This is a genomic window from Paenibacillus sp. FSL R5-0341 (genome assembly GCF_037975235.1).
Lineage (GTDB): Bacteria > Bacillota > Bacilli > Paenibacillales > Paenibacillaceae > Paenibacillus > Paenibacillus amylolyticus_A.
The window spans coordinates 1,038,090-1,095,760 of sequence record NZ_CP150241.1; the positions used below are offsets into that span (position 1 = coordinate 1,038,090).

The following is a 57,671-nucleotide window of genomic DNA, read 5'->3' on the forward strand; positions in this document are numbered from 1 at the left end:
GTAGCTGTATACGGAGCTGGTCCAATTGGATTATTGACCATCCTGTCTGCCAAAGCAGCAGGAGCCTCCGAAATCTATGCTGTCGATGTATTTGAGGAACGTCTGGACCTGGCAGCCAAGCTGGGAGCCATTCCAGTGAACAGTGCCAAAGTCAATGCAACCGAAGTGATTTTGCAGCAAACGGGTGGCATCGATGTGGCCTATGAAGCAGCAGGTGTGCAGCCAACGATGGACAGCGCTATTGCGGTTGTCAAAAAAGGTGGGGAAGTCGTTGTCATCGCAGCAATTCCGAATCCGCTTCAAGTGAACTTCTTCGATCTTTTGGTCAAAGAAGCGAATCTGACAGCAACGCTGGCATATCGTCACATTTTCCCTGAAGTCATCTCATTGATTGCGGAAGGATCGCTCGATGTGAAGCAGGTCATCACCAAGAAAATCAAACTGGACGATATCGTGCAGGAAGGACTTGAGCTGTTGATGAGCGACAAGAGCCATGCGAAGATTTTGGTGGAGATTGGCGGGTAAAAAAATCAATAGCAATGTATCATTTCAAATGCTGATTGATCATTTATAAACGTAAAAAAGACCGTTCGTCATCATGAACGGTCTTTTACGTTTCATTCTCCGCTCGCAACTCGCGGATTGCTGTTACCCTCCACTAGGAATCATAACGGTAGCAGATCGCCTTGCCCCCGCTACTCACGGAGCTAAATTCCTCATCCTCTGTAAATCCAAAACGCTCATACAAACGGATGGCGTTGACCATCTGACCACCCGTATACAAATACACCGTATTTTTGCCCATCTCTTTGGCAGAATCTACGCATTGCTGGAGCAATTCTCTGGCGATTCCGTGGCCTCTCCATTTTGGATCGACACCCAACAAACGAATAAACGGATAATCGATCGGCAATTCAAAGTTTGGATATGCCTTGTGCGCTGTTTCGAATAATTGAACTGTACCGACAATCTGATCATCAATCTTGGCGATCCATAATTGTGTCAGGTACGGATTAACCACAGACTCTCTAATGTCTTTTAGGTAGGCCTCCCAACGTTCATTTTGCTCAAATGTCTCCTGATACTCGGCGTAACTTGCAACAAGAATATCTACAATCTCTGGATGGTCTGTTTCTGTGGCAGGATGAATCGTAACGGCAGCCGTTGTCATCTTTTATTTCCTCTTCTCTTATGGGTTAAGTATGAAATAGAGTTTTCTTGCATTTTACCATAACGAATTCAATTCGATTTATTCAAATTTTCTATAGTTAACTCAGTCATTTCTATAGATCAAAGCACATTAGCGATTGAGCTGTGTGGAATACAGATGATTGCGATATTCGGTTGGCGTATTGCCTTCGTATTGCTTGAACATGCGCAGGAACAGCTTGTAGTCGGTGAAGCCGCACTGTCCGGCAATTTCTTTTACACTGGCATTGGTGTTGAGCAGCAATTGTTTCGCCCGGCGAATACGTTCTGTGAGGATATAGGTTTTGAGTCCGGTACCTTTCTCACGTTTCACCATTTTGGAGATATAGTCTTTGTTAAAATTAAAATTCTCTGCAATCTGACTCACCGTGATGTTTGTATGCAGATGAATATCGACCCACTTGCAGATATGGTCCACAATCGCATTGTGCGGGCGATAATCCGCCTCTATATTCCGCTCCAGTTCTCTGAACAACAGTAACAAAGCAGCGTCGGCTTCTTCTGGTGAGAAGGATGACACATGCAGCAATTGCTTGAATAACTGATTGGCCATGGAAGGCACCTGAATGGTGGCATGTGTCCTAAAGCGACTGAATTCTGCCTGCACGGCATCATAGTGAACCCAGTAGAAGCTGACGGGGGAGTCGCTGATCTGGTAGCCATAGTGGGTCTGACCAGCGCGCAGAAACAACAGATCGTTGGCACGAACTACATATTGTTCCTCTTCTTCCGCGATGTACATCTCACCTTCCAGCATCAAAATGATCTCATGAACAGGCATGCTGCGTCTCATGTGGCTCCAGTTGCCTTCGGATATGAACTTGCCGCACAGGTAATGTTCCAGTGGCTTTTGCATAGGACGGATTTATCCACCTTTTCTTGGATTATGAGTCTGATGTAATTGTATTTTATTTGATACTATGGGGATATTCAAGCTCTAAAGTGGATTGATAAGTATTAGTCTTGTAGCTAATAAAACGGATTTTACCCCTCAAGAATGAATCGATATCTATATAAGTTGAACTAATCATTTACATGATGACGGAGAGGACAGAAAAAACCTGAAAAAGCGAAGCGTTCGCCTTTATCCCTGGATTTTCCCTTGAGAAAGGAGATCAAAAAAATCTGGGGATAACAGTGATTGGAAGGTTGTTCTGTCATCGTAGTGTCAGTGTAAATAATCTTTAGTTCAACTTATATAGTACATCCCGAGAAGGAGTGAGTATAATGATTGATACGAAAAAAGGATTTCTGGGACCGGAGCATGTAGATTTGCTAAATGGTGTGTTCCAAACATCACAAGAGGTGGGGGAGCGTTATCTGTTGTCGCTGGATATCGATCGATTTCTGGCTCCGTGCTTCGAAGCTCATGGTTTACCTGTCAAAAAGGAACGTTATACCGGGTGGGAGGCACGCACTATTAGCGGGCATTCCCTCGGACATTACTTGTCTGCTCTGGCTGTGACGTATCAAGCAACCGGGAATATTACGTTAAAAGAAACGTTGGATTATGCTGTCACCGAACTGGCGAGAATCCAACAGACGACGGGGAGCGGGTATATCGGCGGTTTGTCTGAAGAAGCGTTCCACATCGCATTCCGCGCCGAACATATTGGTGGATTCAACATCGGTGAATACTGGGTTCCCTGGTACAGTGTGCACAAAATCTATCGCGGTTTGATTGACGCCTATAAGCTGACTGGCAACGGACAGGCACTTGAGGTGGTTACTCGATTTGCAGACTGGGCGGTAGAAGGCTTGCTCCCGATGACAGAAGAACAGATGCAGACGATGCTTCAAAGTGAACACGGGGGCATGAATGAAGTATTTGCACATTTGTATGGAATTACGGGCAAAGCCCTATATCTTGAAATCGCTAATAAGTTTACCCATCAATTGATTCTTAGACCGTTGGAACACAAACAGGATGATCTTCAAGGCAGACACGCGAATACCCAGATTCCCAAAGTGATCGGTGCAGCCGAGATCTACAACCAGGATCACTCCCGCGAGAGTTACCGGACAGCAGCAGAATTTTTCTGGGATACGACCATTCATCATCGTTCCTATGTATTTGGTGCGACGAGCATATCGGAGCATTACGAAGCGAAGGGCATGGAGAGTCTCGGGATCAAGACAGGAGAGAGCTGCTGTACCCACAACATGATGCATCTGACGAAACAACTCTTTGCCTGGAATCCCGATAGCGCCTACATGGACTATTATGAAAACGCCATCTATAATCACATCCTCGGCACGCAGGACCCGGATACGGGGAACAAGACGTATTTTGCGTCAACGCTGCAAGGCCACTACAAAATCTATGGTACTCACGACACCGCCTGGTGGTGCTGCACAGGATCAGGCATGGAGAACCCGGGCAAATATGCCGAGGCGATCTATTTTGAGGATGAACAGGACCTGTACGTCAACCTGTATATCGCTTCCCAATTGGATTGGGCGTCACAGGGGTTATCCCTGAAGCTTGAAACCGACTTTCCTTATTCGGAAAAGGTGACCCTGACGATCACCGGAGGCAACGCCTCGGCTCATCTAAGATTACGTGTACCCTCATGGCTGCAACAGCCAATGACGGCAACAGTTAACGGGGATACGGAACATCCGTATACACGGATGGAACCCGGCTATCTTTCCATCGACCGCACATGGACCGCGGGCGATGTCATCACAATCACACTGCCGATGACACTCCGCCAGTACACATCGCGTGATGATGCCCACAAAGTAGCCTTCCTGTACGGCCCGATTGTACTCGCCGGTGCACTGGGAAGCGAGGGTCTACCCGAGGATACGATTGTGGACGAAACAGCGCTGAATCCCAAGACGGCACCTGTACCTGTAATTTGGACGGAGCAAGAGGATGTACGAAATTGGATCAAAGCCGTGGATGCAGACACGTTAACCTTTGAACTTAGCAAGGATGTCACTTCCACCGGAGAAGCCGTGAAGCTTGTTCCGTTCTATGATGTGCATCATGAATTTTATACCGTTTACTGGCCGTTTAACGACGAAGGTGATGCGTTGGAGAAAGAGTTGAACGATATCACGATCGACAGGGTTCAAGCGGATGGTCAGCAGGATGAGATCGGACATCAACTGGATAGCAATTGCCGTGGGGAGTATCATAATGGTTCTACCACGGATGGCCGTAACAAGCTGCATATGTGGCGAGAGGCTTTTGGCGTCCGTGGAGCTTACTTCAGTTATCAGCTGGCAGTGGATCGAGCCGCAGCCAATTACCTATGCGTGGCCTATTGGGGCGGAGATCATTCGCCGTTTGAACGGGAAGGTACGTTATACGACAGACAATTCAGCATTACCGTGGATGGAGCCGTCATCGGAGAGCAGCGAATTCATATGAACAAAATCGGCGAAGTGTTCTATGTAACCTATGATATTCCTGAGATCGTTACATCAGGCAATGACAGCGTTACGGTAATGTTCCAGGCGAAGGGCGACAATGGATGTGTCGGGAAAGTTGTAGAGGTACGCACCACGAGAAGCAAACCGGAATCCATCTTTTCGTGATAACAGGCATGGTGTGAAAAGGCGGTGGCCTGTCCACTGGAGGAGAGGGTTCGATAAGAAATCGACTTTCTAATTTCTAACGAACCGCACACGTCTTATATGGGCAATATTGATGAGGTGGAAAATGTAACGAATCTCAGCGACGCTATTTCATTCAAAATGGGCGCTAAACAACGTTTCTACACCAAATTCGCGAACATAACGTGTCTCAGGTTCGTTACATTTTCAGAAGAGCTGAAATATACCAAATAGCGCCACCTCAGTTCGTTAGCTATAGAAAACGGTATCAAGATTTTTTATAAGAACATTAAAAATGATGAACCAACGTAAAAAGGGCGAAACCGGATGATCTCCGTTTCGTCCTTTTTGCATGGCTCTTTTTCAGACAAGTCTTATATAAAAAATGACACGCATAGCTATTTTCCACGTATTACCTGATAACATTTCTTTTTCCACCATCTACTGTTCTAGAAGACAAACTTCTACGGATTGACCACAAAATTTCCTGCCAAGTTCCACGTTGTCCCTGAAAATATGAAATGGGATAAGCCCAAACCATGTATATTATGAGTATCCAAATATCCAATGTTATCCACCTGAGAGCGTTAACATCATGTACAATAAGAATAAGTTGATTAGGAAAATTACGACATGAAGCACCAATATATAACATGAAAGGAGGTCGGATGTTTGAACATGATTAAGTACATAAAATTGCTAGGGGTGATCTCCGGTATTGTGGCTGTGAATGTTCTGGCATTCTCACCCGGCTTTATCGGGCTCAATTTCGGGGAGGGTGCATTTACAACTGCGCTATCCGTTACCCTTCTGTTCGGCAGTGCAATGGCACTCTTATATGGCAGTTACACTTTGCTGTTCAGACAGCCGGTAGTTCTGCCCGTGAAGCATATTGAAACACATGAAGATTATGTGGAAGCCTTATCTTTTTATAGACGCATCAAAGTGCTCGAAGAAGATATTACGCTGGGGCTGTCCCAACTTAGCCGGATGAAAAAGAAGAAAGAAACACTCCTGAATGTGCTTCATCAACGATTTGATCCCGGGGAACTGAGCTACAAGAAATTCGCTTCGGTCACATTGGAAGTGGAGAAGCTGTTATACCTGAACATCCGCAGTGTGTTGAACCGGTTGAATGTATTCGATGAAGCCGACTATGCCAACATGATGAAATCCAAATCCGAAAGCATTCCCCAGAAGCTTTTTCAGGAAAAAACCAAGGTATACAACGATTATCTGTCTTATGTGAAAAATGCACTCCACACCAATGAGGAAATTCTGCTCAAGCTCGATCAGTTGTTACTGGAGATTTCACGTCTCGACAGCTTTGAAGCCGGAGATATTGAACAGATGCCTTGTATGCAGGAGATTGATCAGTTGATCAAGCACACCAAATTATACAGACAGTGAGGGGTTGCTCGTATGGCCAAGAAGGGTAAGTTTTTTTTCATATCGATTGTAATGCTGGTACTTGTATTCGGTCTGGTCTATGCAGGGATTACACTAACATCGAACTTTGGCAAGACGACCACACAGGTGAGCACAGAGAATGCAGGTAAGGAACTGGGCAAACTGTACGCGGACATTGCGCCAGCGACGGCGGAACCGGTTAAAGGACAGATTGATCTCGATCCCGTTGACGTGGCAGAATCTCTGCCCGATATCTCGAAATTTCCGATCGCTGTAGAGAATACAACGAATGATTACGTCGAAATCTTCTCTTCCACAGAGAAGTCGGGCAGTGGGGTAGACGGCTGGTTAACCGAGGTGGGCGAGGAGTTCAACAAAGCAAACATTACCGTTGGAGGCAAACAGGTATCGGTCAAAATCCGTAACATCGCCTCCGGAACGGCTACCGATTATATCAAGTCTGGTAAGTATATGCCGGATGCATTTACACCTTCCAACGAACTATGGGGCGAGATGGTTGAGGCCAGTGGGGTGAAGACCGAGATGGTGTCCGAGCGGCTGGTCGGGAACGTTCCGGGTATCGTTATTTCCAAAGCCAAATATGACGCACTCGTTAATACGTACGGCTCCGTTAATGTAAAAACCGTAACTGAAGCGATTGCGAACAATGAACTCGCGATGGGATACACCGATCCGTTTGCCAGCTCCACAGGACTGAATTTTCTGGTGACGGCACTAAACACGTATGATAGCGCCAACCCGCTTGGGGAGAAGGCTATTGAGGGATTTGAGAAATTCCAGACGAATGTACCGTTTACGGCGTCGACAACGATTCAGATGCGGGAAGCTGCCAAGTCAGGCAGACTGGATGCCTTTGTACTCGAATACCAGACGTATGTGAATACCGCCGATTTGAAGAGTGGTTACGTCTTTACACCATTTGGCGTGAGACATGACAGCCCGCTGTATGCACTCGGTCAACTGCCACAGAACAAACAGGAGATCATCGAGAAGTTCGCAGAATTCGTAACCCAGGCGAAGTACCAACAATCGGCGGAAGAATTCGGTTTCAATGGATTGCAGGATTACAAATCCGAACTGGCTACCGTGGATGGCGGCACGTTACTGTCTGCACAGAAAGTATGGAAAGAGAAGAAGAACGGCAGTAAACCCATTGCCGCCGTGTTCGTGACGGACGTATCCGGAAGTATGGACGGCGAACCACTTAACCGACTGAAGGAGTCCCTGCGCAAAGGTCAGAAGTACCTGGGCACCGAGAACAGTATTGGACTGGTCTCTTACTCCAGCGGGGTAACCGTGAATCTGCCGATTGCCAAGTATGATACGAACCAGCAGTCCATGTTTGTCGGAACAGTCGATAGTCTGCAAGCTGGCGGCGGTACAGCAACCTTTGACGGGATCGTGGTGGCGATGAAGATGCTTGAAGATTATATGGCTGCTGATCCAAACGTGAAGCCGCTGATCTTTGTCCTGAGTGATGGCGAGACCAACGAAGGTCATACCCTGAAGGATATTCGTGATCTGGTCGAAACGTACAAAGTGCCAATCTATACGATTGGGTACAACGCGGACATCAAAGCTTTGGAGAGCATCTCCAGCATTAACGAGGCTGCAAGCATCAATGCCGATACCGACGATGTCGTGTACAAAATCGGTAACCTGTTTAACGTACAGATGTAATCTAAAGGGGGAACTGTAGATGTCATTTTCAATGGAAATACCGAGCCAGAAGGAAATTCAGAAGGTGATCGAAGAAGAGGTAAAACCTGTGCCCGCCGAGGTCGCGGAGCTTCAACAAGTGGCGAATGCCAACGTAGAGATGATCATGACACTGGATCTCGAATCCTTGGAGAAGCGCAAAGAGATTTTGCAATCCATTGACGGCTTTGGCATGAACACGATGAGATCCTCTTCTGAGAAAAACGCCTTGCTTCAAGTCTCCGTTGAACATCTGTCCAAGACGGGAGACGAGGGCGGTCAGGTCGCCAAAGGCTTGACTGAACTGCATATGCAATTGAAAGATCTCGACCCGAGCGTGGTCGACTTTGCCAAGACCGGTTTCCTCGGGAAATTGTTCAATCCGCTTCGTGCCTATTTCCTGAAATACCAGAAGGCTGACGCAGTCATCGCTGACATCGTAACCTCTTTGGATAAAGGCAGATCCACCCTGCGTAACGATAATACAACGCTGGAGATTGAACAGCAGAACTTGCGGGAACTCACCAAACGATTACAAAAGGAAATCCAGCTTGGTGTGCTCATGGATGAGTCCATCGACGCGCAGATTGAAGCCGCCAAGGTCCGCAATGAGGACCCCGAGAAAGTCCGCTTTATTACGGAAGAAGTGCTGTTCCCGCTCCGTCAGCGGGTCATGGATCTGCAACAAATGCTGGTTGTGAATCAGCAAGGCATCATGGCAATTGAAGTAGTCATCCGCAATAATAAGGAATTGATTCGAGGCGTAGATCGTGCGAAGAATGTAACGATCTCGGCATTGAAAATTGCTGTTACTGTAGCAAGTGCTTTGTATAATCAGAAGATTGTATTACAGAAGATTGAGTTACTGAACCAGACAACCAACGATCTGATTGCCGGAACATCCAAAATGCTTAAGGATCAGGGGATCGCCATTCAAAAGCAGGCGTATGAAGCCAGCATCTCCGTGGATACGATGAAACAGGCGTTCACCGATGTGTTGTCTGCGCTCGATTCAATCAGTCTTTATAAGCAGGAAGCCTTACCAAGAATGAGGGAGACTATCTTGCAGTTCCGTGAACTTGCAGATACCGGAGAGCAGCAGATTCAGCGGTTGGAAAAAGGGCAGAAGCTGGGGTTGTAATCAGAAGAGAGAGAGAAATAAATTTTCACGTGTTAAATTGTTATCTTTTTAGAATTAGAAAAGCGACCATTCCTCATTGAGCATGGGAATGGTCGCTTTTTGGGTTTTTTATGAAGATAGATACTAAAAATCGTAACCCAAACTGTTTGCATAAGCGCGTAGCTGCTGCTCGGATTGCTCCATGAGATCGATAGCGGTTTTTATTTTGGTATTAGCCTGTTTCAGTATCGTTTGATTCACTTTGGTCTTGGATACTGCCTGCTTGTACAACAAGAGCCCTTCGAGCTGATTGTAGTTTCCTTTGACAAATGTGGCATGAATTTTCTTGAGTTTCGGATTGGCAGGCTTAATCTGCTTCAGTTTGGATACCAATTTCGTATAATTGGGGATTACCGTATTTGTAAGTTTAAGATATATGGACTTACGATTCGGTGAATTTGCTTGGGAGCCGATGCTTTCCATAGCGGTAGAAGCTTTGGCTAAATAAGTTTTCAGAGCTAGTATCTGATTAACATAATCGACAAGCTCCTGCTGGTCTGCGGTAAGTTCTGCCTCATCTAATTCTAACTCGTCCATAAGTTCTTCGTACAAATAATCATCTTCACTATAACTCTGATCTGAATATGTAGAGGTTGCTACTTTGGCTGCATTGGCAGAAGTGGCTGGAGAGAGAAGCACCCCGCCAAGCAAAACAAAACTGGTAATCAATGATATAATCCACGACTTCTTCAAATGTAATGTCATCCTCCTTTGGTTTGTATTCCATGGATAACCTAACATATAAATACCAGAAATTACAGGAATGTATTTACATTATTTTGATGGTAAAGATTCCTTAAAATCACTCTCAATCACCCTACTATAGGGAAGTAAGGCGATTCAAAATTTCAGTCTCTCAACACGACATTATCAGGCTTGTAATGAATGATCTTAAATAATTCCCCGGCCATGTAGGCGGGGCTGTGCCTGAATTCCCGACGAATCCACTCCATAATCATGCCGAATATTGCATGAGATTGGTAGCTTGCCAATATTTCATGGTTGATGTGCGGAGGGAAGATATGGTTCAGATCCTGTAAGGCGAGATCCCGAAGGACATCACAGATCATGCGTTGGAAGTTGGATGAAGCCTCGGATTTCACAACCAGCGTATAAAATTGTGCATGCTGATGCACATGCTCAAATATGGTGATTGCCGAAGAGGGCATCAGATTGACCTCGAACTCTTCCTTATCTTGATAAGGTTTGCGAAAAGAAGTCACCAAATCTTGAATCACATCATTGATGATTTCATTGAATAGGTCTTCTTTGTACTGATAATGTCTGTAGAACGTACCTCGGTTTAGGTCAGCTCGCTGAACAATATCCGTAATGGAAATTTCTTTAAAGGGATGTTTTTGCATCAAATGGATGAGAGCATCTTTCAGTGCAGCTTTTGATTTCTTGATTCTTCGGTCCATCGAATTCAGAGTTTCAGACATCTATTTTCCTCCTCGCGAGTTCACTTTATTAGTTAAAGAACAAAAAGGCTTATTAGTGTTGTTTAACGTACAACTGGACAAGCTTTTACTGATTGAAGTGAAACGCTATGACTTATTATACTAAGGATAGGAGTTAATGAACATTTGTTTGTTAACTTATTGTAAACGAATACACAAAGGAGGATACATGGAATGAAACTTCAAGATAAAGTTGCAGTTGTTACAGGTGCTGGTTCAGGTATGGGGAAAGCAATTGCGACGTTGTACGCCCAAGAAGGCGCGAAAGTCGTCGTTTCAGATATTAACGAAGAATCTGCACAAGCGGTAGTGAATGATATTAAGGCACAGGGCGGAGAAGCCATTGTCGTTCTGGCCAATGTAGCCAAAGAAGAAGATGTGCAAAACCTGATCGATACGACGGTCAGCACATACGGTACAGTAGATATTCTGATTAACAATGCGGGCATTATGGATGGCATGGAGCCTGCAGCGGATATAACGGATGAGAAGTGGGAGAGATTGTTCGCTGTGAACACAACCAGTGTGATGCGGACAACGCGTAAGGTATTACCAATCTTTCTGGAAAAACAAAAAGGCGTCATTGTAAACATTGCTTCAGCGGGTGGATTGCATGGCGGACGTGCAGGCGCAGCCTATACAGCTTCCAAACATGCGGTCGTAGGCTTTACCAAAAATACAGGGTACATGTATGCTGAGCAAGGCATTCGCTGTAATGCTATCGCTCCAGGAGCTGTGGCAACCAACATCAGCACATCCATGGCAGGCATTAGCCATTTCGGTGCAGGGCGGCAACAGCTTGGGATGGCAATCAACCCACGCATCGGGACGAGTGAAGAGATCGCCAAAGTGGCTTTGTTCCTTGGATCTGACGAGTCCAGCTTCGTGAACGGAACTGTCGTTACAGCAGATGCTGGCTGGAGCTCTTACTAATCCACTCATGTGCAGTCGAGCATGGAGTACGGAAATATTGTGTGAATTAAAGAAGCCGCATAAGTATATGCGGCTTCTTTTTTTTGCACCTATGCACCTACGTACGGTGGATATAACAGCATCATATTCCGTGTAGGACAAACGTTTGCATCACTACACGGATTCTTAAATTGGATTAACTTGCGGGTGGCTTTGGCTTGGAGAAGAGTGAGGACTCACGCACGATCAGACGATGGGGGATAATGACCGGATTCTGAGGCTGTGCTTCCCCGCTTAGAGTTTTTAACAATACCTGAACGGCTGTATAGCCAAGCTGATAGGTTCCGATATCTATAGAGCTTAGTGGTGGAGAAGCCAGTTCCGATAATGCAATATTGTTAAAACTGACCACGCTAATATCTTCAGGCACCAGATAATGAAGCTCGGCAAGAGCTCTCAATACCCCAAAGGCCACATTGTCATCAATGACAACAATTGCAGTGGGTCTGTCCGGCAAGGACATGAACAGCGACATCGCTCTGAATCCACTTTCCTGTAGAAATTCACCTTCCACAATCCAGTCACTATTCGCATCCAGCCCAGCTTGGGCAAGCGCTTTTTGGTATCCTAGCATGCGATCATGCGATAATGTAATGTCCGGCGGTCCGCTGACAAATCCGATTCGAGTATGTCCTTGGGCGATCAAATGATGCGTTGCATCATAAGCGGTCTGCACATTATCGTTATCCACCATGGGAGCATTTGGATGAGCTTCGCTGCGACCGATTAACACAAAAGGAAACTTTTCCGCTTCCAAAAATGAAATGATGGGATCGTCTCGTTTGGACCCAAGCAGCAGAATGCCATCCACTCTACGGCCATGAACAAGGCGTGATATCGCATGCAATTCATTGTCTGATGATGTTTCGGTTGTTAGCAGCAATTCATAATTCATACGGGTGGCATGTGTAATAATACCTCGCAGCAGTTCCCCGAAAAAGTAATTTTGAAACAACTCTTCTGCAGGACGCGGAAGCATAATGCCAAGGGTATGTGTTGTTTTGGAAACCAGGCTCTTCGCGATGATGTTGGGATGGTAATTCAATTCTTTCATGATTTGCTTCACTTTGAGAGATGTCTTGGTGCTGATTCTGGGATGGTTGGAAATCACCCGTGACACTGTCGAAGGGGAAACACCCGCCAATTTGGCAATATCCTTGATCGTAATCATGTAAAAAATCCCTTCTGAACAATCGTATAAATATTCTCCTATGGTAATCCAAAGGATACGAGAAATCAATTGCTAACTGCCGGATATGTGATTCGTATGAAGTAAAATAAAGGAAGAAAGAGTCAGAACAAGGAAACAGGAATTTACTGTAGGTAGAATTGTTAAAATGGGTAAAATTGAGCAAATATGGCTTGTGCAAACGTTTGTGCAAAGAAAGTTCAGTATTGTATGATGTGATTGTTATTGTAGCGCTTACATCAACGGATTTACATACTTATTGACTTGTTTCCCCCTACATAGTGAACGGAGAGGTCATCTTGTCTTCCATTTGAGCAAACGTTTGTACAAAAGTGAACATGGGATGCAAAACCTGACAACTTACGCAGACAAAAGGGTGAAAAGCGCGAACTTCGTTGGACCAAGCAGAGGGAAGGGGACATTTTACATGAGAAAATGGCAAGGGGCAACATTGTCCGTCATGATGGCTTTTACGCTGGCTGCGTGCTCTACGGGAGGCGGAAGTACATCTCCAACTACGGCTGGTGAGAATCCAGAGGAGGTTGTAGAGCTGACAGCTGAGAACCTGCAGCCGGAAGAAGGTGCAACCCTGGTCATCTGGGAGGATAAAAATCAAAGCAGCTTTATTGAGCAAAGAGCCAAAAAATTCGAAGAGAAGTATGGGGTAACGGTCAAAATGGAGGAATTGCCTCCAACCGATCAGGTAACCAAGCTGACAACGGATGGCCCAGCGGGTCTGGCGGCAGATGTCGTTGTTTTCCCACATGATAAGATTGGTAGCGCTTCAGAGGCGGGACTTATTCTGCCCAATGACATATTCGAAGCAGAGACCTCAGAGAACACCAGCGACAACGCACTGAAGGCGGTGACGTTCAAGGATATCCTGTACGGCTATCCGTACAGCGTGGAGACCTATGCTCTTTTTTACAACAAAGCATTGTATCCAGAAGCTCCGAAAAACTTTGATGAGATTATCAGTTTCGCCAAGACGTTTAATAACGTGAAATCCAATCAGTATGCGCTGATGTGGGAATTGCAGCAATTTTACTATAACTATGCGTTCCTGGCTTCACAGGGCGGTTATATTTTTGGAGACAACGGGATGGATAGCGCCGATCTCGGTCTGAATAACGAAGGAGCCCAGAAGGGTGGACAGTTCTTACAGACACTGAAGTCGGAAGTGCTGCCGCTCAAGATGGGTGACGTGAACTATGATATCAAAAAAGGATTATTCTCCAGTGGAAAACTCGCTATGGACATTAATGGTCCGTGGACCATTGCCGATTATCGCAATGCAGGTATTGATTTTGGCGTTGCTCCGCTTCCGGCAATCGATGGCAAACCGATGACCTCCTTCTCAGGTGTTAAAGCCTATTATGTAAATGCATTTACACAATACCCGAATGCGTCGAAGCTCTTGGCAGCGTTCCTTTCCAATGAAGAAGCTCAGATGGAGAACTTTGACCTGAACGGTACACTTCCTGCGAACAAAAACGTAGCTGCTGATCCGAAGTTGCAAGAGGACTCAATCAATAAGGCATTCCTGGAACAGTTCAATAACTCAACACCAATGCCTTCGCTTCCTGCCATGGACAGCGTATGGGGACCGATTACATCTGCCATTACGGATATCTGGGATACCGATAAGGACGTGAAGGCGTCACTGGACAATGCTGTAAAACAGATCCAGGAAAGCCTTGCTACCGTCCAATAGGAACGAACGACGAATGCGAAGATATGCATAAGCCTGCATGAATTGAACTTCAAATTTACACAAAAACGGAGAGGACAGAAGAAAGCTGAAGAAGTGAAACTAAAAGCTTTCTGAAAGAAAGCTACTTCGGAAGCATAAGCTCGCCTTTATCACCGGATTTTCCCTTTTGGAAAAGGGATCGAAAAAAATCTGGGGATAACAGTGATCGGAAGCTTGTTCTGTCATCGGAGTGGTCAGTGTAAGTACAATATTGTTCAAATCATACAGGTTAGCAATAGGCGGGGAGGAGAGAGCGAATGCAACAGCAGCATGTCCCGGTGCCTGTTGGACCGAACAGGGAAAGACAGCACCGGATGACAGCGGTCATATGTTCCATCATACTGCAAGGTCTTGGACAGCTGTACAATCGACAATGGATTAAGGGAATTTGTCTACTGTTACTGGAGGGAGCAGGGCTTGCGTACCTGCTTCCTCGCCTGTCACAGGCCGTATGGGGCATATGGACACTGGGGGAGAATACACAGCGTTTTGTCAAAGTGAATGGGTCCACCGTACTTCAAAGGGGAGACCATTCCATCTTTTTGCTGCTTGATGGCATTATTGTACTGCTGGTGTTTTTTGTGTTTATTCTGATCTATATCCTGAATATCCGGGATGCGTACGTCACGGGACTCGCCAGGGAAGAAGGCAAGCAAACCCTGGGCGCAGCGGCATCGCTTCGGAACATGATGGACAAAAACTTTCCGTATCTGTTCCTGTCCATCCCGGCACTGGGCATACTTTTCTTCACCGTTATGCCCATCCTGTTTACGATCACGATTGCATTTACCAACTATTCGGCTCCGGATCATATTCCGCCAGCCAAACTCGTGGATTGGGTGGGCTTCAAGACGTTCAGTGATCTGATCCAGTTGAAATCCTGGAGCCAGACATTCTACGGTGTACTAACCTGGACGGTCATCTGGGCCATTCTGGCGACAGTCACCACCTATTTTGGCGGCGTACTTGTAGCACTGTTGATTGAACAGCGGGGCATACGCTTCAAAAAGCTGTGGCGGACGATCTTTATTCTGCCGTATGCTATCCCGCAGATTATCTCCTTGCTGCTCATGCGTAATCTGTTCAATGGTCAGTTTGGTCCGATCAATACGTACATGAGAGCATTCGGGCTGGAGGGATTACCCTGGCTGACAGATCCGTTCTGGGCTAAGGTCACCGTCATTGTTGTCAACATGTGGATCGGTATTCCGGTCAGTATGGTGCTGATTCTGGGTGTATTGACAGCCATCCCTCGTGACCTCTATGAGGCTGCCGAAGTGGATGGAGCATCTGCGTTTCAGAAATTCCGGATCATTACGATGCCGTTCATTCTTTTTGCCACAACTCCGGTACTCATCATGCAGTTCGCCGGAAACTTCAACAACTTCAATGTCATCTTCCTGCTGACCAATGGAAATCCGCTACGGGGAGACTACCAATACGCAGGGGCCACGGACCTGCTGGTGACCTGGCTCTACAAGCTCACGCTCGACAATAACAAGTTCAACATGGCTTCAGCGGTAGGCATTATCATTTTCCTCATTATTGCTTCATTCTCCATCTGGAACTTCCGCCGCTCCAAATCATTCAAGGAGGAGGACATGATTCAATGAAGACACGTAATAATCCACTGCGCCTGGCTCTGAGTTATGTGCTGTTGCTGATCATCGCCGTTGTCTCCATCTACCCGGTACTCTGGATCTTTCTCTCTTCCTTGAGACCCGGCGCGGCATTGTTCAGTGAACGGTTGTGGCCCGAAGCATTTACGCTGACCCATTACGGTGAGCTGTTTAATAACCCGTCCTTTATGTACGGCAGATGGTATATGAATACGCTGAAAATTGCCTTTTTCACGATGATCTTCTCCACATTGATGGTGACACTTGGGATGTATGCACTGTCCCGCTTCCGGTTCCGTGGACGTAAAACCATTCTCTCCACCATGCTGATCCTTGGCATGTTCCCAAGCTTTATGAGCATGATTGCGATCTATATCATTTTGCTGCAAATTAAATTGCTCGACACCCACGCTGCGCTCATCCTGGTCTATTCTTCAGGGGCGGTACTGGGCGGATTTATCGTCAAAGGTTTCTTTGACACCATCCCGCGCAGTCTGGACGAAGCGGCGCGCATGGATGGTGCGAGTCACCTGCGGGTATTCACCAGCATCATCCTGCCCTTATCCAAGCCGATGCTGACTTATGTGGCACTAACCAGTTTTACTGGTGCGTGGATGGACTTTATCTTCGCCCGGCTGGTGCTGCGGACGAAGGAGAACTGGACGCTTGCAGTAGGCATGTGGGATCTGGTCAACCGGTATCAGGACAGTAACTTTACGATGTTCGCTGCGGGTGCAGTTCTGATCGCCATTCCAATTACTCTGCTGTTCGTTTTCCTACAGCGATTCCTTGTTCAAGGGCTGACGGCAGGAGCTTCGAAAGGGTAATACCGTGCCATAACAGCATAGTCAGCCGTGATACCTGCGGCACGCCAACCAGGCACTTCCGTGATGTCATGTCTTTGTCGACTGGCACTGCTGCGGAGGTGCCTGATTCTGTATGGGCTCGAATCATGATTAGGGAGGAACGTGATATATGGGCATGGACCCGTCCAGTGAGCCCGAGATTATGGGATACCAAGATGGACAAGCTGCATTGCAAAATACCAAAGCTCCGCGAACACTTTGGCGTAATGTTACCTTTCGAAGGATTTTGTACGGCTACGGGATCTCGGTCTTTGGAGATTGCTTCAATGGGATTGCGATCAGTCTGTGGGTGTTACAGACCACGGGGAGTGCGAAGAGCATGGCAGCCGTACAGATCTGCAATATGGCCGTCAGCTTTTTGTTTGGATCGGTGGCGGGTACGGTTGCAGACCGATTGGATCGCAGGAAGCTAATGCTGGCCTCGGATGTATTTCGGGGCCTAATGGCGGTACTGATTGCGGTTAGCTTATTCGGTTGGCATGCGCCGTTCCCGGTGGTACTCTTATTACTCTCGCTCTCCATGTTTTCAAGTCTGTTTCAGGCACCTGCATTCCACGCCTCTGTAGCAAGTATGGTTGGCAGAGAGCATATTCAACAAGCGACCGGAACCATTCATATGGTGGATAACCTTGCCCGAATCAGCGGACTAGCGGCGGCGGGAGTGGCTGTTGCTGCTTTTGGCGGATTCGTTGCCATATTAATTACAGGGGCAACCTTCCTGTTGTCCGCAGTCTGTGTGCTGATGGCGGGCCGATTTCCAGAGGTACAGCGATCCGATAGTCAGCAGACCACGTTTGCTCAGGAGTGGCGCAGTTCGTTTGGCTACATCTATCGAAATCCTTTGATCCGATCCATTGTATTGCTCAATCCGGTGCTGATTTTATTTTTCATGTCAGCCATGATGCTGGTTCAAGTGATGGCGGTCAAGGTATGGGAGGCGAATCCGGTACAGTTTGGATTAATTGAGACCTGTATTCCACTCGGATATATGATTGGCTCTGCGCTGCTAATTGCTTCGGGGAAACGATTGAAGCGAAGAGGGAGATGGGTATTTATCGGTCTGATTGTATTGGGGCCGATATATATATTTTTGGCGAATGTATCCTCACCGATCATGGCATTGCCTTTAATCGTAGGCGGAGGTGCGATGTTCGCCTGCTGTACGATGCTCACCCAGATTATGCTGAGGACAGCCGTTCCAGACGAGCTGCAAGGAAGGGTCTATGGTGTCGTTGGAACAATCACCAGTACAGCGCCCATTCTGGGATTGACGGTTGTCTCCGTATTGGCAGATCAATGGGGGGCAGCTTCTGTGCTGCAAGGCGTGGGCATACTGCTGCTGGCTACAGGTATTCTGGCAGCCACAACATTGAAGTCGATTCGAACCTATCAATGACATTCTCTGATACATCAAAATGATCTGAATTGAAACCACATGTACTCACTCAACAGAGAGATGATAGAAGCAATCGAAGCGACCTGGCTAGGTAAAAGCAAAACCCGGAGCATACGCAGCGTTAGCGTAACTCCGGGTTAGTTTGTAGACTGTTTATCTTATTGCCAGTTTACATTGACTGTCGCTGTACCACTGGTTGGTGTGGTGAACGTGTGGTTGGAACCACCTTCCCACGTAATGGTTGCACCATTTTTCTTGAAGAATTTGAACTCCAGTTGTTTTCCAGCGGGCACGCTCACATCATAGTACCAAGTTGGGTAGGCGTGGATAACTTGATTGAAAGCAGGGCCAATAGCTGTTGTACCCGTACTCCAGTTGCCCAGTTCTGCCACGTTACCTGTTAGATAGATGTTCTGACCCAGTGTGGTGGACGCATTGTTGATAACGAAACGTACAGTGACCTGATCACCCGTAAGGATGGTAAAGTTGTTATACGCATTGCTGTTAACGCCGTTCGCAGCTACTTTCACAGCATAATTGCCTGCGACAACAGCTGGAATGGTAACTTTGATCTGCGTATCTTCCCAGGATGTGATCGCAGCACCGGTAACGGCTGTTGTACCGAAGTATACGGTGCCTTTGGTGGAACCAAATCCGCGTCCGCTAATCGTAACGACATTCCCCGGTTTGCCCATGACAGGACCTACATGTCCGATTGTTGGTGTAGTTTCGCTCGTTGTATACTGCCAGACCGCGGTTGCTCCGGCTGCCAGGGTGAATGAAGAGACGGTACCATTGGTAGAAGTGATGTTATTACCGTTCAGTGCGCCGCCCAGTACGTCGGTGTAGTTTCCTGTTGGCAGTGAAGTGCTTAGATTCGCAATGCTCGCTGGTGTGGAGAGATTACGGTTCACCGCAACAACGGCTACACTTTTGCCAAATTTGCGTTCATAGATATACACATCATTATTGATCCAGCGCTGCTGCGTGGAGCCATAGGCAATTGCCGGATTGGATTTGCGCAGAGGGGCCAGCTTACTGATCACGTTAAAAGCAGTCGTTGTTTTGGAGAAAGAAGGCATTTTGGCCCGATTATCAGGGTCTCCGTTTCCAGTCAGATATTGCTCGGTACCATAATAGATGGCAGGTACGCCGCGTGAAGTCAGCGTGAAGGCAAGCGCCTGTTCCAGACGACGATTGTTCACGGCACTTGTTTTGAACCGATCCATATCATGATTGTCGATGAATGTAACTTGATCATTCACCTGATTGTAATCTGCTGCTGTACCTGTGATCATCGAATCGAGGGCATACATGTTGGATGTGTTATCCCGGAAGACGTTACGTACGGCAGAGTTAAAGCGGAAATCAAGCAGGCTCATCCCGGATTCATTGGCAAATTCCGTGTTATCCGCATCGGAAGCAGCAGATCCTAAGAACCATTCACCGAAGGTGAATACAGGTTTATGTGCATAGATGGAGGACATCCAACTCTTTTGCCAGCCGAGAGGCATATGTTTCACCGCATCAACGCGAATGCCATCCACGCCCATGTCGAGCCATAGCTTGATCGCGTCTTTGAAATATTGATCAATGGTGCTGTTATTGTGGTTCAGGTCAGCCAGGTCATAGAGGTTTTTGTAGATACCATTCTCCAGGGAGGAAAAATCGGAGCCGCCGTTGTGATGGAAATATCCATTTGTATCATTTGTGTATCCGCCAACAAGATTACCATTATCGTATAACTTGCCATTCTCAGCAAAGGAGGTATCGGTCTCCATGGCAGGAGACGTGTGGTTCGGTGCAAAGTCAATGACGATCTTGATGCCTTTGGCATGAGCGGTTGTAATCAGATTTTGAAAGTCAGCCATCGTTCCGAAATACGGATTGGTCTTCTTAAAATCACGTGCCCAGTAACCATGATAAGCTGTGTTGATCACGCCGCCGTAATTGATGGTGGCAAAGATATTTTCTACAGGCTGGGAGATCCAAAGTGCCGTAACGCCGAGATCGCTAAAATAGTTATCGTTGATTTTGTTGATCAAACCCTGCCAGTCGCCGCCACAATACAGCTTCAGGTTGCTACAAGTGGCATCGTAGGCAGCGCCGGTGGGATTGTTGGAAGGATTGCCGTCCAGGAAGCGGTCCGTAAAGATCTGATAGATGACGTCTGTACTAAAGTTCTGCTTGTTGGTAACTGCGGTATCCGCATCGGCATAGATCGCGGAAGCAGGCAGATAGGGAAGTGCGCCCCCTGCAAGTAAACTGAGTGTCAGTGTTGTGCTGAGGAGTACGCGTTTGGCCATTTGAAACATAGTAATCCACCCTTCTCGTGAATGTAGTAGTTTAAGATAAACAACCAACCTGGCTCTTGAATAATAGCGCTTTCAATACAGCGGAGTGTTACGCAGTGGATTGAAGACTTCCCTCCTTTTGACACGCCAACAACCCCGGCATCTCCTTCGGGAGTTACCGGGGTTGTCCTAAACCGCTCTGGTTTAAAAGCATGGCCCTCGAGTTATGATCACAACGTTATCGTAAGAAATATTGGATCTTATGTCAATAACTTTTTTGGGAGCATTTATTTTCTATTTTTATGTTTACAAAAGCACGTCCGGGGATTTAAACTATTCGCAGATTCACAATATAAGGGCTATGTATCCCGGGACACTTACGCGTGTTCTGGGACAACCCCGTCTCTTCTGAGGCGGGGTTATTTGTTTGTATTATGCAGTCGAATCGGGAGAAGAAAGGCGGTTGATGATCAGTTGAGTAGCCATTCTGTTATCGAATGTTTGGAAGGTGTTCATGCGTCGCGGCTCGGCAATATCCGCAATATCCATGTGTATCTTCCACCCGGTTACCATGAGCAAGCAGATCGGCATTATCCTGTGCTGTACGTTCATGCAGGACAACGGGCTTTTGGTCCATCTGGGCCAGGCAATGAAACATGGCATATGGATCAGGCTGCGGACGGACTAATTGCCTCCGGGCAGATCGAATCCCTGATTATTGTCGGTATTGCACATGTCCGTCCAGTAACGCACAACGAATTCTACCACTTCATTGCTCCGAAGAGAGAGGCCGTGAGTGTGGGGTGCTCAGGCATCGACTATGAGCATTTCATCATTCATGAACTCAAGCCGCTCATTGATCATCGTTACCGTACACTGCCGGACAAGTCGAATACCGGGTTGTTGGGTTCATCTGCCGCGGCACTTTGTACATTGCACATGGGGATGAGAAATCCGGATGTTTTCGGAAAACTGATCATGATGTCGCCATTCTATGTGGATGTGCAGCTGGACGACACATCGGAAAGTGGACTGTTGGAAGAAAACATGTATCGCTTGCCAGAAGAGGTACCCGACGTTCGAATGTGGATGGATATTGGAGATACGGAAGGTCTGTTTCTGCCTTCCCAGGTCAGAAGGGTAGCTCATCAATTACTTGAACGCGGAGTAGGATCGGGTGAGGAATTGGCATTTCTGGAACAGCCGGGTACCTGTCATCAGGAAGGTGACTGGGGAGCACGCGTGCACCTCCCGTTACTGTACATGTTCGGCCACGTGGGTAAGCCCTCCTCGCTCGAACTGCTTGGAAGGGATGTCATCGGACTACAGGGGGGGATGACCGTGTTCATCAATGCAAGAGTGCACTACGAGAGCGGATTGGTTCAGAGTCTGCTGCATGGGAATTATACTTCGAGTGACCCGAATGTACTTCAGGTTCATGCGAGTGGAGAGTTGGTGCCTGTCGGTATTGGAAGTGCATCGATCACGCTGACGATGGGGGAACTGTCTACTACACGCATCTATACGGTTGTTCCTGAATTGTCCACTCATGTGGAGGTCTGCATTCATGCAGAGGTAACCTCAGAGGAAGAGACGGAGGAAACGATATATGGTGGGATGGGCATGAAGCTTGTCCGTTCCGGTAAAGGTCGATATGAAGGTTGTTACCGAGTCCCGCGTGATAGTGGGTTCTCCTTCCGATTTACTCGCGGTTTCCGTCGTTTCGAGACCGATGTGGATGGCAAACCTATTGCCAATCGGGTATTTCGAGCGACAGATGATATGTCTGTGCATTACCTAATCCAATCCTGGGGTAGTACGTCAGCCAAAACGGGAACAGGAGGCCTAAAATGATCATTCCTTCATTTGCTCCAGTGTTGGACATTCCCTATTATTATCCCTGCAATTTCCCTCTGATCCATGAAGTGCTCCATCGACAAGGATCTATCACAAGTCTTGCACTGCTGGCGGCAAGTCGGTTGTATAGCCTTCCTTCGTGCGGGGATAACGGACTGGTGAAGCCTTATTTTCACAAACTAGATTATATAGAGCCGATCTGGGAGATGTATGGTCAGCGGCAGCTGGACAGCTTCGAGGAAGGCAAGGCGGAGATCAGGCAGCATATCGGCGAAGGTGGGCTTTTTCTGGCTACAGGAACCAGTTATCATCTGCCTTACTGTGAGGATTATCAGAATCCTGAGTACATCCGCAAACACGTGAAACAAGGCTCCCGACTGCATCTGGTAGACCATTGGATTGCCGTGTATGGTTTGGAAGAGGAGCATGTTCACGTCTATGATCCCGTGCCCTCCAAGTATAAGGGGAAGGTTGCCCAAAGAGCCTTTCATGATTTCTGGAAAGGGAACCAAAGCATACCCGAGCTTGCTCAGGCGAAGCGCAAAGAAGAACTCCGAACGTTTGGCACCATGGACATCCGGGCGACTGTGAAGCTTGACTCTGCGGGTTATCGAGATATGTTGACCCAGGCGTTAACAACGCAAATTGATGAGTTTCTAACAGGCCGGACGATTATACAAGGAGAGCGGAATTATTATTTTGGACATGCGGTGTCTTTGCAACTCCTAGATGCGTTGCATGCGGCGAATGAAGGTGATCAGGCCAATGAAATGTTAATATCCGGTCTGCTGTTTGATATGCGATGGAGCCGGTATTTTCTTCGAGATCTTCTTCAGGAGTCTGCGTTATGGCTGGGTTCTCCACTTGATCAATATGCAAGAGAATTCAGTAATATCATTGCACGGTGGGAGAAGGCATACAATATGCTGCAGGTCAGCCGGATGAAGCACCGTGAGCAGTGGAAAGTACAGCTAACAGGTGTCATTAAGATGTTGGTCACGGATGAATGGCAATGGTATGAGTCACTTCGACAGTCCATACCTCAGGCAGATTGCTTTCAACGTCAGACCATGCCGATGATTGGAGAAGAACACAGGGAGGCCTTGCTCCGTATCGTATTGGATAGTTGCCGAGAGCTAAACGCTTACCACAATACATCGATTCCACTTGGTGAGGGTGGTAACGCTCCACTGTACGGACGAAGTGGCCAACTGGATTCGCTGGAACTGGTGTCATTGCTTGCAGTGGTAGAGCAGGGAATCGAAGATCGATGGGGAACAGGAATGAGCGCCGCTCTGGCGGAGATGGCTGCTGCTTCTTTGCCGGAAAGTCCTTATCAGACTGTAGGTTCACTTGTTGATTATCTCGCACAGCAATGGGCGCCTGCCCGTGAGGAGGATGCACAGTGGTAATCCAATTCTTGCTTGAACGATTCGCGGAACAGGGACAGCAACCTGCACTGATCTGGAAGGATCAGGAGTACAGCTATCGGTGGCTGCTGGAACAGGTTGGCATCATGGGTGAGTGGATTACAGCAGAAGGGCTGACGGGGCAACTTGTAACGCTGGAGGAAGACTACTCCCCCTATGCCGCGGCAGCATTGGTTGCTTTGCTCGGACAAGGGTGCATCGTGCTTCCCATGGATAGGTACCTGGTTGAAGCCAAACGAGAGGAATATATCCAACTGGCACAGGTGAAATGGCGTTTGGGCATTGAAGAAGGCAAGTTGTGTATTCGGCATACGTGTGAATCCTCTGGAGAGGTTCCCGTGTTGTTATCCTCGCTGGCACAGGAGGGCGTAGGGGGCCTGGTCCTCTTTTCATCCGGATCAACCGGAGTCAGTAAAGCGACTGTGCATCGTGCAGATCGGCTGTTACATCGTTTTCGGCGGCAGGTTCGGCCCTTGCGAACGATTCCATTCATGATGTTCGATCATATCGGCGGTGTAAATACGATGCTGCAATCCCTGTCCAGTGGGGGTTGTCTATGTATCATTGCAGATCGATCTCCTGAAGAAGTGTGCCGGACGATTGAGAAATTCCATGTTCAGGCCCTGCCAGCCTCACCGACGTTCATGAATCTGTTGATGTTGGGCAGAAATGATGAGGGATATGATCTATCCAGTCTCGAAGTGGTGTCGTATGGATCGGAAGTGATGCCTGAATCCGTACTGGCAGCCTGGAACCGGAGATTTCCACAGATCAGGACGATACAAGCCTATGGCATGTCTGAACTTGGTATTCTGCCAACCCGCTCCAAAGAGCCAGGTTCTCTGCTGTTCTCCATTCAAGATGAAGAGGTCAAGTATCGGGTGGTGGAAGGAGAATTGCAGATTTATACGGAAACCGCGATGATCGGATATCTGAATGCCCCATCCCCCTTTACAGAGGATGGATGGCTTCGTACAGGGGATGAAGCTGTGCTGGAGCAGGGGTACATTCGTATTCTGGGACGTCGTTCCGAGATCATTAACGTAGGGGGACGGAAAGTATATCCTGCCGAAGTTGAGGGTGTTTTGGAGCAGATGGAATGTATTGAAGCGGCCGTAGTTTCGGGAGACCAGAGCGGCATCACCGGTCAGAGGGTGAAGGTGACGGTACGACTGGCTACAGAATGTACTCTTACAGATCTGAGACGATCCATCTGGGAATATTGTCGGGACAAGCTGCCTTCATACAAAATTCCGCAGAAAATCGTGATTACGCAAGAGCTGCTCGTAAGTTCGAGAATGAAGAAAATACGAAAACCGATGACTTCGTTGCCGTTGGCCTCGGTTGGGGAAGAGGTCGCGGCAACCAATGAATATCAGGCGGGCATTAGAGAACGTTAACCTATCTGGAAACGTGAACGGAACAGAAAAGGAGCTACCTCAAATAGCTTCACCTCGCTCGAATCGCTATCGCTAACGAACCTCAAACGTCGTATTAAGGGATAATCAAGAAAAGTAAAACCTAACGAATCTCAGTAACGTTATTGCATCAAAATACGGCTTCTGCTTGCGAAAATCGACTTATTGGACGAAATAAGGTTTCTCTGATTCGTTAGGCATTTAGCCCACGTATAATGAAGCAAATAACGTGTGCTGGGTTCGTTAGGATATGACGTATAAGATTCATAAGATGTATCAGACATATAAGATACAGAAGAGGCTGTTCCCCGGGCGTATGACCTGGAGGACAGCCTCTTTGAAGTTATTTTACCTTGTTAGCTGTATTCATCTCAGGCCTCAGCTGGTTGTTTCACCTCAAGTTGCATCAGGGAGAATCCGTATGCTTCCAGATTGAGGGTCAGTTTATTTTGCCGAGCTTCCACGGTGTTTGCTGTGAATAGATTTCGCCAGACGTTACGATCTGCCAAGGGGAGTTCCAGTGTACACGGCTCATCACCCGCATTCAGCACAAGAAGCATACGTTCACCTGAATTCGAATCCAATCGTTCGATGGCAAGACAAGGGTCTCCGGCTTTTGCATATACAATCTTCAGTTCCGTGCTGCGAAGGGCAGGGTGCTCTTTGCGAAGGGCAATCGTACGGGTGAAGAATTCCAGAAGTTCACGGTTCTGTTTGGTCTCATCCCACTCCATACACTTGCGGCAACCCGGATCATATCCCCCATCAAGACCCACTTCGTCTCCATAATAGATACAGGGTACACCTGGATACGTAAGCAGCAACGTAACGGCAAGCTTCATCTTGCGTTCATCTCCATCACACAAGGACAGCAGTCTGGGCGTATCATGGCTTCCGAGCAGATTGAAAGCTGCTTCCGTTACAGGCTGTGAATAGGCTGCGAGCAGTTTGCCGATCTCATTCGCGAAGCCAAGTCCATCCAGCTTTCCGTGCACCGTGTAGTCCAATACCGAATTGGTAAATGGATAATTCATCACGGCATCGAACTGGTCTCCCTGAAGCCACATGAGCGAATCATGCCAGATCTCACCGAGCAGATAGGCGTCAGGCTTGATGGCCTTTACCGTCTGCCGGAATTCGCGCCAGAACTGATGATCCACCTCATTCGCCACATCTAGTCTCCAGCCGTCAATATCCATCTCCTCAATCCAGAAACGTCCTACCTCCAGCAGGTATGCCTTCACTTCAGGGTGTTCCGTATTCAGCTTCGGCATGAGCGGCTCAAAGGCAAAGGTGTCATAAGTCGGTATACCATCCTCCACACGCGGCGGCCAATCCTTAATATAGAACCAATCTGCGTAGGAGGAGGCAGCTCCATTCTTCATCACATCCACAAAAGGAGGAAACTCTCTCCCGGAATGATTAAATACCGCATCCAGAACAACGCGTATACCTCGCTGATGACAGGCGTCCACAAAGGCTTTGAACTGTTCATTGGTTCCAAAGTGAGGATCAACTTTCATGTAATCGCCTGTATTGTATTTGTGATTCGTCGTGGCCTCGAACAGCGGACAGAAGTAGATGGCATTGATACCGAGCTGGCTGATATGATCCAGATGATCAAGCACACCTTGCAGATCTCCACCAAAGAAGTTCACCGGTGTAGGTTCTCCTCCCCAGGGTTCCGCATTTTTGGGACTGATGAAGGGATCACCATTGGCATAACGTTCAGGGAAAATCTGATAAAACACAGCGTCCTTAACCCAGGCAGGCGGTTCAAATATGTCGACTGGGTTCATAAATGGAAAATCAAAGAATTCAAGTGGATGATCAGGCAACGCCTGCTCGAATCCACGCTCTGTCATCCAGACCGATTCCTCTCCCTGAATCAATTGGAACCCATACCGTAATCTGCGATAGGGAGGTGAAGTCTCGGCTTCCCAATAATCGAACATTTCATCTCGGGCAAAGATGTGCATGGGGATGTGCGTGATCGTCCGATCCCAGGCATATTTGTCCCCGGTAATCGCAATCACCGCATCCAGATCCCCGCGTTTGGACCGAAGTCGCAGGTGCATGGTCGAGCGATCATAAGCATAGGACCAATTGAGTTTGGGGCGATGGTAAATGGCTTCAAGAATCATGTGAATCACTCCTCGTCAGATGATGAAATTCATATCAATGCGGCCATATAAACGCAAAAAAGGCACAACCTCAATTGTTCACGAGGTTGTACCTTTCGGCAGCATAGCCTTTTGATTATAGTGCTATTATACGAACTAACGTAGCAAAAGAAAACACTTTTTTTCCTTAAATTTCAAAATTATTTTATTCGAAATGTAGGACGCATATCTACAATTACTGTTTTTATAAATCAAATCCAAGTTTATTGGCATATGCAGAGAATTCTTTGTGAAACTTCTCGATATTTTTCTTGCCGGAATCAATTTTGGCATTGGCCTGTTTCAGGACAGCGCTGTTTACCGTTGTTTTGGAGACCGCTTTTTTAGCGAGTTGGAATCCTTCCAGCTGTGCATAGCTACCTTTGATCAGGTTGGCATGGATTTTTTGCAATTCCGCATCTTGCGGTTTAATCAGCTTCAGCTTGGATACATATTTGGTGTAGTTAGGAATCGCTGTGTTATTCAGTTTCAGGAAAACGGACTTGCGATTAGACGATGTAATGTAGAATCCACCTCCCAAAGCATTGAAGGCTTTCTCCTCATATACCGATGCCTTATCCAACTGATCAAGGTAGCTCAGGAAATCTTCTTCTTCAACTGTAGGAATCGGTTCTTGTTCTGACGTGTCAACTTCTTCATAGTATTCGTCTTCCGAATATGTAGTAGTTGAGTCATCCGCAGCAGCGGCATAGGACCCTGCAGGTGCGAATACCCCACCAAGCAAAACAAAGCTCATAATAATGGATAGAACCCAAGATTTTTTCACGTAACAATTTCCCCTATCTATAGATGTGATATTATTCCATTGGATAATCTAACATAGTACGACAAGAAATTACAGGTATCATTTTACAGTAATATGGATTTTCATATCGTTTCATGCTGTTGCATATTGGTGCAGCGTCGTATAGAGCTGTAGTGGAAGCGGTTATTGTAACTAGGTACAAAGAGATATGGCTATGTTTAAACGTGTACATTTGTTCGGGTATTTGAATGAAGTTGGTTCTTTCAGAATGTTTTCAGAAAGGATATATATGCAAAAGTATGCTGTACTTTGGGTTTATTAATTAATACTTTAAACCTATTTCCGTTTGTAGCGGTATGCCCGATAAATAGCATTGGAGTTGATTCATACATATTGGAGGAATAGTTCATGAGTAGAAACAAACGTTTTACCAAAATGATGGTCCTGGCGCTAAGCATAAGTCTTGTGCTCTCATTTGGGCTGATTCATCCCGCTCAGGCGAGTGAATGGTCCCAGGATACTTTTGAGAATGGGGATACGCAGTGGACGTCTACCGGTGGTAGTTGGTCTGTCGTTCAAGATCAGGGGAACGCAGTGTATTACCAATCGGGCAAGAGCGAGGGCAGAAGTTCGGCAGGGGACGTGGAATGGAGTGATTACGCCGTGGCAGCGGATGTGAAAGTCGTTGATTTTAATGGATCGACTCGAACTTACGTAGCGGGCAGATATACGGATGCGAACAACTACTATGCAGCTTCATTGTATAACAGTGGTGGCGGAAAACTTGAAATTCGCAAAAAAGTCAATGGATCAACCACAACACTTGCCACGAAATTGGATTATAAGCTGGCAGTGGATACATGGTATAACGTCAAACTTGAAATGAGCGGCCCATCCATTAACATGTACGTGAATGGTGTGTTGGAGCTGTCTGCTACAGATACCGATATGACCAAAGGAAGTGCAGGGCTGGTAACGTTGAAGTCCATTGTCATGTACGATAATGTAACCATTTCGAATATCGGAGATCCGGTAACAGAAACGCCAACCGATCCAACGCCGGAGACTCCACCAACGGATCCTTCAACTGAAGTACCACCGACTGATCCGTCCACAGAAACACCACCTACCGATTCTACACCAGAGCCAGAAGTTCCGGATCAGACACCGGAAATGGCTGCATACAATGTGACTGGATTTGCCGCAGCAAATACGACCGGTGGAGGTATCATCGAGGATACCGATTCACGTTATATGCGGGTATATAACGCCAGTGATCTGGCTGTAGCATTGAAGAAAGGTTCCAAAATCAAAGTGGTTGAGATCATGAATGATCTGGACTTGGGTTGGAATGAAATTCCCGCTTCAGCCAAGACGGCTCCTTTTAGCGCCCATAATAACGCCCTGACACATCCTGTACTGATGAAGACGGGTGTCAGCAGAGTGAGCATTGATAACTTTGATGGTCTGACGATTTTTTCGGCTACCGGAGCAACGATCAAACATGCCGCGTTTACATTCAAGCGGAGCAACAATATCATTATTCGTAACCTGGCATTTGATGAACTATGGGAGTGGGACGAAGCTACCAAGGGCAATTATGACAAGAACGATTGGGATTACATTACCGTAGAGAATAGCAGCAACGTCTGGATTGACCATGCAACTTTCCACAAAGCCTATGATGGCCTTGTTGATGTGAAAAAAGGTAGCCGTGGCGTGACGATTTCATGGTCTTCTTTTGTAGGAGATGATCAAGGTCCGAACAGCTGGGTGACCCAGCAGGTGAATGCCCTCGAAGCGAATATGTCAGCTCATCCAATGTATGCTTACCTGAGAAGCAGTGCGGTTGGTATGAGTAAGGAACAGATTATTGCCATCGCATCCAGTCAGAAGAAAGGACATCTGATTGGGGCGACAGAGTTCGCCAGTGATAATGCTGACCTGGAAGTGACCCTGCATCACAATTATTATAAAGATATTCAGGATCGCATGCCGCGTGTACGTGGAGGTAATGTACATGTGTACAATATTGTTATGGATAATGCCGATACTTGGGAGATCAAAAAGAAGATTACATCGAGTATGTCCAAAGCGATCTCAGCTAAAGGATATCATTTTGGAATCACCAGTAATGGAGCAATCTCTACAGAGGATGGCGCTGTATTGTTGGAGAAATCCGTCATTATTGGCGTACAGGACCCGCTGAGAAACAATCAGGTGAGTGCGTCCAAGAGTAATTACACGGGAAAAATCAAGGCAATCGATACGATATACGTATGGAATGGAGCAAGTTATCGAGGGGGAAGTGAGGATGCCAAAAGCCCACTGGCACCAGGCCCGGCAGCTGAGAAATCATTCGCTTGGAACGGATTTGCATCCTTGCCATATAATTACGAAGTAGTTGACCCGACTGACTTGCAGACGAAACTAAATGCTAGCGGTGGTGCCGGTGCGGGGCAGCTTGTATGGACACCCGTTCAGTGGCTGACAACCAGCTATAATTAAACGGATTGTTAGTTTTTTTATGAGTGATTATGATTGAATATGCAAAATTGAAAACGCCTTGCCGTAGAGGAATTTACGGTGAGGCGTTTTTCTGTAGTCGAAAGAGAGTAACAAAAAAATTACATATATGTATTTACGTAATGAGGATTATATTGACTTATATTATATGTATGAAGTCGAAATTACCTTGTTTAAAGCTGTTTATGGGCCTGACAAAGTTCGACATGACGTGAGAACTTTTTCCAAATAAAATGCTTGTATAATGGATTCATCTCCATTACAATACAATTGATAATGAGATTCAATATCATTTACAGAGAAAAGGGGAGTCGGGTTACATGTTCCAAGTAAAGAAAAAGTTATATATTTATGCAGCACTTATTCTGATGATTTCACTGCTTGCTGGTTGTGCTTCAGGTGGAAGTGCTGAGACAACGAATACATCCAGCTCGGCGGCAAGTAGTAATGAGAGTACTAATGAAAGCGGTACATCAGGTAGTGCAACAGATGATCAAGCAAGAGTGGTCAAACATGCTATGGGTGAAACCACAATTAATGGAACCCCGCAAAAAATCGTGACCCTGTTCCAGGGTGCCAATGATGTTGTTGTAGCGCTCGGAGTGAAGCCGACAGGTGTTGTCGAATCCTGGGTTCAGCAGCCAGTCTACGAATATCTGAGAGCAGATCTGGACGGAGTAACACAAGTGGGTCAGGAATCCCAGCCCAATCTGGAAGAGATCAACAAGTTGAAACCGGACTTGATCATTGCTACCAAGATCAGACATGAAGAGATCTATGAGCAATTGTCCCAGATCGCACCAACGGTAGTGACGGAAACGTTGTTTGACTGGAAAGAAACCGTGAAGACGACTGGTGAAGCGATGAATATGGTTGAGCAATCAGACAAGCTATTGTCCGATTGGGATGCTCGTGTAGCTGATTTCAAGGCGAAAATGGGTGACCGTCTGCCGATTGAAGCAACCATTACGAACTTTAGAGCCGATCAGGTTCGTATTTTCTACATGGGATACGCAGGTAAAATTCTGAATGAACTTGGGTTCACCAGACCTGCTGGACATGATGCAGACACATGGGGTGTTGAATTGACTTCCAAAGAGAACATTCCGGATATGAATGCGGACATGATCTTTAACTTTAATTCAGGCACCGAAACCGATGCGATTCAGAAAAATTATGATGATTGGACCAGCAGTCCTCTTTGGAAAAATCTTGATGCAGTCAAGAACAACCAACTGATTCAGGTCGATGAAGTGGCCTGGAACATGGCAGGTGGATACACATCGGCCAACATGATGCTGGACGATCTATATAAGCAGTTCAACCTGAACTAATTAACAGGAGCAGGACCTGCCATGCACCAGGACATTCGTTAACGAAGTGTATGGGCAGGCAGGTCTTTTGTCATTTTACAGATGAAAGAGTGAGAATATGTTTCCCCTTTTTACGAAGGCAAGTGCCAAAGTCTGTGGACTGGCTGGTTTATTCATATTGCTTCTACTTGCTTGCCTAGCCAGCATGATTCTGGGACGCACGCATATCACGTTTCAGATGGCATGGGATGCGCTGCAATTCTATGACGAGAGCTCGGTGGAACATGTGGTGCTCTTGACGGAGCGGCTGCCACGTACCATTATTGCCGCTGTCGTTGGTGCAAGTTTGGCCGTGGCGGGTGGACTAATGCAGGCATTAACACGTAATCCGCTTGCATCACCGAGTGTGTTCGGGATCAACGCAGGTGCGATCTTTTTTATTGTCATTGCCATCGTTGTATTGTCCGTATCCTCTCTCACCACCATGATGTGGTTTGGCTTTGCGGGAGCTGCGGTTGCCGCGGCGATTGTATATGCGCTGGGTTCCCTCGGTCGTGATGGCCTGACACCGATCAAAATAGTACTGGCTGGGACGGCAATCTCAGCATTGTTTGCCTCGTTCACACAGGCTATACTGGTGCTGGATGGAACCGGATTGCAGGATGTATTGTTCTGGCTTGCCGGTTCAGTAAGTGGTCGAACGTTGGATATGTTATATCCTGTGTTGCCGTACATGACAGGTGCAGCTATTGTCTCTCTGTTCATGGGCAGAGCCATCAATCTGCTGCTGACGGGTGACGATATCGCCAAAGGCATGGGACAGAATGTACTTCTGGTCAAGGTGCTCATGGGTATTGTTACCGTATTGCTCGCGGGTGGTTCCGTTGCCGTAGCTGGTTCGATCGGTCTCGTAGGTCTGATTGTCCCGCATATCATGCGTGCACTGGTAGGCAACGATTACCGCTGGCTTGTTCCCTACTCTATTGTAGGGGGAGCGATTCTGCTGCTGTCTGCGGATGTGGTTGCAAGACTGGTAATCATGCCGCAGGAAGTTCCACTTGGTGTCATGACTGCACTCATTGGCGGACCTTTCTTCGTGTACATTGCCCGTAAGGGGGTGACGAAGATATGAGGAAGATGTTGACTTTCCGCAACAAAAAAGACACCATCTCGGTGCAATTGGAACGAAAATCACTGACTGTTATCGGCATATGTATCCTCTTGTTCCTAGTGGCAGGGGTTGTCGGGACCAGTGTGGGCAGTGACTTTATATCTCCGCTGGATGTGCTCAGAACGATATTCGGTGTGAATGCAGGCGAGCATGATTTCGTCGTGCTGACCTTGAGACTGCCACGAGTATTACTATCTTTGCTCGTAGGTGCAGCTCTCGGGATGTCAGGTGCGCTCCTGCAAGGCATTATCCGTAACCCTCTGGCCTCACCGGATGTCATTGGTATCACTGGCGGAGCAGCTGTTGCGGCTGTAGGTTTTGTTACATTGCTGGGCGGAGCGGTAAGTATCAAGCTGTTACCACTGTTCGCCATCGTTGGTGCGCTTGTGACGACATTGATCATCTACATACTTGCTTGGAAAAAAGGAGTCAGTCCGATCCGCCTGGTGCTGATCGGGATCGGAGTATCGGCCATTACCGGAGCCGGAACAACCTTTATGCTAATCCTGAGTCCGTTCTACACGGCAGGTCAAGCCTATATCTGGCTGACAGGAAGTATATACGGAGCATCGTGGACCGATGTCCGAACCATTCTCCCGGTTATCATTATTGTTGTTCCTTTGGCGATCTGGTTCGCCCGCAGTCTGAATGCACAGGAGTTCGGAGATGATCTGGCTACAGGGCTGGGGGTGACTGTTCAATGGCATCGTTCAGCGTTATTGTTATGCAGTGTACTACTGGCGGGAATCGCCGTAGCAGTTGCCGGAACCATTGGTTTTGTAGGCCTGATCGCTCCACATATTGCCCGAAAACTGGTTGGACGGATGTTCGGTAGTATGCTAATTGTGTCCGGACTGGTCGGGGCTTTGCTTGTATTCGTCGCAGATTTGATTGCTCGCACAGCCTTTCTACCGCTTGATGTTCCCGCAGGGGTATTCACAGCAGGCGTAGGCGCACCATTTTTCCTGTATCTGTTGTTCAAAAATCGAAATCAGTTTTGAGGAGGAGAGAGCCGTGAGTATTCTGGAAGCCAAGGAGCTTACTATCTCCTATGGAGCAGACCCCATTATTGAAAATTTAAATTTGACCATTCCCAAGGGACAGATCACCGTCCTGATTGGTAGCAACGGCTGTGGCAAATCCACGCTGCTGCGCACGATGGCTCGTTTGCTGAAATCCAGTTCAGGTTCCGTGCTGCTGGATGGCGAAGAGATTGCCAAGCTGCCGACCAAGGAGATTTCAAGGCGCATGTCCATCCTGCCGCAGGGTCCGACCGCTCCAGAAGGATTGACAGTGAATCAGCTGGTCAAGCAAGGGCGTTATCCACATCAAACGTGGCTGAAGCAATGGTCCCGAGAGGATGAGCGTATGGTCAAGCTGGCACTGGAGTCTACACATCTGACGGAACTCGCCGATCGGCCTGTGGATGCATTGTCCGGTGGACAGCGTCAGCGTGCCTGGATTGCGATGACCCTCGCGCAGGGAACCGAAACGCTGCTGCTGGATGAACCTACAACCTATCTGGATATGACACATCAGATTGATATCCTTGATCTGTTGTTCGAGTTGAACGAACGGGAAGGGCGTACCATTGTCATGGTGCTTCATGATCTGAATCTGGCATGTCGGTATGCACATCACATTGTGGCTGTTCACAACAAGTCCATCTACGCGGAAGGTAAACCGGAGGATATCGTTACACAGGAGATGGTCCGTAAGGTTTTCCAGATGGAGTGTGAGATTGCGGTCGATCCGCTGTTCGGCACACCAACTTGCATCCCACATGGAAGAGGGAGGAAGCTGAATGGGGAACAGCGTTATACACAACTGGCTTGAGGATCAAAAAGTCCGCTTTTGATTACTTCAATAATGATTCATCCATCCACACGAACTACATTGCATGAGCATGCAGATAACAAATTAGGCAAGCCATTGGTAAAACCGTATCCAAGGCTTGCCCAGTTTGTTGTGCCTATTATTCGATAAAAGCATACCTACATCGACTCAAACCCCTACCGAATTACATCTTATTTTTCCTTAAAAGTTTATTATTGACAATATAGCTCGAATTGCCATAAAATAGATCTTGTATGATATTGATAATCATTATCAATTTATAATTACAAAAAAATGATGAACGTATGAGCAATATAAGTTGAATTAATCATTTACATGCAACGGAGAGGACAGAAAAAACCTGAAAAAGCGAAGCGTTCGCCTAAAAGCTTTCTGAAAGAAAGCTACATCGGAAGCATACGCTTATCCCCGGATTTTTCCCTTGAGAAAAGGGAATCAAAAAAATCTGGCGATAACAGCGATTGGAAGGTTGTTCTGTCATTGTAGTGTCAGCGTAAATAATCTTTAATTCGACTTATATAGGCGCGAGTACCTTCATTCGATCGAGGAGGATTTTCAGTGTTTCCGAAAGGGATTCATAATCTGCAAAACCGACTCATTATAAGCAAAGCGAGAGAAATGGGCATCGCCTGTGATCCACTTCTTGAGGGATGCGAAGATTTTCTGAAGCTGTCTGTAGGAGACAAGCAGATCATCATTAACAAAACCAGATCTCATCGTCTGCCGTTAATTGCTGGTTTGCTCGCGAAGAACAAGCAGGCATGTAATAGGTTGCTGCATGAACAGGGCATGCCCGTACCGTCATTTATCGTGATCCCGGAGATGGGAAGCGAAGCAGCAGATTTTCTGAAAAGACATAGCTCCATTGTGGTGAAACCGCTGGATGCGAGCAGTAGTATGGGCGTGACGTTGGATGTGCGTACCGAAGATGAACTAGAGGCAGCCATTCGTCTTGCGGGTGTTCATGGCAGCAGCATTATGCTACAGCAATATGTAACTGGAATTGATTACAGAGTGCTGATTATTAACGGTGAAGTGGCGGCTGTGAATGAGTATCGACCTGTCTATGTCGAGGGAAACGGGACTTCAACCGTTCGGGCGTTAATCAAGCAGTTGAATCAAGAGCGAATCGAGATGACGCACATTGGGGAGTATGAAGCTTTTCCCCAGGTTGATGCAGAAGCTGAACGTCTGCTGGAGGTATTACGAGCACAAGGGACAACACTGGATGAAGTACCTGACGCCGGAAAAGAAATCGAGCTATACGATCTCCGTAACTCAGCCGCCGGAAAGATCAGTGAATTCTACAAGGATTGTACCGAAATCATTCATCCCGAGAATGCCCGAATGATCATTCAAGCTGCCAAAACTCTTCAGATTGATGTCGCTGGAGTCGATGTTCGTTGTCGTGATATCCGCACGCCGATCTCCAGAGATCAGGGAGGCATCCTGGAAGTGAACGCTTTGCCAGATATGACACACCACGTCTTTCCCCATGGTGGAACAACTCGTGATGTAGTTCGGTTATACCTGGAATACCTTTGTCAGGAGCTACTCGAGTATAAGACGTATAACAACGTATAAAAGATATAAAACAAGAATCACAGGCAGCAAGTTCAGCCTGAATCGATTATAAGGAGCGTTATAGGGCTATGTCAGTAGAGGTGCAGACGGAATATCTGAAGATGCAAAATGAGAAGGAATCCAATGCAAGATCGTACCCCAGACATTTCCCGCTTGTCATTAGCAAGGCCCATGGGGTGAAGATTACCGATACGGAAGGCCGCGTATTCTACGACTGCCTGGCTGGTGCAGGAACATTGGCGCTGGGACATAACCATGACACGGTGGTCAACGCCATTCGCGATGTTCTGGATCAGCAGATTCCGCTACATACACTGGATTTGGCAACGCCGCTGAAGCTTTCATATATGCAAGAACTATTCTCCATCCTTCCGGAAGAAATGCGAGATAAAGCCAAGATTCAGTTCTGTGGTCCAACCGGAGCGGATGCCGTAGAAGCAGCCATTAAGCTGGTCAAACATGCCACAGGTGGCAAGTCCATTCTTGCCTTTCAAGGTGGTTATCACGGTTCAACCCAAGCGACGATGTCGATGAGTGGCAATCTGAGCAAGAAACAGCATCTGCAAAGCCTGCTGCCGGATGTGCATTTCCTGCCGTTTCCTTATGAATACCGTTGCCCATTTGGTGTTGGTGAAGGCATGACGGCCCAATTAAGCGCACAGTATATCGAGAATTTGCTCGATGATTGCGAGAGCGGTATTGCGGCACCCTGCGGGGTCATTGTGGAGACCGTACAGGGAGAGGGCGGAGCGATTCCAGCGGATATCGAATGGCTCAAGGAGTTACGTCGTATCACAGCAGAGCGAAATATTCCGCTCATTATTGACGAAGTGCAGACAGGCATCGGACGGACAGGGCGAATGTTTTCATTTGAACATGCCGGAATCATACCCGATGTAATCATCTGCTCCAAAGCGGTTGGCGGTAGTCTGCCAATGTCTGTTGTCATCTACAAAGAAGAGCTGGACCAATGGCAGCCTGGTGCACACACAGGTACGTTCCGTGGCAATCAGCTAGCCATGGCCGCGGGGCTTGCCACACTTCGCTATATCCGGGAACAGGATATTCTACAAAACGTGCAGCTGCGCAGTGAGCAGTTCATGAATCAACTGAATGCATTGAAAGAGCGGTATGCAGAGATTGGTGACGTGCGGGGCAGAGGGCTGATGATTGGCGTTGAAGTAGTTGATCCAACAGGACGTAAGGATCGTCTGGGACATTATCTCCCCAATGGTGCGCTGGCTGAGTCAATTCAGCGTGAATGCTTCAAGAATGGATTAATTGTAGAACTGGGCGGGCGTCATTCAGCGGTTGTTCGTTTTCTGCCGCCGCTGAATATTACAGAGCAGGAATCGAACGCGATCCTCGCGATCTTTGAGAAATCGGTAACTGAAGCGATTACCTTAGCAACGGCCGCATGCTGAAGCTGTCCCTGATGAAGAGGCATGCAGTATTACTCGCGATTCTGATCGGTGCTTTTTCGCTGGTGCTGACCAACAGTGCATTTAACCTGCTGCTGCCTTATTTTGTGCAATACTATCAGATCTCTACGACAGCAGGCGGATGGATCATCGCATTGTACATGCTCGCCATGACGTTAACGATGCCGCTGGCTTCCCTGATCGTGGACCGACTGGGCCGTAAACAGACGTATATGTTGGGCATCAGTATCTATGGACTCTTCTCGGTGGCAGGTGCGTTGTTTTATCACTCCATCGAAGTGCTCTTGCTGGTCCGTTTCATGCATGGGGTTGCCGCCGGGCTGATGATTCCGTTATCGCTTGTGCTGCTGTTTGATGTATACGGACCGGAGGTAAGGGGGCGAATTACCGGAGCGTGGGGCTTGCTGCTTATGCTGGCTCCGGCTGCTGGTCCAACGCTGGGTGGTTTTATCATTCAGTACGGAAGGCTTGAAATGCTGTTCTGGCTCAATGTGCCGCTGGCTGTGTTTTCTTTTATCGGGTGCGGCCGAGTCATTCAAACTTATATCCCTGCCCGCAGGAAAAAATGGCATCCTTTCAGTGTCATGCTGCTAATCTGTGCGGTAGGTGCCCTTAGTCTGGGGGTACAGTTGTACGCAAGTCCTGTCGTGGCAGTATGGGTACCTTGGCTGCTGATTGCGCTGGGTGTAGTGTTACTCATTCGTTTTGTCCAGACAGAGAACGGTCGCAAGGAACCGTTGATCCGGTACCAGTTGCTGCGGCGTAATGCCGTCTTTCCGCTGACCGTGCTGATCTCGACCATTCAGGATTGTGTCATGTTTGGCGTGATCTTTGCATTGCCGTTGTTGTTCCAGGACGTCTTCCACCTGTCGCCGGCCCTGTCCGGTGCGCTGTTCATTCCCTTGTCGATCTGTACAAGTCTGTTCATGTGGATTGGCGGCAGCTTGCTGGATCGCGGTCGGTCCAGGCATTTTATCGCATGGGGCACGTTGTTGGTGTCGATATCGATCTTGTCGTTTGCAGTTCTGCCCATGGGAGCATCAATCTGGATCATCGGAATACTCATGGCGTGCCGGGGAATTGGCGTTGGCCTGTCAGGCATGAGTATCTCTGCTATCGGTTTACAAGCATTACCGGACGAAGACATGCACGAAGGGTCGGTGTTATCGACGACGATTGAGCGGCTGGCTTCTTCGTTTGCGGTGATGGGCATGACGCTGTATTACGATATGCGTTGGCAATGGCTTGCCGGGGCAGGAACGTCCATGGAGATGGCCAAATGGGGAGCGCTCAAAGAAATCTGTATCGGACTTGGCTGCGCCATACTGCTTACACTTCCCCTGGTCTTACTTATAACCCGAAAGAAGGTTGGCATCATTGTTCGAGATGGAAAACAAGCTCCGGTCTGAGACTGAGCAGCAGGCCCATGAACATTCGTGCAAGCTGCTGCTGAACTGTTACATCCGTGAGCTTGCGTTAGAAAAGGAAAGCGATATTCGGATCAATCCGAATACGCTGACGTACGCTGTTGCTTTTCAAGCCAGCGGGGTGAAGGTGACGGGACAGCTGGCCTATCACTCTGCCATGGGAGAGCATGAATACCTCAGCATGCAATCTGGCGGGGAAGCGGTGCATTATCGCGACCTGGTTCGCTGGATCACATCTGAGCTAAGTGGAGATACGGCACGGGGAGCGAGTTCTTATTCCCATGGAATACCTAAGAGTGCGATGGAAATGAAGAGTTCACTTGAGGTGGATATTGCACATCCAAAGGGCGAGAATACGAATCGTGACGAGGCGGCGTATGCCAGAGATTTTGCACAAAAGGTAGATAACAGTGTGGGCAACCTTACGTTGTATATCGAACAAGCAGCCGGTCTCGACATCCACGACTATCGCACATCGGAACAGTCACTGTTGTATGGTCATCCGTTCCATCCGTTTCCGAAGAACTCCAAAGGCTTTAGCGAGCAGGATGTACAGAAGTACAGTCCGGAGCTACGGACATCGTTTCAACTCTGTTATATCGCCGTGAGGCAGGATGTCTATGTGCAGGAATGGGTGGATGACGAGGCGGTAATGGATTTGCATGGTCTCCTGCGGAGCCATGTGGAGCCGATTTTAAAAGAAAAGAGTGGAATGTATGGGCTTCTGCCCGTCCATCCATGGCAATACGCGTACATATCACAGCTGTCCGAAGTACAGCACTATATTCGAGATGAAAAATTAATTCTGCTTGGCAGTGCGGGGCCAATCGTCTATCCGACTTCTTCGGTCCGTACGGTTTATATTCCGGCATGGAACTGCAATATCAAGCTGTCACTGAACATGCAGATCACCAACATGATTCGTATCAACAGTGCCGAGCAGATGCGCAGAACATTGGATGCCTCCAGATACGTCAGGCAGCATGACTGTTTCGGTGCTGAACCGCACACCCATATTGCGTATGAGACAGGTGTAGCGACATGTGCCTTTGATGATGAAGAATTAACCAGTCTATTTACGATAGCTTATCGGCCCATTGAGTTCGACCCTGCGAATACGTATGTCTTATCCAGTCTGGTTGAAGCACCCCTTCCTGGGATGCGATCGCGGCTGATGACGTTGCTGGGCGGTGACCGTGACATAGCTGAGCGCTGGCTGGATCGATATCTGCAATGTTCTCTACTGCCGATTGTACGGGCGGCGGGTGAGAAAGGAATTCATTTTGAAGCTCATTTGCAGAATACCCTTGTGACCTTAAAGGATGGAATGCCTGTCGATTTTATCGTCCGCGATCTGGAAGGGGTCAGTGTGGATGAGGAACTTATAAGTGAGCAGGAACGTGCAGTGTCCGATTTACTATTTTATTCGCGAGAGAAAGCCTGGGCGCGGACATCGTACTATTTTATCGTCAATCATCTGGGGTCTTTGATTCATGCGATGGCGCGAGATGTGAACGTCCCGGAGGAGCATTTCTGGAAACAGGTACGTGAGGTACTTGTGGAGGAACTGGAACGAACGGGCAATGCATATGTGCAACATCTGCTGACAACGGATGCATTTCTGGCCAAACAAAATTTGGTGAGTTGTCTAAGGGGTATCAGCCAGACCCCGGCCTACGTGCCGGTGAGCAATGTAATGAAACGAATAGGGAGTGAAGTTCGTGGGAGTGGGATACAGGGCTGAAGCAGGCGGCAAGACAGAAGCAGTCTACGTGGGTGTACAGGAACGGATCATGCGGCAGACGTTGGAGGCAATGTGGTTCGAAGGCATTCTGGACAGTCATGTAAGTGGGAGCGAATGGCGAACCGAGGGACTTACATCTTCTGGTCATTCTGTTGCGTACACGTGTGAAGCGGAGCGAAAGTTTTCATTTGGCCGGGTGAAGGTGAAGAAGGGTTCGATTCAAAGAGAGGGCGTACCTTGCACCGATCTGGATCTGTTTTTGGAGGAAATCGTACTGAACGCGTTGAAGGGTGCAAACGTCACAGCTTTTATCCAGGAACTGCTCGAAACGATGGCAAAGGACAGTCAGTGCCGGACCATATTACCCTTGAATATTCCGAGTGAGGATCGGCATTATGATGCGCTCGAAAGTCACATGACCGACGGTCATCTGTACCACCCGAGCTATAAGTCGAGGTTGGGATTTTCTTTGAAAGACAATCTCGCCTATGGCCCAGAGTTTAACACGGAGGTTGCATTAGTCTGGGTTGCTGTGAAAAAAGAATTGGCTCAGACCGCTGTATCCACAGGGTATAGCTCTGAAGAATTGGTGGGGCAGCATCTGACCGTAGAGGACGTACAGCGATTCCATCAGATGCTGGAGTGCGATGGGAAAGAAGCTTCTGACATTGGTGATCGATTTGTGTTCATTCCGGTTCATCCATGGCAGTGGGAGCACCAGTTGGAGACGGTATATGCCCGTCAACTTATGGATGGGGACATTGTGTATCTTGGTCCATCGTCTTCGCCCTATCGTGCACAGCAATCGATCCGTTCGCTGTCTAACAGAGTGAACCCGGAATCTCCTTACATCAAGCTTGCCCTCAGCATCACCAACACGTCGAGCACGCGTATTCTGGCACAGCATACGACCCAGAACGCGCCACTGATCAGCGATTGGCTGGATGAACTTGTTCGTGAAGATGAGCTGTTGCAGCAGGTGCAGTTTGGCATTTTGAAAGAAATCATGGGACTGTCGTTCCGTTATGAGCAGTTGCCTGCAACCCAGTATGGACGGGCCTACGGTACACTCGGTGCGATCTGGCGGGAGAATGTATCGGTTCATCTAAAGGAAGGCGAGACCGCATGGCCGCTGAATGCGCTGATGTTGGTGCAGCCGGATGGTGTTCCATTTATTCAGGATGCTGTAGAACGACATGGTGTGAAAAAGTGGAGCGAGGCCCTTGTTCGCACAGTTACCCTGCCGATTATTCATTTGCTCTATGCACACGGGATTGCGCTGGAATCTCATGCTCAGAATATCATTTTGGTACTGGAAGATGATCTGCCGAAACGAATCATTATCAAGGATCTGCATGATGGTGTTCGCTACTTACCGGATCAACTGTTGCACCCGGAAAGGGCTCCGAAGCTGAACCCCGAGCCGGAAACCCACCGCAAGTTCAATCGGTATTCCTTCATCTATGCCGGAGATGTGTCGGAAGTTCGTGACTATACGTATGATGCATTCTTCTTTATCTGCATGACGGATATTGCGTTGGCGCTTGAGAAGTTTGGTTTGGCAGAGGAAGCATTCTGGCAACTGTGCGCAGGTGTGATTGTAGATTATCAGAAGCAGCACCCGGAATACGCAGAGCGGTTTGTTGCATTTGACCTTTTTGCCGAAGATGCACTGATCGAAGAGATGACCAAGCGTCGTCTGTATGGAGATGGAGAGTTATATTTCCGTAAGGCGAGCAATCCACTCAAGGTATCAAAGGATGCACTTGAATCAAAGAGAACACACGAATTAAAGGGAATCGTCGAATGAGGATTAACACGCTGAAGGAAAAGATTGCACGCAAACAGCCAGTCTATGGCCTTTTTGTATCCATACCACACCCGGTCATCATCGAGATGATCGGCCATGCGGAATATGACTTTGTCATTATTGATCTGGAACATGCCGCAACATCGATGGAATCGGTGGAAGAGTTGATTCGTGCGGCGGAACTGGTGGGCCTAACCCCGTTGGTTCGTATCTCGAAGGTGGAGCGAGCGGAGATTCTTAAAGTGCTTGACTGTGGCGCCCAAGGCATCGTCATTCCACATGTTGAGCAACTGGAGCAGGTGGAGGAAGCGGTTCGTCACGCCTACTATCATCCGGTTGGTATGCGCAGCTTGAATAGTGGTCGTCCCGGCGAATTCGGTAAATATCCGCTCACGGGATACATTGGGGAAGCGAACCAACAGGTGATGGTTGTACCCATGATCGAAAGTGTGGAGGGCGTGCGACAAAGTGCACAGATTCTGTCTCACCCTCAGGTGAGTTTTGTATTGGAAGGCGCGGCGGATCTGTCGCAATCCCTCGGCGTACCATGGCAGACCGAGCACCCAGAAGTGAGACGTGCACTGGATGAATTGCATGCTACCGCGCAGCAGTGCGAAGTACCTTATGCAACGGTCACGAGAGGCGTGGAAGACATGTCGCTCTGGGCTGAGCGGGGAGTACATATATACGTGCTGGGTGATGATCGGAATACTGCGTTTCGGGCGTATGCCCAAAAACGGAATGACTACAGGAATGCGGGTGGGCAGATATGAAACCTAGTGTATGGCAGGTGATTGATGAACTACAACGCGGATTGGAAGACCCGGTATGTGCGTATGTCTACGATCTGGCCGGTATTCAGAAACAGGTACGTCAGATGCTGGGAAGCATGCCCGGAAACACAGAATTATTCTACGCCATTAAGGCGAATCCAGATCCGCGAATCATTGAGGCGTTGCTTCCATTGGTGAAGGGCTTTGAAGTGGCTTCGATTGGAGAGTTGCTCAAGGTTAGAGCTGTAAGCCAAGAGGTTCCAATTTTGTTCGGAGGTCCGGGTAAGAAAGAGAGCGAACTGCGGCTAGCCATTGAGAATGGCGTGAGCTACATCCATGTGGAGAGTCTGCTGGAGCTGCGGCGCATCATTGCGATTGCGAAAGAGCGTGAGATGGAGCATGAGCAGGTGCAAGAAAATGAGCCGAAACACAAACAACAACAGGGGCGAGCGCAGGAGGTTCGCATTCTGCTCCGAATCAATCTGCGAAGCAGTACGTTACCTCGGACGAAGATTGTCATGGGCGGTGGGCCGAGTCCTTTTGGAATCGATGAAGAGGCGGTGGAAGAAGCCATTGAACTCATTCGTGTGGAAGGCGCGGGTGTGGTTCGACTGAGCGGGTTCCACTTTCACTCCTTGTCCAACAATATGGATGCCAGGCTGCATGCTGAGATGATCGAGCTGTATTTGCAAAAGGTGGAACAGTGGCAGCACAAGTATGATCTACCTGTGGAAGTGGTGAATGCAGGAGGTGGATTCGGTGTCACGTATGATGGCAGCCCCGGATTCGACTGGCCCTTGTTCACTTTCCTGCTGGAGCAAAGTGAAGCCAGACAGCGCCTTGCCTCACGCGGAGGTCAGCTGTATTTTGAATCGGGTCGACTGCTGGTAGCAGACCACGGGTATTATGCCGCAGAGGTTACGGATATCAAAACCTCTCATGATCAGTATTTTGCCGTGTTAAGGGGAGGTACGCACCACAATCGTCTGCCTGCTTCATGGGGACATAACCATCCGTTTCAGATTATGGCGACGGATCGTTGGAAGCACTCGTTTGTCCGTCCAGAGGTAAGAGATCGTCGTGTTCATATTGTAGGTGAGCTATGCACACCCAAGGATCGCATGCATTCCGATGCGGAGGTAGCGCTGCTAAGGGTAGGAGACATTGTTGTATTTGAAAAGTCTGGAGCTTATTGCTGGACCATCTCGCATCATGATTTTCTGGGGCATCCGCACCCGGCATTCCATTATCTAACGGAGGACAATGATCATGTCAACACTGATGAAGCGTTCCAGTCTGCAAGCCGCTGAACGCCGGATTATGGCGGATTTGATGAATTCATTCTTGTCGGAGCAATTGCTTCCACTGGAGGAGTGTTCGTTCATTGATTTTGCCGCGGCACCTGCACCGTTCCGTCGATTGTATAAGGAATATGACGGTGAAGAGAATCAGAATGTAGCTTCTCGCTATAGATTGCACACTCAAGGTGTACTGTGTCTGGTTGAAACAGGAGTAAGACAGGGGACTCAATGGGTTCAGGGTTCACCGATCTATGAGGAGAAAGCAGATGGAAGCTGGGTTCTCCTTGATTTTCCTGTAGAAGTTGGACGTGCCGTGTTACAGAAGGCTTTGTCGAATGAGGCTTATGCGCAACCTGGGGTGGCGGAGTTTCTTGCTAGTCTGGGCGTTGCTGTGGAGCAGTTTGCTCTGGGCTGGGAACAAGTCCAGTATCTGTCCGCCAACGTCCCGGCGTCTGCTTATGAGTGGTTTATCAAGGGTGAGCGCGTTGCGGCATTGCGGGATCGTCCATTTCACCCATCGTCCAAAGCCAAGGTGGGATTCAACGCAGAAGATGTAACACGCTATGCAGCGGAATTCGGAAAGGCGATTTCGCTGCGCTGGGTGGCTATACGGCTGGATGCCGTGCAGCAAGGTTGTGAAGATGGGCTGTCCATTTTGGACGTGTTAGACGATGTTCAGCGCGGAGTGGTGGAAGCTGAGTTTGCCCGAAAAGGAATCACGTTGGACGAATATCTGCCGATGCCTGTACATCCGTGGCAATTGCAGCATGTGATTCTGCCTCGTTTCACTGGGGAGATCGAAGAAGGCGGCATAGTCGTATTGGATGTAGAAGTGGGCGACGTACAGGCAACATCCTCTCTGCGCTCGATGGCTGCATCAACCGAATCTAATCTGATGCTCAAGCTACCGGTTAGTGTGCTGTCACTGGGGGCTGCTCGCTATCTTCCGGTGGTCAAGCTGCTGAATGGTCTTGCTGGGGAACGGATGCTACGACAGGCCGTTGCTTGTGACGAGACGTTGAAGGACAAGGTGTATATGTGTGAAGAGCAGAACTGGTGGGGCTTCATGCCAGAATCCATGGGACTGTTCGATGATCATCCACGCCATCTGGCTGCACAGATTCGTGTGTATCCTGCTGAATTGCTTAATGAAGCCTACAAAGTCATTCCAATGGCTGCACTGGGTGTGAATCTGGAAGGTAACCATTTACTAAAGGACATTCTGGGTGATGATCTGAGCAGCACGGATGTCCTCGACTTTTATACCAGCATAGCTACGACGTTCTATGATATCGTGATGCGTCTGTTCAAGGTGGGCGTTGTACCTGAGATTCATGGTCAGAACTGCTGTCTGGTGTTACGGGATAATCAGGTAAAAGGTCTATTGTTCCGCGATCATGATTCCGTGCGTCTGCATCAGCCTTACCTGGACAAGCATGGGATCGCAGACCCTGCTTATCATATTCGCCCAGGCTACTCGAACAGCTTGTATAACGAGACGATCCAGAAGCTGATCTTCTATGTGCAGTCGCTGGGGACGCAGGTGAATCTGGCTGCGATCATGGAGGCACTGAGCGAGGTGTATCACATCCCGGAAACGAAGTTATGGGAGATCACGGAGCAGGCTTGGAAGGAAGCGCTGCAACAAGTGCAGCTTCCCGATTCTGACCGGGCCGCGATCGCTCATGCGGTATTCGAGAGCGAGGAGTGGCCCGTGAAGTTAGTTGTCCGTCCGCTGCTTGAAGCGGATGGGGTGCCTGGCGCGATGCCATCGGGCAAAGGCAAAGGGTGGAACCCTTTTTACAAGAGATAGAGGTTGAGTAGTGTTGGTGTAGGAGTGTATAGAGAAGAAGTGGAGTGCTAAAGGATCGATCTAGAAGGTGACCCGTTTGATGGGTTGCCTTTTTGGCTTGTTATCATTGAGAGTTGAAATGCTTGGAGGGATGAAACGTTCATCATTCTGGCTAAAAAATCTTATGAAATGAAGGTACAGGAAAGAGACTGATGGTATAATCGGGTTATGTGTTATAGTCATACTTGTGTATTACCGAAAAGGTTTTCGGAAAAAGCGACAGCTACTGTTGAAACCGTAATCATAATTTACTTGAAGAAAGTGAGAATCTACCATGAATCAGAAGAGGCTTTTTAATGATGGATGGCAATTTGCGAAAAGCAAGCTGGATGTTATGGAACCTGCGGGTCTGGTATTTGAACCTGTGGAGCTTCCCCATGATTGGCTGATATATAATACGCTTGAACTGTATGAAGACAGCATTGGATGGTACCGCAAGACGTTCCATTATACGAAGGATGAGCGGCAGCTTTTGCTTTGTTTTGATGGCGTATACATGGATTCTTCGGTGTATGTGAACGGGCAGTTGGTTGGAGAGTGGAAGTATGGCTATTCTGCTTTTGAACATGAGATCACGAAAGCACTGGTGGAAGGCGACAATGAGATTGTGGTCAAAGTGGCACATCAGAGCCCGAACAGCAGATGGTATTCCGGGGCCGGAATCTATCGCCATGTGTGGCTGAAGACGAGAGACCGCAATCATATTGTTACGGATGGGACTTATGTATCCATCAAGCAACAGACGGGTGGCTGGCAGGTGGAAGTGGATACGGAGCTGAACCTAGAACAGAATCAGCAGGCAAAACTGGTGCATACGATCTTGTATGAAGGTCAGGTAGTAGTATCCACCCAAGCGAATGTTAAGACTTCGGCAGGTCAGAATGCGTCTGCATCGACAGATAGCCAACAGATCAGTATGGAGAATCCAAACCTGTGGAGCCCGGATGCACCGCATCTGTATGAACTGGTCACCGAACTGAGACTAATCACGGATGATCAGAGTGAGGAGATCATTGAAACCGTAACCCAACGTATTGGATTTAAGGACGTTAAGCTGGATCCTAGTGAAGGTTTCTATCTGAATGGAGTCCACACGAAGATGAACGGCGTGTGCGAACACCACGATCTCGGGGCCCTGGGAGCTGCGTTTAACCTGACGGCATTGCGTAGAAGATTTGTTTTGCTCAAAGAAATGGGCGTTAACGCCATCCGGACTGCGCATAATATGCCTGCCAAAGAGTTCATGGAACTTGCCGATGAGATGGGTATGCTGGTTGTGTCTGAGGCCTTTGATATGTGGGAACGTGCCAAAACGCCATACGACTATGCGAGATTTTTCCCGGAGTGGGTGCATACCGATGTGAAGAGTTGGGTGAAGCGCGACCGTAACCATCCCAGCCTGATCATGTGGAGTATCGGGAACGAAATTTACGACACCCATGCGGATGAGCGTGGACAGGAAGTTACTCGGATGCTGATGGATTATGTGCTGGAATTTGATCCAAAAGGCAATGCTGGCGTGACGATTGGTTCCAACTACATGCCTTGGGAAAATGCACAAAAATGCGCGGATATCGTGAAGCTGGCAGGCTACAACTATGCGGAAAAATATTACGACAAACATCATGAAGAGCATCCGGACTGGATCATCTATGGTAGTGAGACGTCTTCCGTAGTACAGAGTCGTGGCATCTATCACTTCCCGCTCGAACAGCCAATTCTGGCAGATGATGATGAGCAGTGCTCGGCTTTGGGTAACAGTACGACGAGCTGGGGCGCGAAGTCGGCAGAATACTGCATTTTGGCAGAGCGGGATCGTCCTTACTCATTGGGTCAATTCCTATGGACTGGATTCGATTATATTGGAGAGCCGACACCGTATCATACGAAGAATTCGTATTTTGGACAGCTGGATACAGCAACGTTCCCGAAAGACTCTTATTTCATTTACCAAGCGGCTTGGACGGATTATAAGAAAAGCCCGATGGTTCACCTGTTCCCGTATTGGGATTTCAGCCCGGGTCAGATTATTGATGTACGCGTGTGCAGCAACGCGCCGAAGATTGAGCTGCAACTCAATGGTAAAACCATTGGCACGTACGATATCGATCATGCCAATGGAACACAGCTGTCTGGCTGGTGGAAAGTGCCTTATGAAGAGGGCGAGCTGAAAGCGATCGCTTATGATGAGAACGGTCAAATCATTGCAACCGATGTGCAAAGATCCTATACGGATGCGAAGAAGATTTGTCTGCAAGCGGATCGGGAGCAGTTGCAAGCGAATGGTACAGACCTGATTTTTGTAGAAATTGATGTGGAAGATGAAGCGGGTAATCCGGTGCACAATGCGAACAACCGTATGCAAGTTAAGGTAACTGGTGCTGGACGATTGCTGGGTCTGGATAACGGGGACAGCACGGACTATGATCCATACAAAGGGTTGAGTAGAAGACTGTTCAGCGGCAAACTGATGGCAATCATCGGAGCGACAAATGAAGCTGGAACGGTGCGGATTGAAGTTTCTTCTGAAGGGTTGGAAGGGGCTACGGCTGAGTTTGAATCTCGGGTTGTGGATAGAGAACTTGATGGTGAAAAACAAGTGCAGCCTGTCTTCATGAACAATGAAGAGCGTCCGGTGCTGACGGGGAATGCTCAGGAGATTCCTTTGCGGAAAATCGAGATCATCAGTAGTGCAGGACAGTTGCTCGATCCGTCCAACCCGGAGCTGACTGTAACCGCTAAACTGTATCCGGAGAACACTTCCTATCGCGACATCGAGTGGGCTGTTGTGAATGATGCGGGGATCGAGTCCAACATTGCCAAGGTGGAAGCTGTTCAAGCGGGAACGGGCGACAACGGCGAGCATCAACATGCGGTGAAAGTATCTGCTATAGGTGACGGGGAGTTCCGACTTCGCGCAACGAGTACCAACGGTACCGATAAAACGAAACTCATCTCCCAGCTGGAGTTCAAGGCGGATGGTCTCGGTACAGCCTACAAAGATCCATACGGCTTCATCACGGGCGGACTGTACGATTACACCAAAGGTGAAGTTGGCAACGGCAACGAACGTGGGGTAGCGACAAGTCGCGATGGAGAGACACATGTAGGCTTCCGTAATATTGACTTCGGACCATACGGCTCTGATACGATTACCATTCCGATCTTTACGTTATCCACTGAGGATTACTTCATTCAGATCTGGGAAGGTATGCCGGATGAAGAGGGAAGTACGATGATCGCGGATGTGGTATATGACAAAGAGTCCATCTGGAATGTGTACCAGGAAGAGACTTATCATCTGTCCAAACGCCTTAGCGGGATTACATCGATCTGTTTTGTGCTGAAGCAGAAGATTCATATTAAAGGATTCTCCTTTGAGCGCCAGAGTCGGGCCTTTGAACAGAATGCCGCTGCATCCTGTGACCATCTCTATGGAGATACGTTCAAAATTGAGGGTGATCGAGTAGAAGGTATCGGAAACAATGTGTCGTTGGAGTTTGAAAATATGGACTTTACGGCAGAAGGCACGTCGAAGCTCGTGATCTACGGTCATTCGCCGATTGATAAAAATACGATTCATATTCGCTTCGCAGGTGAGGACGGACAGAGCAACCAGTTGGTTGAGTTCACACAGTCGGGTGGATATGAGGAGCGGGTGTTTGAGCTTGAGCAGGTGACAGGTGAGCAGAAAGTAAGCTTTATCTTCCTGCCAGGCAGTCAGTTTGACTTCGGTTGGTTCCGATTCGAGAAATAATGAAGCTTCACTAATAGCGAGAGGGATGCAAGGGTCCTTTTCATCCTCAAGGTGTTAGTGGAGTAGCTACAGATGCGATGTATTAATTAATCATCTGGTAGTTTATGAAGACACAAAAACCTGCGAAGCCGAGGCTTTGCAGGTTTTTTTTGCGACCATATAAAGGTGAAAAATCATGGGATTAACTGTACAAAGCATTGGACAGCTCAATCAGGTTTCCGTCAGGATCACGTACATACACCGAACGAATGGGACCCAGCGCACCGGTACGTTCCACTGGACCTTCTTCGATTTTCGTATGATGTTGTGAGAGATGGAGAATCACTTCTTCTAGAGGTGTGCTGACCAGAAAACAAAGATCTGCCGAACCCGGCGTAGGGGTATGAGCTTTCGGTTCAAACTCTTTTCCGCGTTCATGCAAATTGATCTTCTGCTGTCCAAACTGTAATGCTTTTCGGCCTTGGCCGAATTCGACTACCTTCATACCTAATATGTTGGTATAAAATGAAAGGGTTGCTTCCAGATTCTCTACGGTTAACACAAGATGATCAAGTCGTTCTATTTGCATGCATAAGCCTCCTTCGAATTGGATCAATTGTTCCTGTAGAATGAGGGTGTATATAGTAGTATGTCATTTATTATACCTTAGAGCTCAGTTAGATCGACATCGTATGAGAAACACAATTAAGCAGGATGAATAAGGGAGGTACATATGAAAATTATTTTTAGTAGTTCGCCGCTGGATGAGAAGAAGGTAGATGAGAGTTATGAACAGGAGTATGTATGTGCCAAGGAACTTGGCTTTGAGGTGGGACTGGTTCATCTGGAAGAACTAATAGTGAACAAGCGTCCGGAACTCGCTGTGAGACGATTGAAGCACGCAACAGAACGGGAGGATGTACTGTACCGGGGCTGGATGCTGACACCGGAAGCGTACGGGCTACTATATAAGGCGCTGGCATCGAAAAATCTATATCTCATTAATACACCAGAGCAATACAAGCATTGCCATTATCTGCCCGAGTCATATGACGTAATTAAAGGATATACACCGCACTCGGTCTGGGTGCCCATGTCAGTGATTCAGGCTTCACCAGATGCCGTTAAGGAGGCCACTCGCCAGTTTGGTAATCGGCCAATTATCGTTAAGGATTATGTGAAATCTCGTAAACATGAGTGGAAGGAAGCCTGTTACATCCCAGATGCTGCGGATGAGGAGCATGTGAAGCAGGTTGTGCATAACTTTGTGAGGCTACAAGGTGAAGAGTTGAATGTAGGGCTTGTGTTCAGGGAGTATGTTCAGTTGGAGTTTCTGTCCTACCACGACCAGAGCGGTATGCCGTTATCCCGAGAGATGCGGGTGTTTATGTTAGACGGTAAGCCTGCATACATCTCTAACTATTGGGATGAAGGACAGGACGAAGCGTTTAGAGATGCACTCACTTCATTTCTGGACATTGCACAAACGATTCAAAGCCGTTTCTACACGATGGATTTTGCCAAGGTGGAAGGCGGCTCCTGGATTGTTCTTGAACTCGGTGACGGCCAGGTGGCGGGGTTACCGGATTATGCGGATCCGTTGACGTTTTATGAGCAATTGAAGATAGCATTAGTGTAAACAATTAAAAAGAGTTAACTCATGGTGATCATGAATTAACTCTTCTTTAAGTTAAGTTTAAATGGGATGACGATATCGTGTTGTCTTGCCAAGTCTGAACGGGCTTTAATCTCAAAAGTGAGATCCAACTGCTCCGGAAGATCACGAACCTGATCTGTGATGGTCGTGATGTAGTAATGCTTGTCTCCAAGTTTATGAATGTTGCCGAAGGCTGAATCAGCGAATATGTCATTTTTATTATAAAATACATATTCCAAATCATTCTCAGACTGTCCACCGCCCTGAATCTCATAACCCAAATGCACTTCTTGATCTGTATAGGTTGCATTACGCAGTGTGATGGTAAGTCCATTTATGGTTTTAGTTTGAAGTGAGATGTTTGAATCGGGAAGTGCGGATTCTGCTTTATTAGTAACAGAGAAATAAAGCACAATGGGGAGTATCAATATGATAAGACCAATAATGATAGCGATGATGACACTCTTTTTGCTCATTGTGTATGCTCCTTTCAGAGGTAAAGCATATCTGATAAAATTCAATTCATCTTAATATCCAATTATATCATATTTTGGAGGAGGATTTAATGAAGCGGTTCTTGATATTGTGTGTGTTGATACTCGTATTGACAGGTTGTGGTCAGAACAATAGAGAGAAAGCCATTGAATATCTAACGCAAAATCAGAGAAATGATGCATCACTCATTGTATTTACCGACCGTCTTTCGGAGCGGCCATTTATTGTTGATTTACAGACGCAATTAAATGAAGTGAATAACGAAAATTTGAGATCAGAAGGCCCAATTACCAGTGTGAATTTTTATAATGTGCGTGATGATAATAAGTTTAATTATGAGAAGATTTTCGGTCTATAATCATATCCGTACATGATCCTGTTCGAGAAAGGCCACATCACATTGGAAACCCAGGAACCGGAAGAGATCGTTCAGTATTTTAAACAGAAGTAAGACTCCATGAATAACATGCACGAATATGCAAAATATCTGGCTATCAAATGTTCCTTGTCTACTGAATCTTTAACAAGAAAATGAATCCTCCGTTTGATTCCAATCAAACTCTTCACTTGTTAAAATTTAGGTATAACTACTATGGTCAGGTTGGCGGTGAAGATGGTATGCAACGTATTCAGGTACATCCCGATGTGTTGGACGAAAAAGCTCGATTGGTTCAGCAGAAGAAGTTGGAACTCGATCGAATCGTTAGAGAACTGGAGAAATCCATCTATATGTTGCAATCCGAATGGTCGGGTGTGACAGGAGAGCGATTCTTCTGGGATTTTATGCAAGTGAAGGAAGTGTTCCCAACTACACTTGGGCTGTTGGACAAGATCCAGAATGAGTTTACGTTTATCGCGAGGAACTTCAGAACAACGGACGGTTCAGGCGAGGTTGCACTGTATATTCCAGAGGAACTAAAGCGAAATTTCGCTGTAGGGCTGCTCGATCAATCTATAGGAGAAACAATAACGGGATTGGGCCAGACGGCAGAAGCTTTCTTCTCTAACCCGTTCAGTACATTAAGCAGTGTGGCATATGCCATGACAGTGGGCAAAGTTGTTGACGTTGGACGTGGTATTCAGTTTGCATGGGATACCGCCTGGGGCAAGGGAACGGCTAGGTCTGATATAGAGCAATTTGTAGAGAATCAGAAGAAGCAGATTGATGAGAGTGGAGCAGGATATTACGGTGGGGCGATGACAGGACAGGCTCTGGCGTATGTTTTGTTTGGGAAAGCTCTTCGTTCGAAAGATGACATTGGGGCTGGTGGAAGTAAGCCTGAGTCGGGGAAAGGGAAAGCAGGAATAGGTAAAAATGAGATTGAACTAACTAGACCAAGTAATTCCCCGAGCTCTAATGCAACGCCGAAAGGATATCCAGCAAAAATTCGTCCACAAGATGACAAAGAAACAGTACGTGGGCGTGAACGGGAAAATGAGGCAGCAAAAATATTAGCCGAAAAAGGATATGATATCACACAAAGCCCTCAATTACCTGGACAAAATAAGAAGCCAGATTATTTAATTGAGGGTAATGTTTTTGATTGTTTCTCACCAAAAGGGGAAAAATCTCCTCGGAATATATGGTCAAAATTGATAAATGAAAAACTAGCAGAAGGACAAGCTAACCGATTTGTTGTAAATTTGGACGATTGGTCTGGTGATGTTGATATATTGAAAAAACAATTTAATGATTGGCCTGCTGAGGGGCTGGAAGAGATTATAGCTATAAAAAATGGAAAAATTATAAATATATATCCCTGATCTATAAGGAGGAATTATAATGGCAACGGACTGCTCCTTGAAATGTGAAGAAGTTGTGCTGTCAAAAGAAATCCTGATTGAGAAATTAACTAAGATCAATATTATTTGTGATGAAGTAATACAATTAGACAAAGGATTAAAAATTGATGAAACAGTAAATAAAGTTGGATTTTCAATTGCTTTAATTGATACTTCGGCTAGTCCATTTGGTTACGATTCAGAGTTTCTTGCCAATGATTTTAAATATAATCAGAGTTTAAATTTTCGAATAGATAATGACTGGGATAGTATAGAGGCAATTACTCACATTCTTGTACTAGTCTTTGAAATAATCGATTCGACGGAAAGTAACCTGTTGTTTCTTCTTAATGATAATGAATGTGTTTATAGAATTGATGGGATTTTAAGAATTAATAACGAAGACGGTTTTTGGGATCGAGTAGAGTACAAAAGGTTTATTGAAACTAGAGAATATAAAGATATGTAGAATTTTTTTTAGTGAGATATTTCAATAGGGTTCTACTCATCAAATAGAGGAGGATCAGTACATGGATTACGAATTATTTCTACGATCTAATTTAGATCTTAATTCTTTAGGGAAACTGTTTCGAAGATATACTACTGAATTTGTTAACGGATCGGTTTCATTTAATAGTAACGATAAAGAAATAGTAATTGGTTCTGATTTTTTCTCTTTGACACTTGAGATAGAGGATACTTCTGATATCACTTTTGTTAAAAAACATTATAACTTAGATGTTAATGTATGTATTAGAACTCAGGTATTTGGCATTACTTTTTCTGAAGGGATAGAGCATATTTTCAGAATTATTAGTAAACTTATAAAATATACTGAGGGTAATCTTTTGTTCCTAGAAGATGGTTCTACACAACTGCTTAGAATGGAGAATGGTCTGTTGACGGTCAATAATCGGTTGGATGAATATCAAACTAAATATCTAACTTCAAGCCTTCTTCTTTTACTTGACCGTCCTTATATTGAAAAGGAGTTATTAAGCTAAAAAAGTAGCAGGTAAATGAAATAATGATACTACTTGAAAGCACTTCTACCATACAAACGTAGAGGTGCTTCTTACTATAAAATCCTAGGACGAGTTCCAAAAGAGATCCCGATTTTAGAATTGAAGGGCGTATATTTGACTGTTATGCACCAACTGAAAATAAAGGTATTAGAGGTATTTGGAGTGAGGTCCAGGAAAAGGTAGTGATTAAACAACAAACCAAGAATGTGGTGATTAATTTAACAAAGTGGTCTGGAGATGATTCTGCGTTGCTTAAGCAATTTAAAGAATGGGAAATCCAAGGTTTAGAAGAAGTTATCGCAATAAAAAAGGACGGTAAGATCATATCGGTATTCCCTTAAAGTAGAGGAGACAAGTCTATGGAGTATGCACTGAAGTTGAATGGAAAACAAGATCCGTTGTGGTTGAAAAAACTAATTGAAAGTAAGAAATTTGAAGTGAATTATATGAACCGACAACAGAATGCATTGTTCATTCATGAGTTTGATCTAAGCGGTGGTTTGAAAATAACTGCTTATGATAATAATTTTCCGCCTGGTCATCCAGCAGCATCTTATGAAACGATGTTTCAAGAAGAGGATTTTATTTATCAACAAACAATGTCTTTTGAATTGGAGAATAATCAACAATATGAGTTATGGTATAAAACAATGTATGAAATTTCTTTCGCTATCTTAGAATCACTTAGAGTAGATGGCGTATTCTATCATACTTCTGGAGAAGAGATATTTCTCTTCAAAAACAGAAAGTATACATTCAACGGAACATATCTTGAATTGCTCCAGACTCATTATGGAGAACTCCTTGAGAATATCGAGTATTCGGTTTTTACGAAACCTCACAACTGAATTACAGATAAATAATGCATAAAGGCGCACTTCTACCATACAAACGTAGAGGTGCTTCTTACTATAAAATTCTAGGAGAACAGCTCGCCATGATGAAAAGTGCGATTATAAATAATGATATTTTATTTGACCAAATACTTAAGAATGACAAAATAACAAACGAGATGGTTGAGGATGGAGAACAAGCCAGCCAGCTTTATTACAACTTTAAGGATATGACGCAGATTATAAATAAGTATAACTTGATGAATCTAAATTTCAGTGAAGAAGCCAATTGGCTGGTAAAACCCGCAACTTTATTCACGAACGATCTAGGTATAGATGATGTAATGCCACCTACGCTTCACCGTATGCGAATGACGTTCGAGAGGCTGGATATAACCAGTTATCCTGTAACACCTGAACTTAGAGCCCGGATTGAGGAGTATCAGCAGTTAAATCATCGATGGCTGAACATTGTTGGGGACTTTGAATCCAAGGAAATTAACGAGAAGGATTGGCCCCAATCTTGAATGATCTGGAGCAAGAGACTCGAGCTTATTTTAGTGAAAAAAAGGTTGATTTCGTGGATGATGAAGTTTGGAGAGATGCTTTGAATCCAAGGTACGAATGACGAGTAAGAGTGACTTTTGATCAAGATATGCTTTGCACCAAAAGTGGAGTACTTCTGCCATTCAGAGGGAATAGAAAGTACTCCATTTTTTTATTCACATACTGATTTTTAATCTAATTTAATAGTTTATTCTTTAAATGGTTGTATTCTTCTATACTAATGAGCTTCTTTTCAAGTAGATCCGATAGTTTTAATAATTCATCTGCTACAGAAGAGTGAGCAAATATTTTTTCTTCTTCTTTTCTAGATTCAATAAGTGTAGTTTGTTCTTCTTGATCCACTGTTTTAATGAGGTAACTAAGAAGGTTATGCCAATGAGTAGCTTTGTCGTTTGCTATTATAAATGAAGAAGAATTCTTAGCGACAGGTTGTTCGAACAAAGCAAAGTTAATCCTATAAAATGATCTTTGAGGATCATTAACAACAACCTGTAATTGTATTGATCTAA

At 46.8% G+C, this 57,671-nt stretch carries 45 protein-coding genes and 1 pseudogene (2 of these 46 cut by a window edge); 35 read left to right on the plus strand and 11 right to left on the minus strand.

Going from position 1 to position 57,671, the window contains the following annotated elements:
* Window positions 1-525, plus strand: the 3' portion of a protein-coding gene (locus MKX75_RS04615) for a 2,3-butanediol dehydrogenase (RefSeq protein ID WP_339168594.1). It extends 519 nt beyond the left edge of the window; the window shows 525 of its 1,044 coding nt (coding positions 520-1,044); its start codon lies beyond the left edge, outside the window; its stop codon occupies window positions 523-525.
* A 133-nt stretch (window positions 526-658) separates the two neighbouring features.
* Here the strand turns inward: MKX75_RS04615 and MKX75_RS04620 are convergent, their stop codons facing one another.
* Window positions 659-1,171, minus strand: a complete 513-nt coding sequence (locus MKX75_RS04620) for a GNAT family N-acetyltransferase (protein WP_339168595.1) — start codon at window positions 1,169-1,171, stop codon at window positions 659-661.
* 129 nt (window positions 1,172-1,300) lie between these two features.
* Window positions 1,301-2,065, minus strand: a complete 765-nt coding sequence (locus MKX75_RS04625; protein WP_339168597.1) for an AraC family transcriptional regulator — start codon at window positions 2,063-2,065, stop codon at window positions 1,301-1,303.
* A gap of 371 nt (window positions 2,066-2,436) precedes the next feature.
* Between MKX75_RS04625 and MKX75_RS04630 the strand changes: the two genes are divergently transcribed.
* The 4 genes from MKX75_RS04630 (at window position 2,437) to MKX75_RS04645 (ending at window position 9,046) form a co-directional block, all read left to right on the plus strand.
* Complete coding sequence (locus tag MKX75_RS04630; RefSeq protein ID WP_339168598.1) at window positions 2,437-4,758, plus strand: beta-L-arabinofuranosidase domain-containing protein; 2,322 nt, start codon at window positions 2,437-2,439, stop codon at window positions 4,756-4,758.
* Between the two features lie 696 nt (window positions 4,759-5,454).
* Window positions 5,455-6,186, plus strand: a complete 732-nt coding sequence (locus MKX75_RS04635; RefSeq protein ID WP_339168600.1) for a hypothetical protein — start codon at window positions 5,455-5,457, stop codon at window positions 6,184-6,186.
* A gap of 12 nt (window positions 6,187-6,198) precedes the next feature.
* Window positions 6,199-7,887 (plus strand): VWA domain-containing protein, encoded by a 1,689-nt coding sequence (locus tag MKX75_RS04640; RefSeq protein WP_339168601.1) that lies wholly within the window; start codon window positions 6,199-6,201, stop codon window positions 7,885-7,887.
* Between the two features lie 19 nt (window positions 7,888-7,906).
* Window positions 7,907-9,046 (plus strand): toxic anion resistance protein, encoded by a 1,140-nt coding sequence (locus MKX75_RS04645; RefSeq protein WP_339168602.1) that lies wholly within the window; start codon window positions 7,907-7,909, stop codon window positions 9,044-9,046.
* Between the two features lie 123 nt (window positions 9,047-9,169).
* On the opposite strand, the gene MKX75_RS04650 is transcribed toward MKX75_RS04645, so the two are convergent.
* Complete coding sequence (locus MKX75_RS04650; RefSeq protein ID WP_339168604.1) at window positions 9,170-9,754, minus strand: hypothetical protein; 585 nt, start codon at window positions 9,752-9,754, stop codon at window positions 9,170-9,172.
* 179 nt (window positions 9,755-9,933) lie between these two features.
* The gene (locus MKX75_RS04655) at window positions 9,934-10,527 is read right to left on the minus strand and encodes a TetR/AcrR family transcriptional regulator (protein ID WP_339168605.1); all 594 of its coding nucleotides are present in this window, start codon (window positions 10,525-10,527) and stop codon (window positions 9,934-9,936) included.
* A 192-nt stretch (window positions 10,528-10,719) separates the two neighbouring features.
* Here MKX75_RS04655 and MKX75_RS04660 point away from each other — a divergent pair, with 192 nt between their 5' ends.
* On the plus strand, window positions 10,720-11,478 hold the full coding sequence (locus MKX75_RS04660; RefSeq protein WP_062837478.1) for an SDR family oxidoreductase: 759 nt from the start codon (window positions 10,720-10,722) through the stop codon (window positions 11,476-11,478).
* 175 nt (window positions 11,479-11,653) lie between these two features.
* Here the strand turns inward: MKX75_RS04660 and MKX75_RS04665 are convergent, their stop codons facing one another.
* The gene (locus MKX75_RS04665) at window positions 11,654-12,688 is read right to left on the minus strand and encodes a LacI family DNA-binding transcriptional regulator (RefSeq protein ID WP_062837477.1); all 1,035 of its coding nucleotides are present in this window, start codon (window positions 12,686-12,688) and stop codon (window positions 11,654-11,656) included.
* A 445-nt stretch (window positions 12,689-13,133) separates the two neighbouring features.
* On the opposite strand from MKX75_RS04665, the gene MKX75_RS04670 reads away from it, so the two are divergent.
* The 4 genes from MKX75_RS04670 (at window position 13,134) to MKX75_RS04685 (ending at window position 18,340) form a co-directional block, all read left to right on the plus strand.
* Window positions 13,134-14,420 (plus strand): maltose ABC transporter substrate-binding protein, encoded by a 1,287-nt coding sequence (locus tag MKX75_RS04670; protein ID WP_062837476.1) that lies wholly within the window; start codon window positions 13,134-13,136, stop codon window positions 14,418-14,420.
* Between the two features lie 296 nt (window positions 14,421-14,716).
* A complete protein-coding gene (locus MKX75_RS04675; RefSeq protein ID WP_062837475.1) occupies window positions 14,717-16,072 on the plus strand; it encodes a sugar ABC transporter permease in 1,356 nt (451 codons plus the stop codon).
* A complete protein-coding gene (locus MKX75_RS04680; protein ID WP_017690474.1) occupies window positions 16,069-16,905 on the plus strand; it encodes a sugar ABC transporter permease in 837 nt (278 codons plus the stop codon). The genes MKX75_RS04675 and MKX75_RS04680 overlap by 4 nt, the downstream gene beginning before the upstream one ends.
* Window positions 16,906-17,053: 148 nt before the next feature.
* Entirely contained in the window at window positions 17,054-18,340 is a 1,287-nt protein-coding gene (locus MKX75_RS04685; protein WP_339168608.1) for an MFS transporter, read from the plus strand.
* A 158-nt stretch (window positions 18,341-18,498) separates the two neighbouring features.
* Here MKX75_RS04685 and MKX75_RS04690 read toward each other — a convergent pair whose 3' ends face one another.
* Complete coding sequence (locus tag MKX75_RS04690) at window positions 18,499-20,655, minus strand: alpha-amylase family glycosyl hydrolase (RefSeq protein WP_339168609.1); 2,157 nt, start codon at window positions 20,653-20,655, stop codon at window positions 18,499-18,501.
* 453 nt (window positions 20,656-21,108) lie between these two features.
* On the opposite strand from MKX75_RS04690, the gene MKX75_RS04695 reads away from it, so the two are divergent.
* The 3 genes from MKX75_RS04695 to MKX75_RS04705 are packed head-to-tail and all read left to right on the plus strand — an operon-like array spanning window position 21,109 to window position 25,321.
* Window positions 21,109-22,488 carry an alpha/beta hydrolase-fold protein gene (locus tag MKX75_RS04695; protein WP_339168611.1) on the plus strand — a complete coding sequence of 460 codons (1,380 nt, stop codon included), beginning with the start codon at window positions 21,109-21,111 and terminating at the stop codon, window positions 22,486-22,488.
* A complete protein-coding gene (locus tag MKX75_RS04700; protein WP_076333026.1) occupies window positions 22,485-23,903 on the plus strand; it encodes a hypothetical protein in 1,419 nt (472 codons plus the stop codon). The genes MKX75_RS04695 and MKX75_RS04700 overlap by 4 nt, the downstream gene beginning before the upstream one ends.
* Window positions 23,897-25,321: a fatty acid--CoA ligase family protein gene (locus tag MKX75_RS04705; protein WP_339168613.1), complete on the plus strand. Its 1,425-nt coding sequence runs from the start codon at window positions 23,897-23,899 to the stop codon at window positions 25,319-25,321. Before MKX75_RS04700 ends, MKX75_RS04705 begins: the two co-directional genes overlap by 7 nt.
* Window positions 25,322-25,710: 389 nt before the next feature.
* Here the strand turns inward: MKX75_RS04705 and MKX75_RS04710 are convergent, their stop codons facing one another.
* Entirely contained in the window at window positions 25,711-27,483 is a 1,773-nt protein-coding gene (locus MKX75_RS04710; RefSeq protein ID WP_339168614.1) for an alpha-glycosidase, read from the minus strand.
* Window positions 27,484-27,706: 223 nt separating this feature from the next.
* Window positions 27,707-28,288, minus strand: coding sequence for a hypothetical protein (locus tag MKX75_RS04715; protein WP_339168616.1), 582 nt, complete (start codon window positions 28,286-28,288; stop codon window positions 27,707-27,709).
* Window positions 28,289-28,675: 387 nt separating this feature from the next.
* On the opposite strand from MKX75_RS04715, the gene MKX75_RS04720 reads away from it, so the two are divergent.
* The 14 genes from MKX75_RS04720 to MKX75_RS04785 all read left to right on the plus strand — a co-directional run bounded on the left by MKX75_RS04720 (window position 28,676) and on the right by MKX75_RS04785 (window position 50,824).
* Window positions 28,676-30,775 carry a family 16 glycoside hydrolase gene (locus tag MKX75_RS04720; protein ID WP_339168618.1) on the plus strand — a complete coding sequence of 700 codons (2,100 nt, stop codon included), beginning with the start codon at window positions 28,676-28,678 and terminating at the stop codon, window positions 30,773-30,775.
* A 338-nt stretch (window positions 30,776-31,113) separates the two neighbouring features.
* Window positions 31,114-32,127: an iron-siderophore ABC transporter substrate-binding protein gene (locus MKX75_RS04725; RefSeq protein WP_339168620.1), complete on the plus strand. Its 1,014-nt coding sequence runs from the start codon at window positions 31,114-31,116 to the stop codon at window positions 32,125-32,127.
* Window positions 32,128-32,224: 97 nt separating this feature from the next.
* Window positions 32,225-33,238, plus strand: a complete 1,014-nt coding sequence (locus tag MKX75_RS04730; RefSeq protein WP_339168622.1) for an iron ABC transporter permease — start codon at window positions 32,225-32,227, stop codon at window positions 33,236-33,238.
* A complete protein-coding gene (locus tag MKX75_RS04735; RefSeq protein ID WP_339168623.1) occupies window positions 33,235-34,278 on the plus strand; it encodes an iron ABC transporter permease in 1,044 nt (347 codons plus the stop codon). Before MKX75_RS04730 ends, MKX75_RS04735 begins: the two co-directional genes overlap by 4 nt.
* Window positions 34,279-34,291: 13 nt before the next feature.
* Window positions 34,292-35,113 carry an ABC transporter ATP-binding protein gene (locus MKX75_RS04740; RefSeq protein ID WP_062837465.1) on the plus strand — a complete coding sequence of 274 codons (822 nt, stop codon included), beginning with the start codon at window positions 34,292-34,294 and terminating at the stop codon, window positions 35,111-35,113.
* 579 nt (window positions 35,114-35,692) lie between these two features.
* The gene (locus MKX75_RS04745; RefSeq protein ID WP_339168625.1) at window positions 35,693-36,718 is read left to right on the plus strand and encodes a hypothetical protein; all 1,026 of its coding nucleotides are present in this window, start codon (window positions 35,693-35,695) and stop codon (window positions 36,716-36,718) included.
* Window positions 36,719-36,786: 68 nt separating this feature from the next.
* Complete coding sequence (locus tag MKX75_RS04750) at window positions 36,787-38,142, plus strand: diaminobutyrate--2-oxoglutarate transaminase (protein WP_062837463.1); 1,356 nt, start codon at window positions 36,787-36,789, stop codon at window positions 38,140-38,142.
* Window positions 38,136-39,569: an MFS transporter gene (locus MKX75_RS04755; protein WP_339168628.1), complete on the plus strand. Its 1,434-nt coding sequence runs from the start codon at window positions 38,136-38,138 to the stop codon at window positions 39,567-39,569. Before MKX75_RS04750 ends, MKX75_RS04755 begins: the two co-directional genes overlap by 7 nt.
* Window positions 39,547-41,331, plus strand: a complete 1,785-nt coding sequence (locus MKX75_RS04760) for an IucA/IucC family protein (RefSeq protein WP_339168629.1) — start codon at window positions 39,547-39,549, stop codon at window positions 41,329-41,331. Before MKX75_RS04755 ends, MKX75_RS04760 begins: the two co-directional genes overlap by 23 nt.
* Complete coding sequence (locus tag MKX75_RS04765; protein WP_339168630.1) at window positions 41,300-43,141, plus strand: IucA/IucC family protein; 1,842 nt, start codon at window positions 41,300-41,302, stop codon at window positions 43,139-43,141. The genes MKX75_RS04760 and MKX75_RS04765 overlap by 32 nt, the downstream gene beginning before the upstream one ends.
* Window positions 43,138-43,914, plus strand: coding sequence for an aldolase/citrate lyase family protein (locus tag MKX75_RS04770; RefSeq protein ID WP_339168632.1), 777 nt, complete (start codon window positions 43,138-43,140; stop codon window positions 43,912-43,914). The genes MKX75_RS04765 and MKX75_RS04770 overlap by 4 nt, the downstream gene beginning before the upstream one ends.
* Entirely contained in the window at window positions 43,911-45,224 is a 1,314-nt protein-coding gene (locus MKX75_RS04775) for a type III PLP-dependent enzyme (protein ID WP_339168633.1), read from the plus strand. The genes MKX75_RS04770 and MKX75_RS04775 overlap by 4 nt, the downstream gene beginning before the upstream one ends.
* The gene (locus MKX75_RS04780; protein WP_339168635.1) at window positions 45,184-47,028 is read left to right on the plus strand and encodes an IucA/IucC family protein; all 1,845 of its coding nucleotides are present in this window, start codon (window positions 45,184-45,186) and stop codon (window positions 47,026-47,028) included. The genes MKX75_RS04775 and MKX75_RS04780 overlap by 41 nt, the downstream gene beginning before the upstream one ends.
* 313 nt (window positions 47,029-47,341) lie before the next feature.
* A complete protein-coding gene (locus MKX75_RS04785; RefSeq protein ID WP_339168636.1) occupies window positions 47,342-50,824 on the plus strand; it encodes a glycoside hydrolase family 2 TIM barrel-domain containing protein in 3,483 nt (1,160 codons plus the stop codon).
* A 181-nt stretch (window positions 50,825-51,005) separates the two neighbouring features.
* Here the strand turns inward: MKX75_RS04785 and MKX75_RS04790 are convergent, their stop codons facing one another.
* The gene (locus MKX75_RS04790) at window positions 51,006-51,392 is read right to left on the minus strand and encodes a VOC family protein (RefSeq protein WP_339168637.1); all 387 of its coding nucleotides are present in this window, start codon (window positions 51,390-51,392) and stop codon (window positions 51,006-51,008) included.
* 144 nt (window positions 51,393-51,536) lie between these two features.
* Between MKX75_RS04790 and MKX75_RS04795 the strand changes: the two genes are divergently transcribed.
* Window positions 51,537-52,442 carry an ATP-grasp domain-containing protein gene (locus MKX75_RS04795; protein WP_339168639.1) on the plus strand — a complete coding sequence of 302 codons (906 nt, stop codon included), beginning with the start codon at window positions 51,537-51,539 and terminating at the stop codon, window positions 52,440-52,442.
* Window positions 52,443-52,477: 35 nt separating this feature from the next.
* Here MKX75_RS04795 and MKX75_RS04800 read toward each other — a convergent pair whose 3' ends face one another.
* Window positions 52,478-52,936, minus strand: a complete 459-nt coding sequence (locus MKX75_RS04800; protein ID WP_339168641.1) for a hypothetical protein — start codon at window positions 52,934-52,936, stop codon at window positions 52,478-52,480.
* Between the two features lie 116 nt (window positions 52,937-53,052).
* Between MKX75_RS04800 and MKX75_RS04805 the strand changes: the two genes are divergently transcribed.
* The 7 genes and pseudogenes from MKX75_RS04805 to MKX75_RS04835 all read left to right on the plus strand — a co-directional run bounded on the left by MKX75_RS04805 (window position 53,053) and on the right by MKX75_RS04835 (window position 57,122).
* Window positions 53,053-53,313: a hypothetical protein gene (locus MKX75_RS04805; RefSeq protein WP_339168642.1), complete on the plus strand. Its 261-nt coding sequence runs from the start codon at window positions 53,053-53,055 to the stop codon at window positions 53,311-53,313.
* A 260-nt stretch (window positions 53,314-53,573) separates the two neighbouring features.
* Window positions 53,574-54,719, plus strand: a complete 1,146-nt coding sequence (locus MKX75_RS04810) for a WXG100 family type VII secretion target (RefSeq protein ID WP_339168644.1) — start codon at window positions 53,574-53,576, stop codon at window positions 54,717-54,719.
* Between the two features lie 19 nt (window positions 54,720-54,738).
* A complete protein-coding gene (locus MKX75_RS04815) occupies window positions 54,739-55,206 on the plus strand; it encodes a SitI3 family protein (protein WP_145146220.1) in 468 nt (155 codons plus the stop codon).
* Window positions 55,207-55,267: 61 nt separating this feature from the next.
* A complete protein-coding gene (locus MKX75_RS04820; protein WP_145146221.1) occupies window positions 55,268-55,741 on the plus strand; it encodes a hypothetical protein in 474 nt (157 codons plus the stop codon).
* Between the two features lie 116 nt (window positions 55,742-55,857).
* Window positions 55,858-56,103: pseudogene (locus MKX75_RS04825) on the plus strand (hypothetical protein); the annotation flags it as partial.
* A gap of 18 nt (window positions 56,104-56,121) precedes the next feature.
* Window positions 56,122-56,610, plus strand: coding sequence for a hypothetical protein (locus MKX75_RS04830; RefSeq protein ID WP_339168647.1), 489 nt, complete (start codon window positions 56,122-56,124; stop codon window positions 56,608-56,610).
* A gap of 89 nt (window positions 56,611-56,699) precedes the next feature.
* A complete protein-coding gene (locus tag MKX75_RS04835; RefSeq protein WP_339168649.1) occupies window positions 56,700-57,122 on the plus strand; it encodes a hypothetical protein in 423 nt (140 codons plus the stop codon).
* Window positions 57,123-57,336: 214 nt separating this feature from the next.
* On the opposite strand, the gene MKX75_RS04840 is transcribed toward MKX75_RS04835, so the two are convergent.
* Window positions 57,337-57,671: the 3' end of a hypothetical protein gene (locus tag MKX75_RS04840; protein WP_339168651.1), read on the minus strand. Its footprint extends 538 nt past the window's final position; 335 of the gene's 873 nt are visible here — the last part of the coding sequence; the start codon falls outside the window, past its right edge — the gene reads right to left on this strand; the stop codon is at window positions 57,337-57,339.

What these genes read in the sequence shown, in the direction of transcription:
- MKX75_RS04775 (WP_339168633.1), top strand. Translation starts at nt 43,911, where the DNA reads ATGAAACCTAGTGTATGGCAGGTGATTGATGAACTACAACGCGGATTG.
- MKX75_RS04645 (WP_339168602.1), top strand. Translation starts at nt 7,907, where the DNA reads ATGTCATTTTCAATGGAAATACCGAGCCAGAAGGAAATTCAGAAGGTG.
- MKX75_RS04710 (WP_339168614.1), bottom strand. Translation starts at nt 27,483, where the DNA reads ATGATTCTTGAAGCCATTTACCATCGCCCCAAACTCAATTGGTCCTAT.
- MKX75_RS04770 (WP_339168632.1), top strand. Translation starts at nt 43,138, where the DNA reads ATGAGGATTAACACGCTGAAGGAAAAGATTGCACGCAAACAGCCAGTC.
- MKX75_RS04785 (WP_339168636.1), top strand. Translation starts at nt 47,342, where the DNA reads ATGAATCAGAAGAGGCTTTTTAATGATGGATGGCAATTTGCGAAAAGC.
- MKX75_RS04795 (WP_339168639.1), top strand. Translation starts at nt 51,537, where the DNA reads ATGAAAATTATTTTTAGTAGTTCGCCGCTGGATGAGAAGAAGGTAGAT.
- MKX75_RS04760 (WP_339168629.1), top strand. Translation starts at nt 39,547, where the DNA reads ATGGAAAACAAGCTCCGGTCTGAGACTGAGCAGCAGGCCCATGAACAT.
- MKX75_RS04725 (WP_339168620.1), top strand. Translation starts at nt 31,114, where the DNA reads ATGTTCCAAGTAAAGAAAAAGTTATATATTTATGCAGCACTTATTCTG.
- MKX75_RS04680 (WP_017690474.1), top strand. Translation starts at nt 16,069, where the DNA reads ATGAAGACACGTAATAATCCACTGCGCCTGGCTCTGAGTTATGTGCTG.
- MKX75_RS04655 (WP_339168605.1), bottom strand. Translation starts at nt 10,527, where the DNA reads ATGTCTGAAACTCTGAATTCGATGGACCGAAGAATCAAGAAATCAAAA.
- MKX75_RS04685 (WP_339168608.1), top strand. Translation starts at nt 17,054, where the DNA reads ATGGGCATGGACCCGTCCAGTGAGCCCGAGATTATGGGATACCAAGAT.
- MKX75_RS04800 (WP_339168641.1), bottom strand. Translation starts at nt 52,936, where the DNA reads ATGAGCAAAAAGAGTGTCATCATCGCTATCATTATTGGTCTTATCATA.
- MKX75_RS04835 (WP_339168649.1), top strand. Translation starts at nt 56,700, where the DNA reads ATGATGAAAAGTGCGATTATAAATAATGATATTTTATTTGACCAAATA.
- MKX75_RS04675 (WP_062837475.1), top strand. Translation starts at nt 14,717, where the DNA reads ATGCAACAGCAGCATGTCCCGGTGCCTGTTGGACCGAACAGGGAAAGA.
- MKX75_RS04625 (WP_339168597.1), bottom strand. Translation starts at nt 2,065, where the DNA reads ATGCAAAAGCCACTGGAACATTACCTGTGCGGCAAGTTCATATCCGAA.
- MKX75_RS04690 (WP_339168609.1), bottom strand. Translation starts at nt 20,655, where the DNA reads ATGTTTCAAATGGCCAAACGCGTACTCCTCAGCACAACACTGACACTC.
- MKX75_RS04640 (WP_339168601.1), top strand. Translation starts at nt 6,199, where the DNA reads ATGGCCAAGAAGGGTAAGTTTTTTTTCATATCGATTGTAATGCTGGTA.
- MKX75_RS04735 (WP_339168623.1), top strand. Translation starts at nt 33,235, where the DNA reads ATGAGGAAGATGTTGACTTTCCGCAACAAAAAAGACACCATCTCGGTG.
- MKX75_RS04780 (WP_339168635.1), top strand. Translation starts at nt 45,184, where the DNA reads ATGTCAACACTGATGAAGCGTTCCAGTCTGCAAGCCGCTGAACGCCGG.
- MKX75_RS04820 (WP_145146221.1), top strand. Translation starts at nt 55,268, where the DNA reads ATGGATTACGAATTATTTCTACGATCTAATTTAGATCTTAATTCTTTA.
- MKX75_RS04730 (WP_339168622.1), top strand. Translation starts at nt 32,225, where the DNA reads ATGTTTCCCCTTTTTACGAAGGCAAGTGCCAAAGTCTGTGGACTGGCT.
- MKX75_RS04670 (WP_062837476.1), top strand. Translation starts at nt 13,134, where the DNA reads ATGAGAAAATGGCAAGGGGCAACATTGTCCGTCATGATGGCTTTTACG.
- MKX75_RS04635 (WP_339168600.1), top strand. Translation starts at nt 5,455, where the DNA reads ATGATTAAGTACATAAAATTGCTAGGGGTGATCTCCGGTATTGTGGCT.
- MKX75_RS04620 (WP_339168595.1), bottom strand. Translation starts at nt 1,171, where the DNA reads ATGACAACGGCTGCCGTTACGATTCATCCTGCCACAGAAACAGACCAT.
- MKX75_RS04630 (WP_339168598.1), top strand. Translation starts at nt 2,437, where the DNA reads ATGATTGATACGAAAAAAGGATTTCTGGGACCGGAGCATGTAGATTTG.
- MKX75_RS04755 (WP_339168628.1), top strand. Translation starts at nt 38,136, where the DNA reads ATGCTGAAGCTGTCCCTGATGAAGAGGCATGCAGTATTACTCGCGATT.
- MKX75_RS04815 (WP_145146220.1), top strand. Translation starts at nt 54,739, where the DNA reads ATGGCAACGGACTGCTCCTTGAAATGTGAAGAAGTTGTGCTGTCAAAA.
- MKX75_RS04830 (WP_339168647.1), top strand. Translation starts at nt 56,122, where the DNA reads ATGGAGTATGCACTGAAGTTGAATGGAAAACAAGATCCGTTGTGGTTG.
- MKX75_RS04790 (WP_339168637.1), bottom strand. Translation starts at nt 51,392, where the DNA reads ATGCAAATAGAACGACTTGATCATCTTGTGTTAACCGTAGAGAATCTG.
- MKX75_RS04750 (WP_062837463.1), top strand. Translation starts at nt 36,787, where the DNA reads ATGTCAGTAGAGGTGCAGACGGAATATCTGAAGATGCAAAATGAGAAG.
- MKX75_RS04665 (WP_062837477.1), bottom strand. Translation starts at nt 12,688, where the DNA reads ATGATTACGATCAAGGATATTGCCAAATTGGCGGGTGTTTCCCCTTCG.
- MKX75_RS04720 (WP_339168618.1), top strand. Translation starts at nt 28,676, where the DNA reads ATGAGTAGAAACAAACGTTTTACCAAAATGATGGTCCTGGCGCTAAGC.
- MKX75_RS04810 (WP_339168644.1), top strand. Translation starts at nt 53,574, where the DNA reads ATGCAACGTATTCAGGTACATCCCGATGTGTTGGACGAAAAAGCTCGA.
- MKX75_RS04660 (WP_062837478.1), top strand. Translation starts at nt 10,720, where the DNA reads ATGAAACTTCAAGATAAAGTTGCAGTTGTTACAGGTGCTGGTTCAGGT.
- MKX75_RS04700 (WP_076333026.1), top strand. Translation starts at nt 22,485, where the DNA reads ATGATCATTCCTTCATTTGCTCCAGTGTTGGACATTCCCTATTATTAT.